This is a genomic window from Variovorax sp. Varisp41 (genome assembly GCF_047325085.1).
Taxonomy (GTDB): Bacteria; Pseudomonadota; Gammaproteobacteria; order Burkholderiales; family Burkholderiaceae_C; genus Variovorax.
In genome coordinates this window covers 6,068,636-6,123,900 of the sequence record NZ_CP168540.1, presented here as the reverse complement: position 1 = coordinate 6,123,900, position 55,265 = coordinate 6,068,636, and the positions used below count along the sequence as shown (strand labels likewise).

The 55,265-nt window shown below is 70.4% G+C and carries 53 protein-coding genes (2 of these 53 running past the window's edge); 21 read left to right on the top strand and 32 right to left on the bottom strand.

All coding sequences use genetic code 11. From position 1 onward, the window contains the following. A protein-coding gene (locus ACEN9J_RS28420; protein ID WP_413762670.1) for a LysR substrate-binding domain-containing protein crosses the window boundary here: on the bottom strand, positions 1-687 show its 5' portion. It extends 231 nt beyond the left edge of the window; only the first 687 of its 918 coding nucleotides appear in the window; its start codon is at positions 685-687; its stop codon lies off the left edge, out of view. Between the two features lie 132 nt (positions 688-819). Here ACEN9J_RS28420 and ACEN9J_RS28415 point away from each other — a divergent pair, with 132 nt between their 5' ends. Beyond that, the gene (locus ACEN9J_RS28415) at positions 820-2,382 is read left to right on the top strand and encodes a M20/M25/M40 family metallo-hydrolase (protein WP_413762669.1); all 1,563 of its coding nucleotides are present in this window, start codon (positions 820-822) and stop codon (positions 2,380-2,382) included. A gap of 12 nt (positions 2,383-2,394) precedes the next feature. On the opposite strand, the gene ACEN9J_RS28410 is transcribed toward ACEN9J_RS28415, so the two are convergent. Then, positions 2,395-3,258 carry a symmetrical bis(5'-nucleosyl)-tetraphosphatase gene (locus ACEN9J_RS28410; RefSeq protein WP_413762668.1) on the bottom strand — a complete coding sequence of 288 codons (864 nt, stop codon included), beginning with the start codon at positions 3,256-3,258 and terminating at the stop codon, positions 2,395-2,397. A gap of 23 nt (positions 3,259-3,281) precedes the next feature. On the opposite strand from ACEN9J_RS28410, the gene ACEN9J_RS28405 reads away from it, so the two are divergent. From ACEN9J_RS28405 to ACEN9J_RS28355, 11 genes are all read left to right on the top strand, one after another. Further along, positions 3,282-4,598 (top strand): hemolysin family protein, encoded by a 1,317-nt coding sequence (locus ACEN9J_RS28405; RefSeq protein ID WP_261210840.1) that lies wholly within the window; start codon positions 3,282-3,284, stop codon positions 4,596-4,598. A gap of 16 nt (positions 4,599-4,614) precedes the next feature. Further along, positions 4,615-5,583, top strand: a complete 969-nt coding sequence (locus ACEN9J_RS28400; RefSeq protein ID WP_413762667.1) for a protein kinase family protein — start codon at positions 4,615-4,617, stop codon at positions 5,581-5,583. Positions 5,584-5,622: 39 nt separating this feature from the next. Further along, entirely contained in the window at positions 5,623-6,600 is a 978-nt protein-coding gene (locus tag ACEN9J_RS28395) for a hypothetical protein (RefSeq protein WP_057591938.1), read from the top strand. A 16-nt stretch (positions 6,601-6,616) separates the two neighbouring features. Further along, the gene (locus tag ACEN9J_RS28390; RefSeq protein WP_413762666.1) at positions 6,617-7,942 is read left to right on the top strand and encodes an adenylosuccinate synthetase; all 1,326 of its coding nucleotides are present in this window, start codon (positions 6,617-6,619) and stop codon (positions 7,940-7,942) included. Further along, a complete protein-coding gene (locus tag ACEN9J_RS28385) occupies positions 7,939-8,586 on the top strand; it encodes a class I SAM-dependent methyltransferase (protein WP_413762665.1) in 648 nt (215 codons plus the stop codon). The genes ACEN9J_RS28390 and ACEN9J_RS28385 overlap by 4 nt, the downstream gene beginning before the upstream one ends. 123 nt (positions 8,587-8,709) lie before the next feature. Then, on the top strand, positions 8,710-9,711 hold the full coding sequence (dctP, locus tag ACEN9J_RS28380) for a TRAP transporter substrate-binding protein DctP (protein WP_296736886.1): 1,002 nt from the start codon (positions 8,710-8,712) through the stop codon (positions 9,709-9,711). Between the two features lie 126 nt (positions 9,712-9,837). After that, positions 9,838-10,566, top strand: a complete 729-nt coding sequence (locus ACEN9J_RS28375; RefSeq protein WP_413764627.1) for a TerC family protein — start codon at positions 9,838-9,840, stop codon at positions 10,564-10,566. 73 nt (positions 10,567-10,639) lie between these two features. Then, positions 10,640-11,200 carry a carbonate dehydratase gene (locus ACEN9J_RS28370; RefSeq protein ID WP_413762664.1) on the top strand — a complete coding sequence of 187 codons (561 nt, stop codon included), beginning with the start codon at positions 10,640-10,642 and terminating at the stop codon, positions 11,198-11,200. 373 nt (positions 11,201-11,573) lie between these two features. Then, positions 11,574-11,990 (top strand): sel1 repeat family protein, encoded by a 417-nt coding sequence (locus ACEN9J_RS28365; RefSeq protein ID WP_413762663.1) that lies wholly within the window; start codon positions 11,574-11,576, stop codon positions 11,988-11,990. Then, positions 11,974-12,180: a hypothetical protein gene (locus ACEN9J_RS28360; protein WP_057591944.1), complete on the top strand. Its 207-nt coding sequence runs from the start codon at positions 11,974-11,976 to the stop codon at positions 12,178-12,180. Before ACEN9J_RS28365 ends, ACEN9J_RS28360 begins: the two co-directional genes overlap by 17 nt. Positions 12,181-12,237: 57 nt before the next feature. Then, positions 12,238-13,623 carry a hypothetical protein gene (locus ACEN9J_RS28355; RefSeq protein ID WP_413762662.1) on the top strand — a complete coding sequence of 462 codons (1,386 nt, stop codon included), beginning with the start codon at positions 12,238-12,240 and terminating at the stop codon, positions 13,621-13,623. Positions 13,624-13,627: 4 nt separating this feature from the next. On the opposite strand, the gene ACEN9J_RS28350 is transcribed toward ACEN9J_RS28355, so the two are convergent. The 10 genes from ACEN9J_RS28350 to ACEN9J_RS28305 all read right to left on the bottom strand — a co-directional run bounded on the left by ACEN9J_RS28350 (position 13,628) and on the right by ACEN9J_RS28305 (position 24,525). Beyond that, positions 13,628-14,089: an N-acetyltransferase family protein gene (locus ACEN9J_RS28350; RefSeq protein ID WP_413762661.1), complete on the bottom strand. Its 462-nt coding sequence runs from the start codon at positions 14,087-14,089 to the stop codon at positions 13,628-13,630. 70 nt (positions 14,090-14,159) lie between these two features. Next, on the bottom strand, positions 14,160-15,146 hold the full coding sequence (locus tag ACEN9J_RS28345) for a CobW family GTP-binding protein (RefSeq protein ID WP_413762660.1): 987 nt from the start codon (positions 15,144-15,146) through the stop codon (positions 14,160-14,162). Then, positions 15,143-16,804, bottom strand: coding sequence for an amidohydrolase (locus ACEN9J_RS28340; RefSeq protein WP_413762659.1), 1,662 nt, complete (start codon positions 16,802-16,804; stop codon positions 15,143-15,145). Before ACEN9J_RS28340 ends, ACEN9J_RS28345 begins: the two co-directional genes overlap by 4 nt. A gap of 49 nt (positions 16,805-16,853) precedes the next feature. Beyond that, positions 16,854-17,888, bottom strand: a complete 1,035-nt coding sequence (locus ACEN9J_RS28335) for an ABC transporter ATP-binding protein (RefSeq protein WP_296783267.1) — start codon at positions 17,886-17,888, stop codon at positions 16,854-16,856. Then, on the bottom strand, positions 17,885-18,916 hold the full coding sequence (locus ACEN9J_RS28330) for an ABC transporter ATP-binding protein (RefSeq protein WP_413762658.1): 1,032 nt from the start codon (positions 18,914-18,916) through the stop codon (positions 17,885-17,887). The genes ACEN9J_RS28335 and ACEN9J_RS28330 overlap by 4 nt, the downstream gene beginning before the upstream one ends. Position 18,917: 1 nt before the next feature. Beyond that, positions 18,918-19,838: an ABC transporter permease gene (locus ACEN9J_RS28325; protein WP_057592025.1), complete on the bottom strand. Its 921-nt coding sequence runs from the start codon at positions 19,836-19,838 to the stop codon at positions 18,918-18,920. Positions 19,839-19,866: 28 nt separating this feature from the next. Next, positions 19,867-20,841, bottom strand: coding sequence for an ABC transporter permease (locus tag ACEN9J_RS28320; protein ID WP_413762657.1), 975 nt, complete (start codon positions 20,839-20,841; stop codon positions 19,867-19,869). A 12-nt stretch (positions 20,842-20,853) separates the two neighbouring features. Next, complete coding sequence (locus ACEN9J_RS28315) at positions 20,854-22,455, bottom strand: ABC transporter substrate-binding protein (RefSeq protein WP_413762656.1); 1,602 nt, start codon at positions 22,453-22,455, stop codon at positions 20,854-20,856. A 211-nt stretch (positions 22,456-22,666) separates the two neighbouring features. Then, positions 22,667-24,115: an NAD(P)/FAD-dependent oxidoreductase gene (locus ACEN9J_RS28310; protein WP_413762655.1), complete on the bottom strand. Its 1,449-nt coding sequence runs from the start codon at positions 24,113-24,115 to the stop codon at positions 22,667-22,669. Between the two features lie 8 nt (positions 24,116-24,123). Next, entirely contained in the window at positions 24,124-24,525 is a 402-nt protein-coding gene (locus ACEN9J_RS28305; RefSeq protein ID WP_057591954.1) for a nuclear transport factor 2 family protein, read from the bottom strand. Positions 24,526-24,674: 149 nt separating this feature from the next. Here ACEN9J_RS28305 and ACEN9J_RS28300 point away from each other — a divergent pair, with 149 nt between their 5' ends. Beyond that, positions 24,675-26,213 carry a PLP-dependent aminotransferase family protein gene (locus tag ACEN9J_RS28300; RefSeq protein WP_057591955.1) on the top strand — a complete coding sequence of 513 codons (1,539 nt, stop codon included), beginning with the start codon at positions 24,675-24,677 and terminating at the stop codon, positions 26,211-26,213. A gap of 72 nt (positions 26,214-26,285) precedes the next feature. Here the strand turns inward: ACEN9J_RS28300 and ACEN9J_RS28295 are convergent, their stop codons facing one another. From ACEN9J_RS28295 to ACEN9J_RS28265, 7 genes are all read right to left on the bottom strand, one after another. After that, positions 26,286-27,758 carry a DEAD/DEAH box helicase gene (locus tag ACEN9J_RS28295; RefSeq protein ID WP_413762654.1) on the bottom strand — a complete coding sequence of 491 codons (1,473 nt, stop codon included), beginning with the start codon at positions 27,756-27,758 and terminating at the stop codon, positions 26,286-26,288. Positions 27,759-27,911: 153 nt separating this feature from the next. Then, positions 27,912-28,799 carry a neutral zinc metallopeptidase gene (locus ACEN9J_RS28290; RefSeq protein WP_057591957.1) on the bottom strand — a complete coding sequence of 296 codons (888 nt, stop codon included), beginning with the start codon at positions 28,797-28,799 and terminating at the stop codon, positions 27,912-27,914. A 135-nt stretch (positions 28,800-28,934) separates the two neighbouring features. Continuing rightward, complete coding sequence (gene dcd, locus ACEN9J_RS28285) at positions 28,935-29,501, bottom strand: dCTP deaminase (protein ID WP_057591958.1); 567 nt, start codon at positions 29,499-29,501, stop codon at positions 28,935-28,937. 68 nt (positions 29,502-29,569) lie between these two features. Further along, complete coding sequence (gene guaD / locus ACEN9J_RS28280; RefSeq protein WP_413762653.1) at positions 29,570-30,856, bottom strand: guanine deaminase; 1,287 nt, start codon at positions 30,854-30,856, stop codon at positions 29,570-29,572. A gap of 159 nt (positions 30,857-31,015) precedes the next feature. Continuing rightward, the gene (locus tag ACEN9J_RS28275) at positions 31,016-31,552 is read right to left on the bottom strand and encodes an Rrf2 family transcriptional regulator (RefSeq protein WP_057591960.1); all 537 of its coding nucleotides are present in this window, start codon (positions 31,550-31,552) and stop codon (positions 31,016-31,018) included. A gap of 264 nt (positions 31,553-31,816) precedes the next feature. After that, positions 31,817-32,926 (bottom strand): BMP family ABC transporter substrate-binding protein, encoded by a 1,110-nt coding sequence (locus ACEN9J_RS28270; protein ID WP_413762652.1) that lies wholly within the window; start codon positions 32,924-32,926, stop codon positions 31,817-31,819. Positions 32,927-33,000: 74 nt separating this feature from the next. Then, complete coding sequence (locus ACEN9J_RS28265) at positions 33,001-33,393, bottom strand: carboxymuconolactone decarboxylase family protein (RefSeq protein ID WP_057591963.1); 393 nt, start codon at positions 33,391-33,393, stop codon at positions 33,001-33,003. A 147-nt stretch (positions 33,394-33,540) separates the two neighbouring features. Between ACEN9J_RS28265 and ACEN9J_RS28260 the strand changes: the two genes are divergently transcribed. After that, a complete protein-coding gene (locus tag ACEN9J_RS28260) occupies positions 33,541-34,767 on the top strand; it encodes an MFS transporter (RefSeq protein WP_296727908.1) in 1,227 nt (408 codons plus the stop codon). A 158-nt stretch (positions 34,768-34,925) separates the two neighbouring features. On the opposite strand, the gene ACEN9J_RS28255 is transcribed toward ACEN9J_RS28260, so the two are convergent. From ACEN9J_RS28255 to ACEN9J_RS28245, 3 genes are all read right to left on the bottom strand, one after another. After that, a complete protein-coding gene (locus tag ACEN9J_RS28255) occupies positions 34,926-37,472 on the bottom strand; it encodes a penicillin acylase family protein (protein ID WP_413762651.1) in 2,547 nt (848 codons plus the stop codon). A 131-nt stretch (positions 37,473-37,603) separates the two neighbouring features. Beyond that, positions 37,604-38,419: a helix-turn-helix domain-containing protein gene (locus ACEN9J_RS28250; RefSeq protein ID WP_261210819.1), complete on the bottom strand. Its 816-nt coding sequence runs from the start codon at positions 38,417-38,419 to the stop codon at positions 37,604-37,606. Between the two features lie 114 nt (positions 38,420-38,533). Next, positions 38,534-39,484, bottom strand: coding sequence for a LysR substrate-binding domain-containing protein (locus ACEN9J_RS28245; protein WP_413762650.1), 951 nt, complete (start codon positions 39,482-39,484; stop codon positions 38,534-38,536). An 83-nt stretch (positions 39,485-39,567) separates the two neighbouring features. Between ACEN9J_RS28245 and ACEN9J_RS28240 the strand changes: the two genes are divergently transcribed. After that, positions 39,568-40,887 (top strand): MFS transporter, encoded by a 1,320-nt coding sequence (locus ACEN9J_RS28240; protein ID WP_413762649.1) that lies wholly within the window; start codon positions 39,568-39,570, stop codon positions 40,885-40,887. On the opposite strand, the gene ACEN9J_RS28235 is transcribed toward ACEN9J_RS28240, so the two are convergent. Together ACEN9J_RS28235 and ACEN9J_RS28230 are read right to left on the bottom strand one after the other, a co-directional pair. After that, entirely contained in the window at positions 40,842-41,912 is a 1,071-nt protein-coding gene (locus tag ACEN9J_RS28235; RefSeq protein WP_413762648.1) for an adenosine deaminase, read from the bottom strand. The genes ACEN9J_RS28240 and ACEN9J_RS28235 overlap by 46 nt on opposite strands. A 95-nt stretch (positions 41,913-42,007) precedes the next feature. Then, a complete protein-coding gene (locus ACEN9J_RS28230; RefSeq protein WP_093340419.1) occupies positions 42,008-42,832 on the bottom strand; it encodes an IclR family transcriptional regulator in 825 nt (274 codons plus the stop codon). A gap of 170 nt (positions 42,833-43,002) precedes the next feature. Here ACEN9J_RS28230 and ACEN9J_RS28225 point away from each other — a divergent pair, with 170 nt between their 5' ends. From ACEN9J_RS28225 to ACEN9J_RS28200, 6 genes are all read left to right on the top strand, one after another. Further along, complete coding sequence (locus ACEN9J_RS28225; protein ID WP_057591976.1) at positions 43,003-43,782, top strand: ABC transporter substrate-binding protein; 780 nt, start codon at positions 43,003-43,005, stop codon at positions 43,780-43,782. A gap of 14 nt (positions 43,783-43,796) precedes the next feature. Beyond that, positions 43,797-44,465 carry an ectoine/hydroxyectoine ABC transporter permease subunit EhuD gene (gene ehuD, locus ACEN9J_RS28220; RefSeq protein ID WP_057591978.1) on the top strand — a complete coding sequence of 223 codons (669 nt, stop codon included), beginning with the start codon at positions 43,797-43,799 and terminating at the stop codon, positions 44,463-44,465. Beyond that, positions 44,462-45,208, top strand: coding sequence for an amino acid ABC transporter ATP-binding protein (locus tag ACEN9J_RS28215; protein WP_261210816.1), 747 nt, complete (start codon positions 44,462-44,464; stop codon positions 45,206-45,208). The genes ehuD and ACEN9J_RS28215 overlap by 4 nt, the downstream gene beginning before the upstream one ends. Beyond that, entirely contained in the window at positions 45,205-46,491 is a 1,287-nt protein-coding gene (locus tag ACEN9J_RS28210; protein WP_413762647.1) for an NAD(P)/FAD-dependent oxidoreductase, read from the top strand. The genes ACEN9J_RS28215 and ACEN9J_RS28210 overlap by 4 nt, the downstream gene beginning before the upstream one ends. 30 nt (positions 46,492-46,521) lie before the next feature. Further along, the gene (locus tag ACEN9J_RS28205) at positions 46,522-46,860 is read left to right on the top strand and encodes a hypothetical protein (protein WP_413762646.1); all 339 of its coding nucleotides are present in this window, start codon (positions 46,522-46,524) and stop codon (positions 46,858-46,860) included. Between the two features lie 65 nt (positions 46,861-46,925). Further along, on the top strand, positions 46,926-47,330 hold the full coding sequence (locus tag ACEN9J_RS28200) for a nuclear transport factor 2 family protein (RefSeq protein ID WP_057591984.1): 405 nt from the start codon (positions 46,926-46,928) through the stop codon (positions 47,328-47,330). 4 nt (positions 47,331-47,334) lie between these two features. Here ACEN9J_RS28200 and ACEN9J_RS28195 read toward each other — a convergent pair whose 3' ends face one another. The 8 genes from ACEN9J_RS28195 to ACEN9J_RS28160 form a co-directional block, all read right to left on the bottom strand. Continuing rightward, a complete protein-coding gene (locus tag ACEN9J_RS28195) occupies positions 47,335-48,252 on the bottom strand; it encodes a protein NO VEIN domain-containing protein (protein WP_413762645.1) in 918 nt (305 codons plus the stop codon). 88 nt (positions 48,253-48,340) lie between these two features. Next, positions 48,341-49,531: a glycoside hydrolase 100 family protein gene (locus ACEN9J_RS28190; protein ID WP_413762644.1), complete on the bottom strand. Its 1,191-nt coding sequence runs from the start codon at positions 49,529-49,531 to the stop codon at positions 48,341-48,343. Further along, the gene (locus tag ACEN9J_RS28185; RefSeq protein ID WP_413762643.1) at positions 49,528-50,214 is read right to left on the bottom strand and encodes a hypothetical protein; all 687 of its coding nucleotides are present in this window, start codon (positions 50,212-50,214) and stop codon (positions 49,528-49,530) included. The genes ACEN9J_RS28190 and ACEN9J_RS28185 overlap by 4 nt, the downstream gene beginning before the upstream one ends. 138 nt (positions 50,215-50,352) lie before the next feature. Further along, on the bottom strand, positions 50,353-50,745 hold the full coding sequence (locus ACEN9J_RS28180) for a hypothetical protein (RefSeq protein WP_413762642.1): 393 nt from the start codon (positions 50,743-50,745) through the stop codon (positions 50,353-50,355). Positions 50,746-50,820: 75 nt separating this feature from the next. Then, on the bottom strand, positions 50,821-51,993 hold the full coding sequence (locus ACEN9J_RS28175) for a BMP family ABC transporter substrate-binding protein (RefSeq protein ID WP_057591996.1): 1,173 nt from the start codon (positions 51,991-51,993) through the stop codon (positions 50,821-50,823). A gap of 50 nt (positions 51,994-52,043) precedes the next feature. Then, complete coding sequence (locus ACEN9J_RS28170; protein ID WP_057591998.1) at positions 52,044-52,964, bottom strand: ABC transporter permease; 921 nt, start codon at positions 52,962-52,964, stop codon at positions 52,044-52,046. A gap of 330 nt (positions 52,965-53,294) precedes the next feature. After that, positions 53,295-54,440, bottom strand: a complete 1,146-nt coding sequence (locus tag ACEN9J_RS28165; RefSeq protein WP_413762641.1) for an ABC transporter permease — start codon at positions 54,438-54,440, stop codon at positions 53,295-53,297. Further along, positions 54,433-55,265 carry the 3' portion of an ABC transporter ATP-binding protein gene (locus ACEN9J_RS28160; RefSeq protein WP_296797459.1) on the bottom strand. 709 nt of this gene lie beyond the right edge of the window, so the window shows 833 of its 1,542 coding nt (coding positions 710-1,542); the start codon falls outside the window, past its right edge — the gene reads right to left on this strand; its stop codon occupies positions 54,433-54,435. Before ACEN9J_RS28160 ends, ACEN9J_RS28165 begins: the two co-directional genes overlap by 8 nt.

Genomic DNA, 55,265 nt, shown 5'->3' with positions numbered 1-55,265 from the left:
GAAACGGTTGCTGACGAGCACCGGTTCGAACACCAGTCCGCGCTGGCTGCAACCCACGTCGAACAGCTGGCGCACGGTGTTGTCGGCGCCCGAGAGCGCGATCGGGTACGGATGCATCTGCGCCAGGGTCACGGTGCGCAGCTTCGCGAGCGGATGGTCGGGCCGCATCACGGCGAACACCGAGGCCGGCTGGCGCCGCTCGACGCGGATGCCGTCGACCGCGGCGCGGCTGTAGGTCAGACCGATGTCGGCCTCGCCGAGCAGCACCGCCTCGGTCACCTCGGCCGGCCGCGCGGCGCGCAGCTGGAACTGGATGCCCGGGTGTTCGGCGCGAAAGTCCGCGATGGCGCGCGGCAGGAACTCGTTGGCGAAACCCGAGGAACAGGCGAGGCGCACCCGCCCGCGCTTCAAGCCCTGCAGCCCGCGGATGTCGGACACCACGCGCTCGGCCTCGAGCGCGCCGTGCAGCGCATGCGCGGCCAGCAGCTCGCCCGCGGGACTCGCGACCATGCCGCGCGGATGGCGCTCGAACAGCGGCACGCCGAGCAGGTCCTCGAGCATCGCCACCTGGCGGCTGATGGCCGAGGGGCTGACGCTGAGCCGCTCGGCCGCGACCGTGAGCGAGCCGCTGCGGGCCACCTCGAGGAAGTAGCGCAGGGCGGTGTCCTGCAGGCGGTGGGCGGTCATGGCGGGCTTTCGCTTTGCGTAAAACGCAAAGATATCGCCAAAAAACGGCAATTGTTCAAAAGCAGGCGGCTGCCTAAGCTGCACGGTGGCCGCCCCGCCCCCCTTCCCTCACCCCCACCGAACGATCCGCGCATGCACCTCCCGCTCCTCCACCGCCCCGCGCCCCGCCCACGCACCCTGCTCGCCCTGCTGGCCGCCGCCCTGATCGCCGGCACCGGCCTGGCCCAGGCGGCCGACCTGCCGCAGGCCGAGGCCGAACGCCACGCGCAGGCCAGCTACCGCGAGTACTTCGAGCTGCTCTCGCTGCCCAACGACGCGATCGTTCCCGAAGACATCCGCAAGAACGTGGACTGGCTCGCCAAGGCCTTCGAGAAGCGCGGCTTCGCGACGCGCCAGCTCGACAACGACGGCAAGCCGATGCTCTATGCCGAGCTGCCCGGGCGCGACCCGGCGCGCAAGACCGTGCTGTTCTACATGCACCTCGACGGCCAGCCGGTGATCCCCGCGCAGTGGGCGCAGAAGAGCCCGTGGACGCCGGTGCTCAAGCGCCGCGCGGCCGACGGCGGCTGGGAGGAGATCGATGCCGCGCCGCTGTTCGACGGCCCGGTCGATCCCGAGTGGCGCGTGTTCGGCCGCGCCTCGGCCGACGACAAGGGCCCGATCATGATGATGCTGGCCGCGATCGACGCGCTGAAGGCGGCCGGCGGCACGCCCGCGGTCAACGTCAAGGTGATCCTCGACAGCGAGGAGGAGAAGGGCTCGCCCTCGATCGCCAAGGTGATGCAGGCGCACCGCGAGCTGCTGGCCTGCGACGCCATCGTGATCCACGACGGCCCGATGCACGCCACCAACCGGCCCACCCTGGTGTTCGGCAACCGCGGCGCGGCCGAGGCGCGGCTCACGGTCTACGGCGCCAAGGTGCCGCTGCACAGCGGCCACTACGGCAACTACGCGCCCAACCCGGCGCAGCGGCTCGCGACCCTGCTGGCCTCGATGAAGAACGAGCAGGGCCGCGTGACCGTGGCCGGCTACTACGACCGGGTGCGCATCAGCGCGGCCGACCGCCAGGTGATGGCCGCGGTGCCCGACGACGAGACCGCGCTGCGCCGCCGCCTGGGCATCGCGCGCACCGACAAGGTGGGCGCCAACTACCAGGAGGCGATGCAGTACCCCTCGCTCAACGTGCGCGGCATGGCCTCGGCGGCGGTCGGCGACAAGGTCGCGAACATCGTGCCCGACCGCGCGGTGGCCGAGCTCGACCTGCGCACCACGCCCGATTCCGACGCCGCCTACCTGGGCGCGCTGATCGAGAAGCACATCGTCAAGCAGGGCTACCACCTCGTGAAGGGCACGCCCAGCGACGAGGACCGCGCGCGCTACGACAAGCTCGCGACCTTCAGCTACCAGAGCGAGGGCGCCGACGCGGCCGGCGCGCCGATCGATTCGGCGATCGGGCGCTGGGCCTACAAGTCGCTGACCGACAGCTTCGGCGCCACGCCGGCACCGGTGCGCATCCGCATGATGGGCGGCACGGTGCCGACCGCGGAGATCGTCAAGGTGCTGCAGGTGCCGTTCGCGATCGTCCCGCTGGTGAATGCCGACAACAACCAGCATGCGGCCAACGAGAACCTGCGGCTGGGCAACTACGTGAGCGGCGTGCGCACCATCTACAGCCTGATGACGCACCCGCTCTGAACGAACGGAGGCTCAGGCGCCCTTGCCGGGCTTCTGCGCCTGCTCGCACTTCACCTGGATCCGCTCGCGCTCGTCGAGCGTGGCGCCGATGCGCACCGCGCTGAGGCAACCGCCCCAGACGCAGCCGGTGTCGGTCGACAGCAGGTCGGGCCGCGACACCCAGCCCAGCGTGGACCAGTGGCCGAAGGCGACCGTGGCTTCGGCCGTGCGGCGACCCGGCACGTCGAACCAGGGCATGTAGCCCGCGGGTGCCTGGGCCGCGTCGTCCTTGGTCTCGAACTCCATCGTGCCGTCGACGGTGCACAGCCGCAGCCGCGTGAGCGCGTTGACGATCACGCGCAGCCGGTCGCTGCCCGCGAGCGCATCGCTCCAGCGGTCGGGCTGGTTGCCGTACATGGTGGTGAGGAATTCGCCGAGGTCGGGGCCACGCAGCACCGCCTCGAGCTCGCCCGCGTGTGCACGCACGTCGGCCACGCTCCACTGGGGCAGCACGCCCGCATGCACCATCAGCAGGTCGCGCGCGGCCGCGCCCGAACCGATGCGCCGGTGCAGCGCCATGTGCTGGTGGCGCAGCCAGTCGAGCATCGCCTCGCGGTCGGGCGCGGCCAGCAGCTCGGCCAGCGTGTCCTTGCGGCCGGACTTGCGCACGCCATGCGCCACGCCCAGCAGGTGCAGGTCGTGATTGCCCAGCAGGCTCAGCGCCGCGCCGCCCAGGCGCTGCGCGCGCCGCAGCACCTGGGCCGATTCGGGGCCGCGGTTGACCAGGTCGCCGAGCAGCACCGCGGTGTCGCGGCTGGGAGAGAAAGCGAGCTCGTCGAGGAGCCGGCCGAGCGCGCTGTCGCAGCCCTGGATGTCGCCAATCAAGTAAAGTGCCATCTCCTCATTCTCTCCCCCCGTACATGGATGTCTTCCTGCTGGCCTTGCTGACCACGCTCAACGCGTTGTTCGCAATGTCCGAAATGGCCCTTTCCACCAGCCGCCGCGCGCGCCTCGCGGCATTGGTCGAAACCGGGGATACGGGCGCCGCCGCGGCGCTCAAGCTGATGGAGTCGCCGACCCAGTTCCTCTCGACGGTGCAGATCGGCATCACCTCGATCGGCATGCTGAGCGGCATCGTGGGCGAGGCCGCCTTCGCGGCGCCGCTGGCGGTGTGGATGGAGAGCGTGGGCATGGGCGCGGGCACCGCCAGCGTGGTGTCGACCGCGGTGGTGGTCACCTGCATCACCTTCTTCACGATCATCTTCGGCGAGCTGGTGCCCAAGCGCATCGGCCAGCTCTACCCCGAGCCGGTGGCGCGCTGGGTCTCGCGCCCGATGCGCGGCCTGGCCAAGGGCGCCAAGCCCTTCGTCTGGCTGCTCGCGGGCGCCACCGCCACCGTGCTGAAGCTGCTGCGCATCGACGCCAACGCGGCGCGCTCGGTGACCGAGGAAGAGATTTCCGCCAGCCTCGAGGAAGGCGTGGACGCCGGCGTGATCGAGCAGCACGAGCACCAGATGGTGCGCAACGTGTTCCACCTCGACGACCGGCGCCTGTCCTCGCTGATGATCCCGCGCGCCGACATCGAATGGCTCGAGGCCTCGTTCAGCGTGGCCGAGGCGCTGCAGAAGGTGGCGGCCGCGGGCGCGCTCAACCTGGTGCATTCCTGGTACCCGGTGTGCCGCAACTCGCTCGACGACGTGGTCGGCGTGATCAGCGTGGCGCACCTGCTGCGGCTGGGCCCGGCCCACGTCGGCACGCTGGGCCAGGAGGCCACGGCCGCGGTGTTCGTGCCCGAGACGCTGACCGGCATGGAACTGCTCGAGCAGTTCCGCGCGCGCGCCGGCCGGCTGGTGTTCGTGGTCGACGAATACGGCGTGGTGCAGGGCCTGATGACGCCGCGCGACCTGCTCGAAGCGATCACGGGCGAGTTGCAGCCCGGCATGCAGACCGACGCCTGGGCTCACGAGCGGCCCGACGGCATCTGGGAGCTCGACGGCCTGATGCCGGTGTCGGAGCTGCGCGCGCGCCTGGGCATCCGCGAGCTGCCCGACGAGGAGCGCGGCCTCTACAACACGGTGGCCGGCCTGCTGATGGCGGTGTCGGGCCACCTGCCCTCGGTGGGCGAGCACATCGACTGCGCCGGCTGGTGCTTCGAGGTGACCGCGCTCGAAGGCCGGCGCATCGACCGCGTGCGCGCCTCGCGCGATCCCTCGGTGCCGTCCGGCGGCGACGACTGACGCGAGCGGAGCGCCGATGCTGTCGCTGCTCGCGCTCGCTTGCCCCCAATGCTCCGCGCCGCTGCCGCGCGCGGCGCGCTGGCGCACCGTCAACTGCAGCTACTGCGGCGCCACCATCTCGCGCGGCGAGGAAACGGTCGAGCGCGAGAGCTTCCGCGCCGCGTTGCAACGCGCCAATGCACGGGGCGCCGACGGCGCGCGCCTGCTGCGCTGGCGCGGCGCGCGCTACCGCGTGCTGGCGCCGCTGGCCACCGGCGAGCACAGCGAGGTGCTGCTGGCCGAACGGCTCGGCGCCCTGCCCGAGCGCGTGACCTTCAAGCTGGCGCGCGGCCGGGAGGGCGCCGAGGCGCTGGCGCGCGAGCATGCCGCGTTGCAGGCCCTGCAGTCGCTCGCCATGCCCGGCGCCGCCTATTTCACGCGCCGGCTGCCGCAGCCCGTGGGCCTGGGCGCGACCGGCGCCGACGACGGATCGGAAGACGGCCGCCAGGCGCTGGTGCTGCGCCATCCGACCGGCTACTGGGGCAGCCTGCTCGACGTGCAGCGCGCCAACCCGCAGGGCATCGATGCGCCCCATGCGGTCTGGCTCTGGCGCCGCATGCTCGAGGTGCTGGCCTTCGTGCACGACGCGGGCTGGACGCACGGCGACCTCTCGCCCGCCCATGCGCTGGTGCATCCGCGCGACCATGGCGTGCTGCTGATCGGCTGGTCGCGCGCGCGGCACGACACGGCACGCGCCGCGGACGACCTCGCGCAGAGCGCCTGGGCGGTGCGTGCCGTGCTGCATGGCCACGAAGGCCTCGGCGAACCGGGCACCGGCGCCGCGCCCGCACCGCTGGCCGCGCTGCTGCGACGCTGCAGCGAGGACCCCGGCGAATGCCGCCGCCTCGGTGCGCGCGGCATCGAGCAGGCGCTGTCGGCGGCCGCGCGCGAGGCCTTCGGCGCGCCGCGCTTCATTCCCTTCGATCCCGCGCCGCTCGGCGGCTGACGGTCCTTTCTTCTTCTCTCTTCACGACGAGGAACATCCATGGGTTACGGAAACTATTCGCACGCCGCGCACGCGGCCCTGGTCGCGGACCGCGCCACCAAGTCGGGCGCCGAGGTCTTCACCCAGACCGCCACCCATCCGCTGATGGACCCGCGCGGCCTCAAGGTGCGCGAGGCGCGCGACAACGCCGACCATCCGAATTCGCTGGGCATCGTGTTCGCGCTCGACGTCACCGGCTCCATGGGCGACATCCCGCAGACGCTGGCGCGCCGCGAGCTGCCGACCTTCATGAAGCTCTTGACCGACTGCGGCGTGGCCGATCCGCAGCTGATGTTCATGGCGATCGGCGACGCCACCTCCGACCGCGCGCCGCTGCAGGTGGGCCAGTTCGAATCCACCGCCAACCTGATGGACCAGTGGCTCACCTGGAGCTACCTCGAGGGCGGCGGCGGCGGCACCGGCGAGGAGAGCTACGAGCTGGCCTTCTACGTGATCGCGCAGCACACCGACATGGACTGCTGGGTCAAGCGCAAGAAGCGCGGCTACCTGTTCGTGACCGGCGACGAGCTGCCCTACCCCGCCGTCTCGCGGCACCAGATCGAGGGCCTGGTCGGCGAGAAGCTCGACGAGGACATCCCGATCGAGGAGGCCATCGCGGCCGCGGCCGAGACCTGCCACCTGTTCTTCCTGATCCCCGACGCACAGCGCCGCCGCCGCTGCGAGCCGCGCTGGCGCGAACTGCTCGGCGACCACGTGATCTGCATGGACTCGCCCGACGACGCCTGCGCGGTGGCCGCGGGCATCGTCGCGCTGACCGAGAAGGCCGTGCCCAGCCTCGACGAGCTCGGCCGCGTGATGGCCGCGACCGGCAGCGTCGACAAGGCGCGCATCAACGGCGTGCTGCATGCGCTCGACGGCTATGCGGCGCTGCTCGATCCGAACAAGCCGCGCCACGCGCCGCCGAGCGCCGCCGCGTCGGCACCGCGCTCGTCGTGGTGGAAGCGCCTGTTCGGCTGACCCCTTCGCGCGCGTCGTGAGCACCGGCGCCACGCGCTATCTCTCGCTGCTGGGCCTGGGCTTCGGCGACTGCGGCAAGGGGCTCTACACCGACCACTTCTGCGCCGCGCTGCGCGCCCACACCATGGTGCGCTTCAACGGCGGCGCGCAGGCCGGCCACAACGTGGTGCTGGCCGACGGGCGCCATCACACCTTCTCGCAGTTCGGCGCCGGCAGCTTCCAGCCCGGCGTGGTCACGCTGCTCGCGAGCCCGGTGGTGGTGCATCCCACGGCGCTGCTCGTCGAGGCCGCCGTGCTGCGCGACAAGGGCGTGCCCGACGCGCTCGCGCGCCTGCGCATCGACGCGCGCTGCCGCGTCACCACGCCCTTCCACCAGGCCGCGGGCCGGCTGCGCGAATGGGCGCGCGGCGAGGCGGCCCATGGCAGCTGCGGCGTGGGCGTGGGCGAGACCGTGCGCCAGGCACTGGCCGCGCCCGACCTCGCGCTGCGCTATGGCGACCTGTTGCAGCCGGCGCTCGCGTTCGAGAAGCTCGAGGCGCTGCGCCTCGTGTTGCTGCGCGAATTCGCACCGCGGCCCGATCTCGATTGGCAGCGCGAACAGACGCTGCTGGCCGATGCCAGCCTGTCGCAGCGCTGGCTCGCGGCCGCCGAACCCTGCCTGCGCGCCGCGCCGCCCGCGGGCGTCGATGCGGTCGCCGAGCAACTGGCGCGGCCCGGTGCCGTGGTGTTCGAGGGCGCGCAGGGTGTGCTGCTCGACGAATGGCGCGGCTTCCATCCGCACACGAGCTGGAGCACGGTCTCGACCGCCGCGGTCGAGACCGTGCTGCGCGACGCCGGCCTGGGCACGCCGCCCGTGCGGCACCTGGGCGTGCTGCGCAGCTACCTCACGCGCCATGGCGCCGGACCGCTGCCCACGCACGATCCCGCGCTCGCCGCGCGGCTGCCCGAGCCGCACAACGCCGACTTGGGCTGGCAGGGCGCGTTCCGCCGCGGGCATCCCGATGCCGTGCTGCTGCGCTATGCGATCGCCGCGGCCGGCACGCTCGACGGCCTGGTCGCGAGCCATCTCGATGCGATCGGACGCGCGGGCCTGCGCTGGTGCGAGGGCTACCGCGATACGGATGGGGAAACCATCGCGCAGCTCGCGTTGGGCCCCGAGGCGGACCTCGATCATCAACTGCGCCTGACGCGCCTGCTGGAGCGCGCGCAACCGGTCTATGCGGAGGCCGGCATCGCGAGCGAGCGCGACTGGCTCGAACGCGTGGAGGCCGCGAGTGGCCTGCGCGTGCAGTGGGGCTCTCACGGCCCCACGCGCGACACCCTCGAGGCGCTGCGGCCATGAGCACGACCGACGACACCCGCTTCTGGGACCGCGGCGCGCGCAAATACGCGCGCGGTGCGGTCGCGGACCCGGCCGGTTACGAGCGCACGCTGGACCGCACGCGCGGCCTGCTACGGCCGAACCATGGCGTGCTCGAACTGGGCTGCGGCACCGGCAGCACTGCGCTACGGCTCGCCGGTGGCGTGCGGCGCTATCTCGCGACCGACATCTCCACCGAGATGATCGCGATCGCGCAGGAGAAGCTGGCCGCCCAACCCGTTGCGGCCCTCGCGCTGCGCACCGCGACCGTGGACGAACTCGCGACCGGCGCCGAACGCTTCGACGCGGTGCTGGGCTTCAACTACCTGCACCTGGTGCGCGACCTGCCGGGCACGCTGCGCGGCATCCATGCGCTGCTGGCAAGCGATGGCCTGTTCGTGTCCAAGACACCCTGCCTCGGCGACATGCCGGTGCCGTTGCGCCTGCTCCTGCTGCCCGCGATCCGCGTGGCCCGCGCGCTCGGCAAGGCGCCGCACGTGTCGGTGTTCGACACGGCGCAACTGAGCCGGCGGATCGAGGCGGCGGGCTTCGAGCTCCTCGCCACCGAGCGCCATGGCTCGAAGTGCGGCGATCCGCGCGCCTTCATCGTGGCGCGCAGGCGATAGGGCCGCCAACGCCCATCGGCCAAAACGGCGGCCGCACGAGGCCGGACAAATCCCTATCGCGCCCGCGCGCGCGATGCCTACCATGCGGCACCGGGCCGATGCCCCGCACCGCTGGGAGACACCATGACGATTTCGACGCCGCGGCATCGCGCCCGCGGCTGGCTGTTGGCGCTCGCTTGCGCCGCGCTCGGCACGGGCGTGGCGCCTGTCCACGCGCAGGCGCTGCAGCTCAAGTGGGGCCATGTCTACGAGGCCTCGAGCATCTTCCACCAGCAGGCCGAGCTCGCGGCGCGCAAGATCGCCGAGCAGTCCGAGGGAAAGATCAGGATCGAGGTGGTGCCCGCCTCGAAGCTCGGCCAGGAGAGCGACTACCCGCTGATGCTGGCCAACGATTCGGTGCAGATCGCCTACGTCACGGCCGCCACGCTGGCCGAGGGCTATGCGCCGCTGCGCCTGGGCAGCTATCCCTTCGCCTTCAAGGACCTCGACCACGTGCGCAAGTACCTCGCGAGCCCGCTGCTGGGCCAGCTCATGAAGGGCTACGACGAGCGCAGCGGCAACCACCTCGTGGCCTCGGTCTACTACGGCGCGCGCCAGGTCACCTCGAACCGGCCGCTCGCGCGGCCCGAGGATTTCCGCGACCTGCGGCTGCACGTGCCCGATGCCTCGGCCTACCAGCTGTTCGCCACCGCGCTCGATGCCAGGCCCGTGACCCTGCCCTACGTCGGCCTGTATGACGCGCTGAAGAAGAACGAGGTCGAGGCGCAGGAATATCCGCTGAGCACGGTGAAGGCCAAGAAGCTCTACGAGGTGCAGAAGTACGTGCAGCTCACGGCCCACGTCTACGACACGCTGGGCATCGTGATCGGCAAGGCCGCCTGGGCCAGGCTCTCGGCGCCGCAGCAGGCCATGGTCGAGAAGGTGCTGGTCGACGGCGCCAAATGGACCAACGTGGGCGTGATCGCGGGCGAGCTGGAAGACGAGCAGTTCCTGCGCGGCAAGGGCATGACGGTGTCGCAGGTCAACCGGCAGCCCTTTCTCGAGCGCATCGCGCGGCGCTCCACGCCCGAGCAACTGGGCGCGCGGCCCGGCGACTGGGCGAAGCTGCAGGCACTCGCCAACTGATCGCTCGCGCCTGTTGGCGAACCGGCCGCGCTGCTGCACACTGGCGAGCGGCATGCGCCCTGACCGCATTGCCGGGAGCACACCGTGGAATTCCTCCTGGACCCGAATGTCTGGATCGCCTTCGCGATGCTGACCGCCCTCGAGATCGTCCTGGGCATCGACAACATCATCTTCATCTCGATCCTGGTCGGCCGGCTGCCGCCCGAGCAGCGCGACAAGGCGCGCCGGCTCGGGCTGGGCTTCGCGATGGTCTCGCGGCTGTTGCTGCTGTTCTCGCTGAGCTGGGTGATGGGCCTCACGGCCGACCTGTTCCACGTCTTCGGCCAGGGCATCAGCGGGCGCGACATCGTGCTGCTGCTGGGCGGCCTGTTCCTGCTCTACAAGGCCTCGCACGAGATCTTCCTCGAGGTCGAGGCCGGCGAGGAACACGGCCCCGATGCCGCGGAGGACGGGGGCGCGCGCAAGGCCGCGTTCTGGGGCGTGATCGGCCAGATCGCCATCATCGACATCGTGTTCTCGCTCGACTCGGTGATCACCGCCGTCGGCATGGTCGACCAGATCGCCGTGATGGTGGCCGCGGTGGTCGCCTCGGTCGGCGTGATGCTGGTGGCCGCCAAGCCGATCGGCGACTTCGTCGACAAGCATCCCTCGGTCAAGGTGCTGGCGCTGGCCTTCCTCGTGATGGTGGGCATGGTGCTCACGGCCGAGGCCTTCGACAAGCACGTGCCCAAGGGCTACATCTACGCGGCGATGGCCTTCTCGCTCGCGGTCGAGGCGCTGAACATCCGCGCGCGCGGCAAGCGCACCGCGGCGCGGGCGCTGAAGGCACGGGCCGAGGCGGGCAAGGCGCCCTGACCGGAACGACTCACTAACGCATCTCTGTGGCATTATCCGGCCGCCATTCCCCAGACGACCGACGAGATTCCACATGATCCGCAAGAACCCGCGCGGCGACCTGCCGCAGATCCATCCGAGCGCCTTCGTCGACCCGACCGCGATCCTCTGCGGCCTGGTCGTGGTGGAGGGGAACGTGTTCATCGGCCCCTATGCCGTGATCCGCGCCGACGAGACCGATGCGAACGGCCACATAGCCCCCATCGTCATCGGCGCGCACTCGAACATCCAGGACGGCGTGGTGATCCATTCCAAGTCGGGTGCGCCGGTGACGATCGGCGAGCGCACCTCGATCGCGCACCGCGCCATCGTCCACGGGCCGTGCCGGGTGGGCCAGGGCGTGTTCATCGGCTTCAACAGCGTGCTGTTCAACTGCGCGGTCGGCGACGGCAGCGTGGTGCGCTACAACGCGGTGGTCGACGGCTGCGAGCTGCCGCCGAACTTCTACGTGCGCTCCACCGAGCGCATCGGCCCCGAGACCGCCCTGGATGGACGGCCGACCGTCTCGGTGGATGCGAGCGAGTTCTCGGAGGACGTGGTGCGCACCAACAACGCGCTGGTGCAGGGCTACAAGAACATCCAGAACGAGTTCTAGGCTAGGGCCTGTTCACACTATGCAAGGGGTCGCGAAGCTCGCCAAAGCCCGCCCATCAAGGCGCGCGACGACGCGTGTGCGTGCGCACACGCTAGGAGGGCAACGCCGAGGGGCGGGCTTTGGCGAGCTTCCCTCCGGGTTGCCCCGCAAAGGGGCCGTCTGCGGCGTTGCCCGCGCTTGCAAGGCATCAGCCTTGCTGCGCGCGGGCGCCTTGCATCCAGCCCCTTTGCGGGGCAACGCGACCCCTTGGATAGTGTGAACAGGCCCTAGTGCCCTCAGCCTGCGCCATAGGCCGGCTGCGGAAATTCCAGTTCGACGCGCCGGCACGCGCGCGGGAAGATCGTGGCCACCGAACGCCACGAAGGAGCCCGCGATGCACCTCTCCCCGCCATTCCCCCACCGCGCCCTGCGCGCGATGCTCCTCGCGGCCGCGTTCGCCGCGGCCGCCAGTGCCTCGGCGCGCGACACGGCCGTGGCGGTCACGCCCGAGCAGCGCTTCCAGCTCGCGCTCGAGGCCCAGTCCGCGCGCGACTACCGTTCGATGATGTCGCTGCTGCGCGAGGCCGGCGCGTCGGGCCATCGCGAGGCGCAGGAGATGCTCGGCGTGGTGCTGCTGGCCGGGCCGCTGCTGTACGGCAACGGCGTGCCCGCCGACCGCTGCGAGGCCCGCCACTGGGCGCGCGAGGCGGCGCGCCAGGGCAGCGAGGTCGGCCAGCACCAGCTGCACCTGCTCAACCGCGCGCGCAACGCGCCCATGGGCAGGGAGGCCTGCGATGCGCAGCGTTCCTGAGTTCGCGCGCGGGCTGCTCGCGCGGCACGGCGCGCTGGGCCTGCTGCAGGCCTGGCGCATGCTGCTCGCGGCGGTCGCGGTGGCGGCCTTCGCGGCATCGGTCGATGCGGGCAGCGACGAAGCACCGGCCGCCACCTGCACGACGGGCGACTGCGTCCGGGCCGCGGCCTGCGAGCATCCGTCGCGCTAGCGATCCGCGTCGAGGCACGGGGACGACAATGGGGCACGCCCCACTCGCCGCCCCCGCATGCCCTCCACCACGATCCTCTCCGTCTTCGCCCACCGGCCGATCGAGGGCCTGCTCGAGAACCACGCGGCCTATGCGGCGCGCTGGGGCTATGCGCACGAGGCCAGGGACAGCCTGCACGTGTTCGGCGACCGGCAGGCCGAGCTCTACAAGTACCACGCGATCTATGGCGCCCTGCTCGCGCTGGCCGAAGGCGGGCTGCTGCTGGTGCTCGACGAGTTCTCGGTGATCTACGGCCGGCAGAAGCTCGAGGAGGTGGCGCTGGGCCATGACTTCGTGGTCGTGTCGCAGGAACCCGGCGCCGGCCTGCCCACATCGAGCGGGATGATCCTGCGCAACACCGCCGAGGTCCGCGAGCGGCTGCGGCTGCTGGTGTTCCGTCTGTCGGTGAGCGTGGCGGGCGACCCGGACACGCTGGGCAAGTCCGCCGGCGAGCACCTGGGCGAGGCCTTCGCCGTGCATCCGCTCGAGAACCGCCTGGCCAACGGCTACTACAGCAGCATCCAGGCCGTCTGGGACGGCGGCGGCCGCGTCGCCATCGACCAGTTGCCGAAGGTGGTGCCGCTGGTCGCGCATGCCGCGCCGCGCTGGGAACGCCAGCATGGCGTGTGGCTGCCGACCTATGGCTACGACTTCCGCTACGTCAGCGTGCTGCTCGAGCAGGCGCGGGCCTTCGAGGAGGAACGGCCGCTCGACCTGCCGGCGCAGTGGGAGCAGGCCGCGCAGGAGGCACGGGGAGGCGAGTTGCACCTGAACCCGCAGGCGAAGATCGCCTTCGTCTCGTTCTACGACGCCAAGGTCGCGGGCTACGGCCGCATCCACGAAGACAACCTCGCGCGCTACTGCGAGCGCCACGGCTATGCCCATCACCTCTATCGCGAGCTGCCGGCCTTCGTGCCGGCGGGCGTGCAGGCCAACTGGGCCAAGATGCACCTGGTGCGCGAGCATCTGGCGCAGCACGAGCAGCTGTTCTGGATCGACGCCGACATCCTCGCGATCAACCAGCGTCTCGGCGTCGAGGACGTGCTCGGCGCGCGCGACTTCGTGATCGGCATGGACCACAGTGCCTGGCCCGCGAACTCGGGGCTGATGGGCTTCAGGCCCGGGCCGCGCATGCGGCAGTTCGTCGACCATGTCTGCGCGGCCATCGAAGCCGCGCCCGACAAGTCGAACGTCTATGCCGGCGGTGGCGACCAGGCCAGCGTGCTCGCGGGCATGCGCCATTTCGGGCTCGAGAACGCCGAGCACGTGATCGACGCGATCTCGCTCGCGCCGGCGCCGATCTACGCGACCCGCGACAGCCGCTTCGTGCACTTTCCGTCGCAGATCAATGCCTACCGGGCCGAGGCGATGCGGGCCTGGGACCGGTGGAGCCACGAACGCTGAAACCTCAGACGTTCTTCGCAAAGATGATGAAGCCCGTGCGGTCCGCGACCTTGTCGTAGAGCCGCTGCCCCGCGAGATTGGTCTCGTGCGTCTGCCAGTAGACGCGCTTCAAGCCGGCCTGCCGCGCACGCTCGTACACGCCCTCGATCAACTGCCGGCCCACGCCCTGCCCGCGCAGCGAGGGCAGCGTGAACAGGTCCTGCAGATAGCAGGTCGGCTCGATGCGCGTGGTGCTGCGGTGGAACAGGTAGTGCGTGAGGCCGACCAGCCGGCCCTCGCGCTCGGCCACGAGCGCATGCACGGGCTCGTAGGCGTCGAAGAAGCGCTGCCAGGTGGCCTGCGTGATCGCGTCGGGCAAGGCCGTCGGGCCCTCGCGCTCGTAGAAGGCGTTGTAGCCGTCCCACAGCGGCTTCCAGTCGGCGTAGTCGTCGCGCGTGGGCGGGCGGATCACGAGGGTCGAGTTCATGGCGTGTGCAATGCGCGGGTGCGCGTCGGGCGAAAAGCCGGCATTGCAACACGAACGGGCTGGGGCTCGGCTAAGGATTCGCTGAAGACGTCACGCTCAGGAAGAATTCCTCGAGTGCCGCTGCCGGCAGGTGGCCGCGCAGCCCGATCGCGACCACCGCCGCGCCTTCGGCATCGAGCGGCGCGGCAGCCCGCCGCAGCATGCCGTGGCGGCCCGCGTACTGGACTTCGGACCAGGTCTCGACACCGCCCTCGGCCTCGATCTTCAGCAGGCCCTTGAGCCGCAGCACGCCGGGCGGCATCGCGCGCATCCAGGCGCGCAAGGCCTCGGGCGCGAACGTGGCCGAAGGCCGCGCGCTCCAGGTCGCGAACTGCGCGCCATGGTCGGCGTGGTGCGCGTGCGCGTGCTCGTGATCGTGGCCGCAGCCCGGCACATCGCAATGCGCATGCGACATGGCCTGGCCCTGCAGCCCCGAGGCCAGCACGAGCGGCAGGTCCGACTGCGTGGTTGCGATCCGCGGCGTGCCCGGCACGGTCGCCTCGAGCCAGGCCGTGGCCGCGGCCAGCGCGGCATCGCCCGCGATGTCGGTCTTGTTGAGCACCACGAGGTCGGCCGACTTCGCCTGCCGCGCCAGCGTGTCGGCCAGCAGCGGATCGCGCGACTGCGCGGCGACCGCGCTCGCATCGACCAGCACCAGCACGGCCTGCAGGCTCAGCTCGGGCGCGGCCATGCCGATCTGCGCGATGCGCCAGGGGTCCGACACGCCGCTGGCCTCGATCACCACGGCGTCGAACGGCGGCTCGGCGTCGATCGTGCCTTGCAGCGCGCGCCCGAGGTCGTCACCGATCTGGCAGCAGACGCAGCCGTTGGTGAGCGCGACGGTGTCGCCATGGCGCGCGGCGATCAGGCCGGCATCGATGTTGAGCGCGCCGAAGTCGTTGACCAGCACCGCCATGCGCAGGCCCTCGGCCTCGGCCAGCCAGCGGTTGAGCAGCGTGGTCTTGCCGGCGCCGAGAAAGCCGCCGACGACAGTAAGCGGCAGCCGCCCAGTGCTCATGCCTCGAACACGCGGCCCGACAGCACCGTGCCCCACACGCGCAGGTCCTTGAGCCGCATCGGGTCGATGGCCAGCGGATCCTCCTCGAGCACGCAGAAGTCGGCGCGCTTGCCGCATTCGATGCTGCCGATCTCGCCATCGAGCTTGAGGGTCCAGGCCGCGCCCAGCGTGATGGCGCGCAGTGCCTGCTCGACCGTGATGCGTTCGGCCGCACCGAGCACGCGGCCCTTGGGCGTGACGCGGTTGACCGCGCACCAGGCGGTGAACAGCGGGCCCAGCGGCGTGACCGGCGCGTCGGAATGGATCGCCAGCGGCACGCCCGCGGCGAGCGCACTGCCGCAAGCATCGAGCCGGTTGGCGCGGTCGGGGCCCATGGTCATCTCGTAGTGCTGGTCGCCCCAGTACCAGATGTGGTTGGCGAACAGGTTGGCGCACAGGCCCAGCGCGGCCATGCGGCGGAACAGCGGCGCGTCGATCATCTGGCCGTGCTGCAGCGTGTGGCGGTGGTCGGGGCGCGGCGCGCGCGCGAGCACGCGGCCGATGGCGTCGATTGCGACCTCGCTGGCCTCGTCGCCGTTGGTGTGGGTGTGGATGGTGAGGCCGGCGCGGTGGTAGGTCTCGAAGTCGGCTTCGTACTGCGCGGGCGCGGTCACCCAGATGCCGTTGGGCGCGCCGTTGAAATGGCCGGGCCAGCGCAGCCGCGCCGAGAAGCCCTGGATCGAGCCGTCGAGCATCATCTTCACGAGGCCGTAGCGCAGCCGGTCGGTGTTGCGCGGCATCAGCGCCTGCACATGCTCCGCGCCTTGCGCCGCGCCATGCGTGCCGTGGAAGGCCTGGAACGCGGGCAGGATGCGCACCGCGAAATCCTCGGCGCCGGTGGCGCGCTCGAGCACGCCGCAATCTTCCTCGGTGAGCTTGTTGACCAGGTCGGTCGCGGTGGTCACGCCCTGCATGCAGGCCAGCCGCGCGAAGGAGCGCACGCCGGCCTCGGTCATCGGCGCCAGCAGGCCGGCATTGCCGATCTTGCGCAGCACCAGGAACATCGCGGCCGGCTCCTGCAGTTCGCCCGTGGGCTCGCCCGCGGCCGGCCCGGCGGCGAACTTGACCACGCCCTCGACCTCGTTGTCGCGCGTGATGTCGGCGATGCGCAGCATCGCGCTGTTGACGTTCATGAGGTGGCCGTTGGCATGGCCGATGACGATCGGCCGCGTGGCGCTCGCGCGGTCGACGTGCTCCACCGTCATGCGCTCGCCGCCGAAGTAGATCGGATCGAAGCCCCAGGCCACCAGCGGCTCGGACTCGGGCCGGCCCTCGGCCTGCATGCGCGCGGCGATCTCGGCCAGGCGCGCGACCACGGCCTCCATCGAGCGCAGGCCGCTCCAGACCTTGCCCTGCGGATCGCGCCGGTCGAACCAGCCGAGGTACGCCCAGTCCCACATGCTGCCTTCCTTGAGGTGGCAGTGGCCCTCGACCAGTCCCGGCATCAGCACCTTGGACGCGAAGCGCTCGTCGAGCGCGAAGTCGCCCCAGGCGCGCATGTCGTCGAGCGAGCCGACCGCGAGCACGCGGCCCTCGCGCACCGCGACATGGGTGGCCTCGGGCTGCATCGGGTTCATCGTGAGGATCTTGCGGGCGCTGTAGACGGTGGTGGCGGTCATGGATTCGGGAAGGAGGATGGACGGGGCGCGACGCGATGTTCGCGCGGATTCAATCGGCTTGCAGGCGCAGGGGCGGCAGCGGCAGGCCGTCGGCCAGCCCGACGCGGCGGCAGCGCACCCAGTGGCCGGGCACCACCTCGCGCAGCGGCGGCGGCTCGGCCGCGCAGGCCGGCTCGGCCACCGGGCAGCGGCCGGCGAAGCGGCAGCCGTGCGGCGGATCGATCGGGCTCGGCGGATCGCCCGTGAGCTTGATGCGGCCCGCGGCGCGGCGCCGGCCGCCGCCCACGGTGGGCACGGCCGACATCAGCGCCACGCTGTAGGGATGCAGCGGCTGCGCGAAGAAGGCGCGCCGCGGCGCGCGCTCCACGATCTGGCCCAGGTACATCACGGCGATGTCGTCGCAGATGTGCTCGACCACCGCCATGTCGTGCGAGATGAACAGGTAGGTCAGGCCCAGCTCGCGCTGCAGCCGCGCGAGCAGGTTGAGGATCTGGGCGCGAATCGCGATGTCGAGCGCCGACACCGGCTCGTCGCAGACCACGAGCTCGGGGTTGGTGGCGAGCGCGCGCGCGATGTTGATGCGCTGGCGCTGGCCGCCCGAGAACTGGTGCGGAAACAGCTGCTGCTGCTCGGGCCGCAGGCCCACGGCCTCGAACAGCTCGGCCACGCGGCGCGTGCGCTGCTCGGGCGTGCCCACCTGCATCAGGTCGAGCGGCGCGCGCACCGCAGCACCGGCGCGCTCGCGCGGGTTGAGCGAGGAGAACGGGTCCTGGAAGATGATCTGCATGCGCGTGCGCGAACGGCGCAGCGCCTCGCCCTCGAGCGCGCCGAGGTCGGTGTCGCCGAGCCGGATGCGGCCACCGGTCAGCGGCGACAGCCGCATCACGGCGAGCGCGGTGGTGGTCTTGCCCGAGCCAGACTCGCCGACCACGGCGAGCGTGCGGCCACGGCGGATCTCGAAGGACACGCCGTCCACCGCCTTCACCACCTCGGGCTTGCGACCCCAGCCGGCCCTGGCGCGCGGGAAGTGCACCTGCAGGTCGTCGACCGCGAGCAGCGTGTCCGCCGGTTCGATCAGGCTCATGCCGCCTCCTCCGCCAGCGCCTCGGCATGCAGCCAGCAGGCCGCGCCGTGCGAGCTGCCGCCATCGCCCTCGCCGGCCAGCGCGAACATCGGCGGCACCTCGTGCGCGCAGCGCGGCATGGCATGGCGGCAGCGCTCGCGGAAGGCGCAGCCGCTGCCCAGTTCCCAGATCGAGGGCACGACGCCGGGGATCTCGGCCAGGTCCTCGCGCGTGTCGTCCTCGAAGGCCGCGCTGCTACCGAGTTCGGGCAGGCAGTCGATGAGGCCGCGCGTGTAGGGATGGCCGGGCGCGGACAGCACCTGGTCGGCGCTGCCCTGCTCGATCACGCGACCCGCATACATCACCATCACGCGGTCGGCCATCTCGGCCACCGCGCCCATGTCGTGCGTGATCAGCAGGATCGCCGTGCCCTTCTCGCGCTGCAGTTCGCGCAGCAGGTCGAAGATCTGCGCCTGCACCGTCACGTCGAGCGCGGTGGTGGGCTCGTCGGCGATCAGGATGTCGGGCCGGCAGGCTAGCGCCATCGCGATCATCACGCGCTGGCGCATGCCGCCAGAGAGCTGGTGCGGATACTCGTCCACGCGCCGCTCGGGCGCGGGGATGCCGACCTGGCGCAGCATCTCGATGGCGCGTTCGCGCGCGGCCTGCGCATCGAGGCCCGCATGCAGCCGCAGCGATTCGCCGATCTGGTCTCCCACGCTGAACACCGGGTTCAGCGAGGTCATCGGTTCCTGGAAGATCATCGAGATGCGGTTGCCGCGCACCTCGCGCATGCGCGCGTCGGTGGCGCGCACCAGGTCCTCGCCCTGGAACAGTACGCGGCCGTCGCGGATGCGCCCCGGCGGCGAGGGAATGAGCCGCAGCAGCGCGAGCGCGGTCATGCTCTTGCCGCAGCCCGACTCGCCGACCACGCACAGCGTCTCGCCGGCGCGCAACTCGAAGTCCACGCCGTTGAGCACCAGCGCCTGGCCGCGGCGGGTCCTGAATTCGACGTGCAGGTCCTGCACGCGCAGCAGTGGCTCGCTCATCTCAGCGCTCCCTCAGCTTGGGGTTGAGGGCATCGTTGAGCCCGTCGCCGATCAGGCTGACCGCGAGCACGGTGACGAAGATCGCGGCGCCGGGAAAGGCCACGGCCCACCAGCACGACAGCACGTACTGGCGGCTCGAGCCGATCATCAGGCCCCAGCTCATCTGGTTCGGGTCGCCCAGGCCGAGGAAGGACAGGCCGGCCTCGAACAGGATCGCCGCGCCGATCGCCAGGGTGGCCGACACCACCAGCGGCGGCAGCGCATTGGGCAGGATCACCTTCCAGATGATGCGGGCGTCGCGCGCGCCGATGGCGCGCTCGGCGCGCACGAACTCCAGCCCCCGGTACTTGAGGAACTCGGCGCGCGTGAGCCGCGCGGTGCCGGTCCAGCTCACGACGCCGATGGCCAGCGTGACCGTGACCAGCGTGGGCGAGAACAGCGTCACCACCACCATCGCGAACAGCAGCGCGGGCAGCACCTGGAAGAACTCGGTGATCTTCATCAGCACCGCGTCGACCTTGCCGCCGTAGTAGCCGGCGAAGGCGCCGAGCGTGATGCCGATCAGCACCGACAGCAGCGCCGCCACCGCGCCCACCAGCAGGGTGGCGCGGCCGCCGTAGATCAGCGCGGTGAGCACATCGCGCCCGAGGTAGTCGCTGCCGAGCCAGGCCTCCTCGCTGAACGGCGGCGTGAGCGGCGCGGCCTTGATCTCGAAGGGATCGGCCGGATAGAGCCAGGGACCGGCGATCGCGACCGCGAGCACGATCAGCAGCAGCACCATGCCGGCGATGGCCGCGGGGTTGCGCAGGAACATGCGCGCGGCCTCGATGCCGGGGTGTTCGGCGCGCGGGCCGGCGGTGGCGCTCGTGCGCGCGGGCGCCACCGGCTTCGCGGCGGGCGCCGGGTCTGGGTCGAGGGTCATCGTGGAGGTCGCATTCATCGGGGAGGCGTCACGCGGTCTTGATGCGCGGATCGATCAGGCGGTAGCAGAGGTCCGTGAGCTGGTTCATCACCACCACCACGATGGAGGAGAACAGCAGCACGCCGAGGATGGTCGGGTAGTCACGCCGCAGCACCGAGTCGAAGGCCAGGCGGCCGAGCCCCGGCCAGTTGAAGACGGTCTCGACCAGGATCGCGCCCGCGAGCACGTTGCCGAACTGCAGCCCGAGCACCGTCACCACCGGCAGCAGCGCGTTGCGCAGCGCATGCTTGTAGAGCACCACGCGCTCGGCCAGGCCCTTGGCGCGCGCGGTGCGGATGAAGTCGGATCCGAGCACGTCGAGCATCGACGAACGCGCGAGCCGGCTGTACTGCGCGAGATAGACCAGGCTCAGCGTGATCGTGGGCAGCACCAGGTGGTGCGCGACGTCGAGCACGTCGGCCAGGCCGCCGCCGGTGGCGTCGATGGAGCGCATGCCGGCCACCGGCAGGATCGGGAACACCGAGGCCAGCAGGATCACCAGCATGATGCCGATCCAGAACACCGGCGCCGCGAAGCCCACCAGCGACAGCACGGTGATGAACTGCGACAGCAGCCCGTTGGGCCGGCGCGAGGACAGCACGCCGAGCGCCGTGCCGACGATGAAGGCCAGCAGCACCGAACTCAGCACCAGCAGCAAGGTCGCGGGCACGCGCTCGGCGATCATCTGCGTGACCGGCAGGTTGAAGAAGTAGGAATAGCCGAGGTCGCCGCGCAGCACCTTGCCGAGGTAGACGCCGAGCTGCACCGGCAGCGGCCGGTCGAGGCCGTACTGCGTGCGCAGCTCGGCCATGAGCTCGGGTGACATGCCGCCGCTCGCGCCCGCGATGGTCTCGACCGGATCGCCCGGTGCCGCGTGCACCAGCACGAAGTTCAGCACCACCACCGCGAGCACCAGGGCGAGGCCCTGCAGCAGGCGCGAGGCGGCGTAGCGGAGCATGCCCATGTGCGCCCCGCCTTACTTGAGGTAGACCTCGTCGAGCGGCGACAGCGGTCCCCAGATGGTGGTGGGCACGTTGCCGACCTTCTTGCTGGTGATCGTGTGGTAGGGCACCTGGTTGATGAACTCGATCGGCAGCTCGTCGGTCACGATCTTCTGGAAGGTGGCGTAGTAGGCCTTGCGCTGCGTCGGGTCGGTCAGGCCGCCGGCGGTGTTGAGCAGCTCGTCGACCTTCGGGTTGGCATAGGACTGGGTGTTGGTCCAGACGATGGGCTTGATGTTGGTCGACAGGTAGGTGCGGTGCACGCCGATGATCGGATCGCCCCAGTTGAAGACCGCGTCCATCGACATGTCGAAGTCGTGCGTGGCCAGCCGCTTGGCCCAGGCCGGGAAGTCGGCCGAGGCGCGCACCTCCACCGTGATGCCCACCTTCTTGAGCTGGCCGCGCACGTACTCGGCCACGTTCTTCTGCTGGTCGTCGCCGCCGGGCAGGTAGTCGATGGTGAGCTTGAAGCGCTCGCCGTTGGCGCCGGCCTTGTAGCCCGCGGCATCGAGCATCTCGCCGGCCTTCTTGAGGTCGAGCGGATAGCGCACCAGGTCGTTGACCGCGAACGGGCTGCTGGCCACCAGCGGGCCGTCGGACACGGTGGCGAAGCCGCCCATCAGCGCCTTGGTGATGAAGTTCTTGTCGATCGAGTGCGCGATCGCCTTGCGCACCTGCAGGTCGGACAGCGGCTTCTTCGCGGTGTTGAAGGCCAGCCAGTTGAGCGGGCCGATGCCGTCGTAGCCCTTGGGCGTGAGCGACACGCGCGGATCGCTGGCGAAGCGCTTGAGGTCGGTGGGCAGGGTCGCGAAGGGCAGCATCTGGATGTCGCCACGCTCCACGCCGAGCACCAGGCTCGCCATGTCGGGCGTGATGCTCACGATGACCTTGTCGAGGTAGGGCTTGCTGGGCAGGAAGAACTTGTCGAAGCGCTCCATCACGATGCGCTGCGAGGGCTTGAACTCCGTGACGCGGAACGGGCCCGAGCCGACCACGTCGGTGCTGTTGCGCGGATGGTTCTTGAGGTCGGTGCCGTCGCCGTAGATGTGCTTGGGCAGGATCGGGCACAGCGCGGGCGACATCGCGAGCACGATCGCCGGATGCGGCGCGCTCATGCGGATGATGGCGGTGTAGGGATCGGGCGTGTCGACCTTCTCGACCGGGCCCAGCATGGTGGTGAAGGGATGGTTGGCCTTGATGGCCATGATCGAGAACGCGACGTCGGCCGAGGTGATGGGCTTGCCGTCGTGGAACACGGCGTTCTTGCGCAGGTTGAGCGTGAGCGACTTCGCGTCGTCGGCGAGCTTCCACGATTCGGCCAGGTAGGGCTGCGGGTTCCACTTGTCGTCGAAGCGCAGCGGGCTCGCGAAGATCTGCGCCGAGGGCAGCGCAGTGGCGATGCCCGACTGCACGGCGCCGTTGAGGTGGCGCGGCGTCTGCGTGCTGCCGATCACCAGCGTGCCGCCACGCTTGGGTTCTTGCGCGGCGGCGGGCAGGGAGCACAGCGCGAGCGCGGCCAGCGAGGCCGCCGACAACAGGGTGACACGGCGCGTGAAGCGGGAGAGCGGAAACGGCATGCGGGACCTCTGGATGGCTACTCGAAGATGAAGCGGCGCGCGGTGCGGCGCCGACGAGATCGACGATAGGCCCGCGAGCAGGTGCCACGAAGAGCCACGTGGCACCGATCCGCAGGGCCAGACGCTGCGGGTTTGCCCCGTTGTGCGGCGTGCGATGCGCCGTTTGCGGGAAGGCGCACCGGATGCGGGAGCGCGCTGGTGCCGGCGCGCGCTACTTCTCGTCCTTGAGCCAGTACCACTTGTAGAGCATGCGCTGGCCCATGCGGCGGAACGGCGCGAAGGCCTGCGACTCGACCAGGCCCATCACGTTGGGGAAGGGCAGCGGCGAGTCGTAGATCGGCAGCTCGAACACCTCGCGGCCCGCATCGCGGCCCGCGATGCGCTCGGCCAGGCGCTTGCCGGCCCAGGTCGAGAACGAGACGCCGTTGCCGCCATAGCCCACCGCGTACCAGATCTTCTTCGACGCATCGGGCTGCGTGATGCGCGGCATCATGTCGTGGCTCATGTCGACCCAGCCCCACCACGAGTGGTCGATGCGGATGTTGGCGAGCGGCGGAAACTTGCGCGCGATCGCGTCGGTGAGCAGCTTCAGGTGCACCGGCGCCTCGGCATCGGCGCCGCTGACCGAGCTGCGGCTGCCGATCTGCAGCCGGTTGCCCTCGAGCAGCCGGTAGTAGAAGCGCAGCGTGCGCGTGTCGGTGAGGAAGGTCTTGGAGCGGAAGTTGGTGGCCTTGAGCTCGGCCTCGGTGAGCTCGCGCGTGACCACCGAGTTCGAGAGGATCGGCATCACGCGGTTCTTCAACAGCGGGCTCAGCGCCTGGCCCGTGTAGCCGCCGGTGCACACCGCCACGCGGCGCGCGCGCACCGTGCCGCCGGGCGTGCGCAGGTGGTGCACGCCGTCGATGGTCTGCCAGCCCTGCACCGGGCTCGAGGTGTGGACCTTCACGCCGAGCGCGCGTGCGCGCCGCAGCAGCCCGAAGGTGAACTTCAGCGGATGGATGCCCACGCCCTCGGCCTCGAACATCGCGCCCACGGTCTCGCGCTCGTCGCAGTAGTCGCTGCGCACTTCCTCGGCGCTCATCATGCGCGTGGCATAGCCGAAGGTGTCGCGCATCAGCGCGGCCTCGGCGGCGAGCACCGGCAGCTTCTCGCGGCGGTGCGCGAGGTAGAGGTGGCCGCCGTCGAAGGCATCGCAGTCGATCTGCTGCGCGAGCGCCTTGAAGTTCTCGAAGCCCGCGCGGATCTCGGCGTCGAGCTTCTTCGCGGTATCGAGGCCCCAGCGCGCGATCCACTGCGAGCGCTTGAGGCGGCCGCTGGCGTTCTGGCCCTGGCCGCCGCTGCGGCTCGAGCAGCCCCAGGCCGCCTGGTTGGCCTCGAGCACGGTGGCGCGGATGCCGTGCTCCTGCGCGAGGTAGAGCGCGGTCGACATGCCGGTGGCGCCCGAGCCCACGATCGCCACGTCGACGTCGATGTCCTGCACCAGCGGGCCGTCGTCCTCGGGCGGCGTGCCCGCGCTCGCAACCCACCAGGTGGGCGCATAGGCGCGGCCGGCGCCGGGGTCGGGCGCGAGCAGCGGGTCGTAGCGCGGGTCGTAGGGCCGCGAGGGCGTGGCGGGCACGGGCTCGGCGGAAGCGAAGTGCGTGGCGGTACCGGTCGTCATGGCCTTGTCTACTTGGCCGCGGGCAGGTTCGGCCTTGCCTTGCGGAACACGTTCTTGAGCTGGATCTTCCCGTCCTTGAAGGTGAAGACGTCGATGCCATCGGTCTCGATGCGGCTGCCGTCGGCGGCGGTGCCGGTGAAGGTCCACTGCGAGGTGCCGAAGTCGCCGTGCACGAAATGCACGCCGTCGATCCACTGCGCGTCGGGCACGGCCTGCCAGGCGGCCGCGAAGGCCTTGCGCACGGCCTCGGTGCCCGTGTGGCGGGTGCCGCAGGCATCGGGGCCGGCGGCGGTCTGGAACACGCAGTCGTCGCTCATGAAGCTCATCAGCGCATCGATGTCGTGGCGGTTCCAGGCCGCGCTGAAGGCGGCGAGGGTGTCGGTGGTCACGGGCGGGAAAGAAGAGGACATGGCGCTCGGATTGAAGTCTTTGGGGAATGAATGGAGCCGAGGGTAGGCAGCGGGCGGGACGCGCGATAGGGCCAGATGCGGGGATTCGACCGAGCCAGAGCGCACCGGCATGCGCGCTCGCCAGAGGCCTGCCCTAAACTGCGGCGACCATGGCAAGCCATCCCCGAGCCACCCAGTGGGCGCAGCTCTTCGCGCTGCCCGACCAGCCCGCGCTGCCGCTGCAGGCGCGGCTGCGCGCCGCGGTGGTGCAGGCCATCCTCGAGGACCACCTGAGCCCGGGCGCGTCGCTGCCCTCCTCGCGCGAGCTCGCGGTGCTGCTGGGCCTGAGCCGCAACACCGTGACCTCGGCCTACCTGCAGCTGATCGACGAGGGCTTTCTCGAGGCGCGTCCGCGCAGCGGCGTGTTCGTGGCGCGCAATGCGCGCCCGCCCGCGGCGGCGCCGGCCGAACCGCTGGTGGGACGCAGCGGGCAGTCGGGCCAGCCGCCCGACTGGTCGCAGCGCGTGCTGCGCTCGCTGGTGGACCAGCCCACGCTGTCCAAGCCCGAGCGCTGGCGCGACTATCCCTATCCCTTCGTCTACGGCCAGCACGACCCGCTGCTGTTTCCGACCGAGGACTTCCGCGAGTGCTGCGCGCGCAGCCTGGCGCGCTCGCAGCTGCAGCACTGGACGCCCGACTTCGAGACCGACGACGTGCCCGACCTGATCGAGCAGATCCGCACGCGCCTGCTGCCCAAGCGCGGCGTGTTCGCGCTCAAGGAGGAGATCATCGTCACGCTCGGCGCGCAGCATGCCTACTACCTGCTGGCCGACACGCTGTTCGACACCCACACGCGCGTGGGCCTCGAGGAGCCCGGCCATCCGCATGCGCGCAACAGCTTCTCGCTGCGCCAGCCCAGGTGGGTGGAGGTGGCGGTCGATGAAGACGGGCTGGTGGTCGATGCATTGCCCGCGGCCGACTACCTGTTCGTCACGCCCTCGCACCAGAGCCCGACCACCGCCACCCTGAGCCTGGAGCGCCGCCAATGGCTGCTGCGCAAGGCCGAGCTGCAGGACTTCGTGATCATCGAGGACGACTACGAGGCCGAGAACCTCTACGAGGGCACGCCGATGCCGGCGCTCAAGAGCCTGGACAAGACCGGACGCGTGATCTACGTGGGCTCGGTATCGAAGAGCCTGTCGCCCGCGCTGCGGCTGGGCTTCATCGTCGCGCCGCGCGCGCTGATCAAGGAGCTGCGCGCCATCCGTCATGCGATGGTGCGGCATCCGAGCGCGTTCCTGCAGCATGCCTATGCGCTGTTCCTCTCGCTGGGCCATCACGAGTCGCATGCGCGGCGCGTGAACCACGCGATGCAGGAACGGCTCGCGCTGGCGGCGCAGGCGCTGCGCGACCACCTGCCCGATTTCGAGTTCAGGCTGCCGCAGGGCGGCGCGTCGCTGTGGGTGCGCGCGCCGGCCTGGGTCGACGCGGGCGAGCTGTCGCTGATGGCGCGCAGCCACGGCGTGCTGATCGAGGCCGGCGACGTGTTCTTCGCGAAGCCGCCCTATCCGTGCCCCTTCTTCAGGCTGCGGCTGTCGTCGATACCGGCGGCGCAGATCTCGGCCGGCATCCGCGCGCTGGGGCTGGCGGTGGAAGAGCTCGCGGCCGCGCGCGGCGAGCGCCGTCCCGCGGGCGGGCGCACGCACTGAAGAAGCTGAAAAAGCGCCCATGAAAAAGGCCGCGACATGCGCGGCCTCGTTGCTGGGCGATCGGCGAACCGATCAGCTCGGCTCGGGCGTCTTGAACAGCGCCGCGATCTTGCGCTTGCTCTTGATGTTGCTCGACACGCCGGTGCGCGCGGGCGCGGCCTTGGCCGCGGCTTCCCAGGCCGGCGCGGCCTCGCTGTTGCTGGTGCCGGGCTCGTAGGGCTTGTCGAAGAAGGGATCGCGCGGCGCCGAGGGCGCGCGGTGCGGGCGTCCGCCGCCGCGCCGCGCATCGCTGCCGTAGCCACGTTCGCGCGGCTGGTCGAGCACGTCGCGCGCATCGCCGGCCTCGCCCTCTTCGCGCCAGTGGCGGCGGCCGTCGTTGATGCGGCCGCGCGGGCGGTCTTCCTCGAACTCGACCGGCTCGAGCTCGATCTTCTTCTTGATCAGCTTCTCGATGTCGGCCACCAGGCGCGCATCGTTGCCGCCGCTCGCGAAGCTCACGGCCAGGCCCGAGGCGCCGGCACGGCCCGTGCGGCCGATGCGGTGCACGTAGTCCTCGGCGTTGAACGGGATGTCGAAGTTGAAGACCGCGGGCACGTCCTTGATGTCGAGGCCGCGGGCCGCGACGTCGGTGCACACCAGCAGGTCGACCTCGCCGGCCTTGAAGGCGGCAAGCGCCTTCAGGCGCTCGTCCTGGCTCTTGTCGCCATGCAGCGCCGAGGTGCGCAGGCCGTCGCGCTCGAGCGTGCGCGCGAGCCGGGCGCAGCCCAGCTTGCTGTTGACGAACACGAAGGCCTGTGTGATGCCGCGCTGGCGCACGATCTGCTTGAGCGCGCGGCGCTTGTCGTCGTCGGACACGCTGTAGAAGTGCTGCTCGACGGTGGAGGCGGTCTCGTTGGGACGCGCCACCTCGATGGTCACCGGGTTCTGCAGGTAGCTGCCGGCCAGGCGCTTGATCTCGGGCGAGAAGGTGGCCGAGAACAGCAGCGTGGTGCGCTGCTTGGGCAGGTAGCTGAGGATGCGCTGCAGGTCGGGCAGGAAGCCGATGTCGAGCATGCGGTCGGCCTCGTCGAGCACCACGTACTCGACCTGGTTGAGCACCGCGTTCTTGGCCTCGATGTGGTCGAGCAGCCGGCCCGGCGTGGCCACCAGCACCTCGACGCCCTTCTTCAACTCCAGCGTCTGCGGCTTCATGTCGATACCGCCGAACACCACCGTGCTGCGCAGGTTGGTGTACTTGGCATAGAGCTTGATCTGCTGCGCCACCTGGTCGGCGAGTTCGCGCGTGGGCAACAGCACGAGGGCCCGCACCGGATGCCGCGCGGGCGAGGTGGAGGCGTTCTCGTGCTTGAGCATGCGCTGCAGCAGGGGCAGCGAGAACGCCGCGGTCTTGCCGGTGCCGGTCTGCGCTGCGCCCATCACGTCCTGGCCCGAAAGCACGACCGGAATGGCCTGCTCCTGGATCGGCGTCATGGTCTCGTAGCCCATTTCGGCCACGGCACGCGCCAGCGGAGCCGCCAGCGATAGGTTGGAGAAGGAACTTGTCATTGAGCCCGCTATTGTCGCACTGCCGCAAAAAACGGCAGTGACCGCGCGATGACAACGTCCGCTTTCACGGCATTGCTATTTATTCAATAGCAAACAACGTAGCACTGGCGCGCGGTCCAAGATGTCGCGCTGTCAGGCAATCGTGTGCAACCATCAGAGGTTGCGCGCGTTGAAGGTGTCGCAGGCCTGCACGCTGCCCGTTTGATAGCCGGTTCCGAACCAGCGCTGGCGCTGCGCGCTGGTACCGTGCGTGAAGCTGTCGGGCACCACCGCGCGCCCCGCGGAGCGCTGCAGGGCGTCGTCGCCGATCTTCTGCGCGGCATTCATCGCGGACTCGATGTCGCCCGGGTCGAGCCACTTCTTCGACTCCTGCGAGTGGTGCGCCCAGATGCCCGCGAAGCAGTCGGCCTGCAGCTCGACGCGCACGCTCATCGCGTTGTTCTGGCTCTGGCTCAGGCGCCGGCGCATGCCGTCGACCTTGGCCGTGATGCCGAGCTCGTCCTGCACGTGATGGCCGACCTCGTGCGCGATCACATAGGCCTGCGCGAACTCGCCCGGCGCGCCGAGCTGGTTCTTGAGCGTGTCGTAGAAGCCGAGGTCGATGTAGACCTTCTTGTCGCCCGGGCAGTAGAACGGCCCCATGGCCGATTCGCCGGTGCCGCAGGCCGTGGGCGTGGCGCCGCGGAACAGCACGAGGCGCGGCGCGTGGTAGGTACCGCCGTTCTTCTGGAAGATGTCGCTCCAGACCACCTCGGTGTTGCGCAGCACGGTGCTGACGAAGGCGGCCTCGCGGTCGTTGGCCGGCGGCTTGGGCGCCGGGCCCTGTTGCTGCTGCTGCACCGGTGCCGGGCCGCCGCCACCGCTGAGCAGGCTCAGCACGGTGAGCGGATTGATGCCGAAGACCCAGCCCGCGATCAGCGCGACGGCGATGGTGCCGATGCCGATCCCGCGGCCGCCGATGAAGCCGCCGCCACCACCACCGCCACCCTCGCCGCGGCGGTCTTCCACGTTGTCGGATTGCTCGTTGCCTTCCCATCTCATCGCACGCTCCTTGCCGGCCTCTTGCTGGGGTTTTGGCCGGTGATCGCCGGATGGTAGCGGCCCCGGCGCGTGCCGGGGTAACCGGGCGTCAGCGCAGGCCGCGCGCGCATGGCGGAGACGCGCTCGAACGCCGGATCAGGTCTTGGGCAGCGTCACGCCGCGCTGGCCCTGGTACTTGCCGCCGCGGTCCTTGTAGCTGGTCTCGCAGACCTCGTCGCTCTCGAAGAACAGCACCTGGGCGCAGCCCTCGCCCGCATAGATCTTGGCCGGCAGCGGCGTGGTGTTGCTGAACTCGAGCGTCACGTAGCCTTCCCATTCGGGCTCGAAGGGCGTGACGTTGACGATGATGCCGCAGCGCGCATAGGTGCTCTTGCCCAGGCAGATGGTCAGCACGTTGCGCGGGATGCGGAAGTACTCGACGGTGCGCGCCAGCGCGAAGCTGTTGGGCGGGATGATGCAGTAGTCGCCGTGCATGTCGACGAAGCTCTTCTCGTCGAAGTTCTTCGGGTCGACCACCGTGCTGTGGATGTTCGTGAAGACCTTGAATTCGGGCGCGCAGCGGATGTCGTAGCCGTAGCTCGAGGTGCCGTAGCTGATGATCTTGTGGCCGTCGGACTCGCGCACCTGGCCGGGCTCGAAGGGCTCGATCATGCCGTGCTGCTCGGCCATGCGCCGGATCCATTTGTCGCTCTTGATGCTCATATGCGGTCGCTGCTGCGGGGGGAACGGGCGCGAATTGTGGCACGGCAGGCAGCGCCGCCCTGCCCCGCCTACCCAGCCTGCGAGATCACCGTGCGCTCGACCAGCCGGTCGTCGCCCAGCACGATCAGCGCGAACAGCAGCTCCTCGAGGCCGTTCGCCCGCGCGGTCTTGCGCTCCAGCAGCGGCGTGGCCTTGGGATTCAGCACCAGGAAGTCGGCCTCGCAGCCCGGCTGCAGGTTGCCGACCACGCCGTCGAGCCCCAGCGCGCGCGCCGCGCCGCCGGTGTGGCGCCACCAGAGTTCCGAGGGCGCGATGCTCAGGCCGGCCTTGGTCTGGCCCTCGCGGCCCACGTAGTAGGCGGCCATCATGGTGTGGAAGGGGCTGAAGCTGGTGCCGCCGCCCACGTCGCTGGCCAGGCCGTAGGGGTGGCCCACCTGGTCGGCCCGGCCGAAGTCGAAGAAGCCGCTGCCCAGGAACAGGTTGCTGGTCGGGCTCACGGCCGCGGCGGTCTTCGTCTCGCGCAGCAGCGCGCGGTCGGTGTCGTCGAGGTAGATGCAGTGCGCGTAGACGGCGCGCTCGCGCATCAGGCCGAAGCCGGCGTAGACGTCGAGGTAGGAACGCGCCTGCGGATACAGCTCGCGCACCCAGGCCACCTCGTCGCGGTTCTCGGCCACGTGCGACTGGATCCAGGTGTCGGCGTACTTCGCGGCCAGCTCGCCGGCGCCGCGCATCTGCGCGTCGGTGCTCGCGGGCGCGAAGCGCGGCGTGATGGCGTAGCCGAGCCGGTCGACGCCGTGCCACTTGCGGATCAGCGCCTCGGAATCGATCAGGCTCTGCTCGGTCCGGTCGCGCACGCCGTCGGGCGAGTTGCGGTCCTGCAGCACCTTGCCGGTGATCATGCGCAGGCCGCGGCGCCGGGCGTCCTCGAAGAAGGCATCGACCGAGGCCACGTGCGAGGTCGCGAAGGTCAGCGAGGTGGTGACGCCGTTGCGCAGCAGTTCGTCGAGGAAGAAGCCGGCCACTTCCTTCGAATGGGCCGGGTCGGCGAAGCGGCTCTCGGCCGGGAAGGTGTAGTTCTCGAGCCAGGGCAGGAGGCCCGGCGAGGGCGAACCGATGATGTCGGTCTGCGGGAAATGGATGTGCATGTCCACGAAGCCCGGCGCGAGGATGCGCCCCGGCAGGTGCGTGGTGTGGACCTCGGGATGGCGCGGCGCCACGGCGGCGTGGCTGCCCGCATCGAGCACGCGCTGGCGGCCGGCGGCATCGGGGCCGACGACCAGCAGGCCGTCTTCGTCGAACTGGGGGAGACCTGCGGCATCGAAGCGCAGCAGGGAGGCGCGGTAGGCTTTTTTCATCGTGGAGACCGAGCGTAATGCAGCCTCGCGCCGCCGCAATTTCCATGCGCGTATGAGCGCTATATGGCGCGCCGCCTGCGGGTTATCCCGAGGCCGGGGCCTGGAAACGGCGAAGCCGGGCCATGGCGGCCCGGCCGGAAAACCCCGACGCCCGCGGTCTCAGGACTTCGCGAGCACCTTGCCGAGCGCGAACACCGAGTTCGGCACGTTGGTCGGGCGGGCGACGCTGGGCGCGGCCTGGCGCGAGGTCGCGTGACGGACCACCGCGGGCGCCTTGGCCTGGGTCGCGTTGCGCGCGAGCTGCTCGTCCATCAGGTGCTGCAGCGTGACCGAATCGAGGAACTCCACCATGCGGCTGTTGAGCGATGCCCAGAGCTCGTGCGCGGTGCAGCGCACGCCTTCTTCCTCGCTCGCGGAGGCCGAGGACGGCGCCGCTTCGGCGGCATCGACCGCGAACACGATGTCGGCCACCGTGATGCGGGCGGCCTTGCGGCCCAGCGAGTAGCCGCCGCCCGGGCCGCGCGTGGAGGCGACCAGTTCGTGCCGGCGCAGCTTGCTGAACATCTGCTCCAGATAGGACATCGAAATCTTCTGCCGCAGGCTGATGGCAGCCAGCGTGACCGGACCGGTGGTCTGGTGCAGGGCCAGATCGATCATGGCGGTGACCGCAAAGCGGCCCTTGGTGGTGAGACGCATCTCATCTCTCCTTCGTGCTTCTTGTAGACGTGAGGCCATTGCGGCCCCGGGGCGAAGCTTCCTTTGTTGTTATGCGTTCTTCCAGAAACTCGACGCCGGAGTATCGGGCCTCGCGGACCGACTACCGGCAGATCCCGCCATTGTCGGCGAAAGATCTGCCTTTTTGGCACCGGAAAAGCACTGAAGCCTTCCCGAACACCGGCATAGGCCTGTCCGACACGAAAAACGGCATTCGGTTCCCGAACCCGCCGACGGGCGTTCCGCTCAGCGCGCGATCCGCCCCTGCACGCCCTCGGCCAGCCAGTTCATCCGCAGGATCTGCTCGTCGGACAGCTGGCTGCCCTTGGCGATGACGGTGCGGCCCTCGTTGTCGCGCACCTCGGCCGCCACGGCGCGGAACGGCTGCAGCCGGCCGGCCGCGATGTCCTGCTGGCGCGCCAGCACCTCCTGCTGCACGGCCTGGGGCACCCTGGTGCCGAAATCGCCGACCCGGATCATTCCTTCCTTCACGCCGCCCCAGAGGTTGGCGCTCTTCCAGCTGCCGTCGAGCACCGCGCGGGCGCGCTGGGTGTAGTAGCCGCCCCACTGGTGCGTGACCGCGACCACCTGGGCGTCGGGCGCGATCTTGCGCATGTCGGAGTGGTAGGCGATCGCCAGCTTGCCGCGCTCCTGGGCCGCCGCCATCACCGCGGTCGAGCCGGTGTGGAAGGCGATCACGTCCACCGACTGGTTGAACAGGGTCATGGCCGCGTCGCGCTCCTTCGGCGGATCGAACCACTCGTTGAGCCAGACCACGCGCACGGTGGCCTTCGGATTCACCGAACGCATGCCGAGCGTGAAGGCGTTGATGCCCTGCAGCACCTCGGGAATCGGGAAACCCGCCACGTAGCCCGCGACGTTGCTCTTCGTCATGCGCCCGGCCGCCACGCCGGCCAGGTAGCGGCCCTCGTAGTAGCGCGCATTGGCGGTCGCCACGTTGGGCGCGGTCTTGTAGCCGGTGATCGACTCGAACTTCACCTCGGGGAAGTCGCGCGCCACCTTGAGCGTGGGCTCCATGTAGCCGAAGCTCGGCGTGAAGATCAGCCGGTGGCCCTGCTGCGCGAGGTCGCGGATCACGCGCTCGGCATCGGCGCCCTCGGCCACGTTCTCGACATAGGTGGTCTTGACGCGGGCGCCGAGCGCCGCTTCCACGGCCTTGCGGCCCTCGTCGTGCTGGCGCACCCAGCCGGCCTCGGTCAGCGGCGTGACATAGACGAAGCCGATCTTCAGCGGCGGCGCGGGTTGGGGTTGGGAGTGGGCCCGGGAGTGGGCGGACAACAGAAAACAGGCGGTCAGCCACGCCACCAAGGCGCGGCCCGCGAGGTTTTTGTACATGGTGTTCCTCTACATGGCCCCGGTCAAAAGAAAGCCCCGCACCGGCCGGGACGCCCGGTGCAGGGGCGGGCATTCTACTTGTCGAAGGCCGGGTCGACCGGCACCCGGTAGCCGTTGACCAGCCGGTTGGTCTCGTTGGCCATGCCGACCACGGCCATCAGCTCGGCGAACATCGCCGGCGTCATGCCGGCCTTCTCGGCACCCGCGTGGTGGCTCGCGATGCAGTAGTTGCAGCCGTTGCTGACGCTCACGGCCAGGTAGACCATCTCCTTGACCACCGGGTCGAGCGCGCCGGGCGCCATCACCTCCTTGAGGCTGGACCAGGTGCGCCGCAAGGTGGCGGGGTCGTTCGCGAGGTACTTCCAGAAGTTGTTGACGTCGGGCACGTTGCGCGTGGCCTTGATGTCGTCGAACACGGCGCGGACCTCGTCCGGGGCGTTCGCGTATTCGATGGGCTGGGGTTTCATGCGGTGTTCTCCTGGGTGTCTGTGGCCGGACGCCCATTAGAGCGAAAGCCGCGCGGCCGCGCCGCCACCCGTGCACAGCCGCGATGGCTGCCGCCGCCAATCGGCAGGCGCCAGGGCGCGCGGGCGGCGGGACAATTCCGCCACCCCATGACGACCGACGCACAGCCCTCCTCCACCGCCGCGTTCACGCATTCCACCCACTGGCGACGCAACCTGGTCGTCTGCATGTTCGGCTCCTTCACCACCATCGTGGCGATGACGCTGCTGCTGCCCTTCCTGCCGCTGTACGTGGAGCAGCTCGGCGTGAAGGACCATGCGGCCATCGTGCAGTGGTCGGGCGCGGCCTATGGCGCGACCTTCCTCAGCGCGGCGCTGGTGGCGCCGCTGTGGGGCTGGCTGGCCGACCGCTACGGGCGCAAGCCGATGCTGATCCGCGCCAGCCTCGGCATGGCGGTGGCGATGGCGCTGATCGGCGTGGCCGGCAACGTCTGGCAGCTGGTCGGGCTGCGGCTGCTCGCGGGCCTGCTCGGCGGCTACGCCTCGGGCTCGATGGTGCTGGTCGCCACGCAGACGCCCAAGGACCGCACCGGCTGGGCACTGGGCACGATGTCCTCGGCGATCATGGCCGGCAACCTCGTGGGGCCGCTGGTCGGCGGCGCGCTGCCGCCGCTGATCGGCATCCGCGCCACCTTCTTCGCGGCCGGCGCGATCATCTTCGTGGCCTTCCTCGCCACGGCCTTCCTGATCCGCGAGGAGAAGAAGCCTCGCGCCGCCGCGGCCAAGGGCGGCGACGCCGGCGCCGGCTGGGCCGCGGTGCCCGACAAGGGGCCGCTGGTCGCGATGCTGTTCACCGGCATGCTGCTGATGCTCGCCAACATGTCGATCGAGCCGATCATCACGGTCTACGTGGCGACGCTGGTCGAGGACCCGGACCGCGTGACCATGATGGCCGGCTTCGTGATGTCGGCCGCCGCGCTCGGCAGCATCCTGTCGGCCTCGCGGCTGGGCAAGCTGGCCGACCGCGTGGGCCACTGGAACGTAATCGTGGGCTGCCTCGCGGTGTCGGCGCTGCTGCTGATCCCGCAGGCCTTCGTGACCTCGGGCTGGCAGCTCGTGGTGCTGCGCTTCCTGATGGGGCTGTCGCTCGGCGGCCTCCTGCCTTGCATCGCGAGCGTGATCCGCCACAACGTGCCCGAGCGCGTGGCCGGCAACATGCTCGGCTACTCGACCTCGGCCCAGTACACGGGCCAGGTCGCGGGGCCGCTGCTCGGAGGCTTCGTGGGCGGCCACATCGGCATGCGCGCGGTGTTCCTCGGCACCTGCGTGCTGATGGCGGCGGGCGCGGCGTGGAACTGGGCCGCCAAGCGGCGCTGAGCGGGTGGCGATCGCGCGCCCATAAAAAAACCGAGGCGGGGCTTTGGGGCCCGCACCTCGGCAACGCAGTGAAGGTTGGGAGCGGGCCCGTTCGCCGAAGTTCAACCTTTCGTGGCTGTTCCGACGAACGGCGTCCCGCGCCTCACTCGCTCATTCGCTCATTCGCTGATCGAACTGGTCTTCAGCGCCGCATCGGCCTGGATCTCGGCTTCGGAGAACGGCACCTTGAGCCACTGCCCGGCGCTGTAGGCGCGGGTGTAGTCGGCGTTGTGCGCCGAGGCCGGGTCGTCCGACAGCGAGAAGGTCAGGAAGGTATGGGCCTCCACGCCGCCGGCCGGGAAACGCACGATCTGCATGTAGCTGTTGCCGTTCGGGTCGTTGTCCATCGAATAGCCGCCCTTGTCGAGCCGGTTGTCCGAGCAGGCGATGGTGAAGTAGCCCGGGCCGCCGCAGCCACCGTACAGCGGGATCTTCTCGCCGCTGCGCGTTGCGAACAGCACGTCGCCGCGCTTGGCATCGGCCGCGAAACCGCTGGCCTGCACCCGCGCCGCCGCGGCACCGAGGGCTTCGCGCAGCGCGACGGCGGCGCTGCTCTTGAGGTCGCGCGGCGTGTGGATCGGATCGGCCGGGTCGAAGGCCACGTCGTAGAGCGTGGCGGCCGGCAGCAGCGAGGCACGGTTCCAGAACTCGTCCCAGACGTGCGCGCCGCGCGAGGCCACGGTGCCGGTGTTGTCCCAGGCACGCAGCGCCGCGCAGGCGGCGCTGACGTCCACCGTCGGTCCGATCGCGTCGCCGGTCGCCGGGTCCTTCGACACCGACACCGTCGGGCCGGTGCACACCATCGCCAGCGCCTGGTCCTTGAACAGCTCGGCCGTCAGCGCCCGGCTGTTGAGCACCATGCGCTTGACCGTGTCGGCGGTCGCGCCCTTGGCGCCGTAGGCGTCGCCGCCGTCGATGCGCCCCTGCGCCAGCAGGTTGCCCATGCGGGTGCGGAAGCTCACGGGGCTGGTGCCGGCCGGGCCCATGATCGGCGGATAGCCGGTCATCGGCGCCTTCGGGTTGGCGAGCCAGTAGCTGTCGTTCATGTTGGCCACGTAGTCGTCGCGCTGCAGGTTCGGCAGGCGCGAGGCACCGATCACGCCCTTTTGCGGCGAGTCGGCGTCGGTCTGCCAGTCGCAGGCGCTGCGCGAGCCGTCGAACACCGGCACGCGCGCGAGCGAGGCCACGCCGGCATTGAGCATCTGGCCGGTGGGCGTGGTGCAGTCGGTCATCTGCGCGGGCGACACGTTCGGGATCGCGCCGATGTCGGCATACCAGGCCTTGGCCGCGCCACGGCCCACGGCCACAGTGTTGACCCAGGGGATCGCGACCTCCTCCTTCTGGATCGCGATGAACTCGTCGAGCGACTTGGCTGTGTTCCAGCGGTGCCAGTTGCGGAACAGCCGGAAGTTGTCGGCGTTGATGTCGCGGATCGCGTAGGCCGTGGTCTGGCTCCAGGCCAGCGCCGGACTGAGCGCGCCGAGGTTGATCAGCGGACCGTATTCCGACTTGTAGAGGGTGCGCGTGACCGGCACCACGCCGCCGCCGTCCTGCTTCACCTGCACGGTGATGTTCGCGGCCTTCATCTTCACCGCGGCGCCGTCGCGCATGTAGCTGGTGGGGTCGCCCGAGGCGAGCTTGAGCTCGAAGAAGCCGAAGCGGGTGGCGGTCGAGACCGTGTGGCTCCAGGCGACGTCGTTGTTGAAGCCGATCAGGATCACCGGGATGCCGAGGAAGGAAGTACCGCTGATGTTGGCCTGACCCGGAATCGTGATCTGCGCCTGATAGAAGCGGTCGGGGCCGCGCCAGTACCAGTGCGGGTTGCCGAACAGCAGCGGGCTGTCGCCGCCGGTGGCGCCGGTGCCGAAGCCGATCATGTTGCTGCCCACGCCCTCGTGGCCGCCGACCTGGAGTTCGGGCATGCGCACCGCGGCGAGGCGGGTGGCCGGCTCGCTCTTCGCGGCCTCGCGCCGGGCCATGGTGACCGAGGCGGCCGGCGCGGTGGCGCCCGCGATGTTCGGCAGGAAGTTGCTGAGCCCCGCCGCGAAGTTGGCCGCGTACATGCGGCGGAAGATGTCCTCGCGCGTGACCGGCTGCACCCAGGCCTCGTTGCGGCAGGCCGCGTTCGCACCGGCGCTGCCGCCGGCCTTGATCTCGCGCACGTAGCGGTTGTAGCCCGCGGCGAAGCCCTCGACCAGCTTGATCAGCGTGTCGGGCTGCTGCTTGAGCATGGTCGCCACCACGTCGTCCGAGATCACGTGCTTGTGGAAGAAGTCGGAGTCGATGTTCTTCGGCCGGCCGATGGTGCTGCTGAACGGGATCTGCGCGTCGGCGCCGAAGTAGCGCGAGCGCTCGCCGCGGTAGGTGAGGAAGGAGTTGGCCATGGTGCACAGGTCGTCCTGCGCCTGCGCATAGCCGTAGCCGTAGCCCGCGCCGGCCCAGTTGTCCGCCTTGATGTGCGGCACGCCCATCGCGGTGCGGCGGATCTCGGCCTTGTAGGTGGCGTTCTCGGCCGGCGGCGGGCTGATCGGTCCGATCGGGAAGAAGCCGCCGCCGCCTCCACCGCCGCCGCAGGCGACCAGCAGCGTGGCTGCCGCGGCCAGCGAGGTGGCCGTGAATGCGAGGGCGAGCGGCCGCCTCCGGCCGCGCGGATTGTCTTGTCTCATGTCGGATGTCTCCTGTGAATGCTCTGGTGATGCTCTCTTGATGGAGCCTTGCCAGCTTAGGCAGCGCACCGGCCGCTGGCTTGAACGAAGCCGCTGTATTGCACCCGCGCGGGCGCCGCTTCAGCAGGCGCTCAGGAATGCATCGGGAGCGCGCCGTGGCCCCAGGCCTGCGAGGCCTGCTCGTCGGCCTTGACCTCGACCTTGCCCGCGAGGAACGAGGGCGCGAGGCCGAAGTAGCTCTTGAAGGTGCGGCTCATGTGGGCCGCGTCGGTGAAGCCGCTGGTCAGCGCGACGTCGGTCAGCGGGCGCTGGCCGGTGAACTGCTGCACCGTGCGCCGCACCTTGGTCCACAGCGCATAGCGCTTGATCGACACGCCCACCTGCTGCGCGAACAGGTGGGTGAGCCGGTCGGGCGAGAGGCAGGCCACGGCCGACAGCTCGCGCAGCGACACCGCGCCCGCGCGATGGCGGATCGCGTCGAGCACGCGCTCGATGCGTGGATCGTTGGGCGTGCGGCGCTCGGGGCTGCCGGTGATGGTCTCCACCAGGCCGCGGCTCAGCGCCTGCAGCGCGGCATCGTCGAGCACGCCGGCCTGCGCGGGCTCGAAGCCCTCGCGCAGGCGGCCGAAGCGGCGCGCATCGAACACCTGGATGCCGTGCCCGCCGAGCTGGCGCGAGAGCATGCGGTAGGCGCCCGAGGCCGGATCGATGTTGAGCGACAGCAGCCCGCAACCCTCGACCGCGAGCCGGCGCGCCACGTGCGGCGCCACCACGGCGGCGGTGCAGTACGTGCGCGTGCCGTCGGCCGCCTCGAGCATGAACGGATGCCCGCTCACCGAGGCCAGCACCGTGGCCGAGGAGCGCGCGGTCAGGCCCGACTGGATCGCCGGCGTGATGTAGAGGAACCTGTCGTCCCACAGGTGCAGGAAGTTCTTCGGGATGGTCATGGACCCGCTTGTCTCGTCTCTTGTCTTCTGCGCCCCATTCTGGGGCGATCAACGCGCAGGCGGTATGAGGCATTGCCCTCACTGCGCCGAAGGACGGTCGGCCCGACCCCGGGCTCAGTGCAGCACGCTCCCCTCGCCCTGCACATGCTCGCGCACCGCCTCCAGCAGCAGGGTGCCCAGCCGCGCGGCCGGCGCTTCCGCCTGCGCCTGCGCGCGATAGAGCGACAGCGACATCTGCGGCAGCGCGGGCAGGCCGAGCAGCGTGCGGTCGATGGCCCGCACCTGGCGCGGCAGGCCGAAGGGCGTGCGCACCGAGAGGCCGAGGCCGGCCGAACTCGCGGCCCACAGCGCGGCCAGGCTGCTGCTCGCGAAGGCATGGCGCCAGGGCACGCCCGCGCGATCGAGGGCGTCGGTGACGATGGCGCGCAGCGGACAGGGCGCGTCGAGCAGCACCAGCGGCAGCGGCTCCCGCGTCCTGCGCGCGCCCGCCGCGCCGCGCTCGCGCTCCTTCCACCAGGGGGCATCGCACATCGCCGCGTCGACCGGGCCGATCCACTGCAGCGGCAGCCGCGCCACGCGCTGCGCATGCGCGGAGATCGGCTGCTCGCCCGCGTCCCAGGCCAGCGCGAGGTCGAGCTTGCCGAGCTCGAGCCGCTCGCGCAGGTCGCCGCTGCGCGCCACGCAGGCCTCGATGCGCACCTTGGGATGGGCGCGCGCGAAGCGGCCCAGCACCGCGGGCAGCAGCGTCTCGCCGAAGTCCTCCTGCAGCCCGAGGCGCACCCAGCCCTCGAGGTCGACACCGCGCATCGCGGCGCCCGCCTCCTCGTTGAGCGCCAGCAGCCGGTGCGCGTAGGCCAGCAGGGTCTCGCCCGCGTCGGTCAGCTCCAGCCCGCGGCCGGCCTTGCGGAACAGCACCGTGCCGGCCTGCGACTCGAGCTTCTTGAGCTGGGCGCTGACCGCCGAGGTCGAGCGACCGAGCCGGTCGGCCGCGCGCGAATAGCTGCCGAGCGCCACGCCGGTCGAGAAGCTGCGCAGCACGTCGAGATCGAACATCACCTGGGACATCGCAACCATCCTGTTTTTTCGAACGATTCGACGATTATTTTCTGATTTTCAAAACCTTCGCAAGCGCGGAGACTGCGTCGCCTATGACCCATTCCGCCCCTTCCCCCTCCCCGCTCCCGCCGCGCCACCGCTGGAAAGTGCTGAGCGCGGGCGTCGCGGCCAACGCCGCCTTCTCGGTCGCCTTCAGCGGCATCCCGATGACCGCCGTGCTGATGCGCTCGGGCTACCAGCTCGACAACGCCACGCTCGGCCTGGTGCTCGGCCTCATGGGCCTGGGCATCGCGGTCAGCGAACTGCCCTGGGGCCTGCTGACCGATCGCTGGGGCGACCGCCCGGTGTTGCTGCTGGGCCTGGGCGCCACCGCGCTCGCCCTGGCGGCGATGGCGCTGTGGGCCGCGCCCGTGGCCGGCCACGTCCCGGGCCTGGGCCTGCTCGGCGGCGGGCTGCTGCTGGTCGGGCTGCTCGGCGGCAGCGTCAACGGCGCCAGCGGCCGCGCGGTGATGACCTGGTTCGCGGCCGGCGAGCGCGGCCTCGCGATGAGCATCCGGCAAACCGCCGTGCCGCTGGGCGGCGCCGTCGGCGCGCTGGTGCTGCCGTGGCTGGCGCTGCACCTCGGCTTCGCGGCGCTCTACGGCGTGCTCGCGCTGCTGTGCGCGCTCAGCGCCTGGATGGCCTGGGCCTGGGTGCACGAGCCGCCGCCCGAGCGCGCCGCACGGCCCTCGGCCGCGCCGGCCGCTTCGGGCACCGGCCCGCTGCGCGATGCGCGCGTGTGGCGCATCGTCGCGGGCATCGGCATCCTCTGCGCGCCGCAGTTCGCGGTGCTGTCCTTCGGCACGGTGTTCCTGCACGACTTCGGCCATGCGGGCCTGGCCACCATCACCGCCGCCATGGTCACGCTGCAGGCCGGCGCGATGGCGATGCGCGTGTGGAGCGGGCGCTGGACCGACCGGCGCGGCAACCGGCCGGCCTACCTGCGCGCCTGCGCCAGCCTCAGCGTGGCGCTGTTCGCGTTGCTCGCGCTGCTGGTGTTCTGCACCGGCGCGCAGGTCGCGGCCGAATCGCAGGCGTTGCGCATCGCGCTGGTGGTGCTGCTGGGCGTGAGCGGCATCTGCGTCTCGGCCTGGCACGGCGTGGCCTACACCGAGCTCGCCACGCTGGCCGGCGCCGCGCGCGCCGGCACGGCGCTGGGCATGGCGAACACCAGCGTGTTCCTGGTCTGCTTCCTCACGCCGTTCTCGATCCCGCACCTGATGGCGGCGCGGGGCTGGCCGCTGGTGTGGCTGGCGGCGGCGGGCTGCGCGCTGGTCGCGGTGCCGCTGCTGGCGCCGCGCGCGCCTTCGACTTCCGCCGGTGCCTGTCAGGCGCCGAAGTCGGCGAAGACGGCGTTGAGCCGCTCCACATAGGCGCGCTTGGCGGCCTCGTCGATGAAGCTGCCCTCGAAGCTGTTGGCCGCGAGCTGCCAGGCGTGGCGCGCATTCAGGCCGGTGGCCTCGAAGGTCTGCGTGAAGTTCTGGTTCATGTAGCCGCCGAAGTAGGCCGGGTCGTCGGAGTTCACCGTGGCGACCAGGCCCGCGTCGAGCAGGGTGCCGAGGTTGTGCTGCGCGAGGTCGGGGAACACGCACAGCTTGAGGTTCGACAGCGGGCACACGGTCAGCGGGATACGGTCCTGGGCCAGCCGCTGCATCAGCGCCGGGTCCTTCGCGCTTTGCACGCCGTGGTCGACGCGCTCCACCTTGAGCACGTCGAGCGCGCTCCACACGTATTCGGGCGGGCCCTCCTCGCCCGCATGGGCCACGAGGTGCAGGCCCAGTTCGCGGCAGCGCGCGAACACACGCGCGAACTTCTCGGGCGGATGGCCGACCTCGCTCGAGTCGAGCCCCACGCCGATGAACTTGTCGCGATGCGGCAGCGCCTGCTCCAGGGTCTCGAAGGCCTCTTCCTCGCTCAGGTGGCGCAGGAAGCACAGGATCAGCGAGGCGCTCACGCCCAGCTTCGATTTCGCCTCGACGCAGGCGCGGTGCAGGCCGTCGACCACGGTCTGCATCGCCACGCCGCGCGCGGTGTGGGTCTGCGGGTCGAAGAACATCTCGGTGTGGACCACGTGGTCGGCCGCGGCGCGCTCGAGGTAGGCCCAGGCCATGTCGTAGAAGTCCTGCTCCTCGAGCAGCACGCTCGCGCCCGCGTAGTAGATGTCGAGGAAGCTCTGCAGGTTGGTGAAGGCGTAGGCCTGGCGCAGCTCCTCGACGCTGGCGTAGGGAATGGCCACGCCGTTGCGCTGCGCGAGCGCGAAGATCAGCTCGGGCTCGAGCGAGCCCTCGATGTGCATGTGCAGCTCGGCCTTGGGCATGGCGCGCAGCAGCTCGGGCAGGCGCTCGGCGGGAATGGCGTCGAAGCGCAGGTGGTCGGCGGCGGGACGGAAATCGGTCATGGTGGGGTCTGGCGCATGGGGGGCGCCGTGGGGCGTTGCGTTCGCGCGAGCATAAAGGCTGCCCGCGGCCGCGCAATGCGCGAAACCGTATGGCCTCAATCGAGGCTGCGCGCCGAGCTCGTGAGCGAGCGCGCGCACAAGAGCAAGGTGGGCGCCAGCTTGCGCACCGCCTCCTCCAGCGTCCAGCGGCTGGTGGGCGCGACCACGTGCACCGAGGCCACCGGCCGGCCCTGGCTGCCGAGCACCGGCGCGGCGATGGTCATGTCGCCGAGGAACAGCTCCTCGGCATTGGTCGCGAAGCCCTGCAGCCGTGCCTGGCGCAAGGTGGCCAGGATCGCCTCGACCTCGGTCAGCGTGTGGGTGGTGTGGGCCACCCGGTCCGAGGCCTCGATCAGCGCGCGCGCCTCGTCCTCGGGCAGCGCGCTCAGGAAGGCGCGGCCCGAGGCGGTGCAGTACATCGGGATGCGGCTGCCGATCGGCATGTGCACCGGCACGAACTGCGCGCTCACGAAGCGCGCCACGTAGACCATGTCCAGCCCGTCGGGCTCGGTGAGGCAGGAGGTCTCGGTCGTCACCTTGGTGAGTTCCGACAGGTATGGGTTCGCCACGTCGATCAGCGCATTGGCCGCGAGGTAGTTGAAGCCGATCTCCATCACGCGCGGCGTGAGCTGGTAGCGCCGCGTCTTCGGATGCTTGCGCAGGTAGCCGAGCTTCTCGAGCGTGAAGACCATGCGCTGGGCCGAGCTCTTGGTGATGTCGGTGGCCGCGGCCACGTCGGCCAGCGTCATGGTGCGCCGCCGCGCGCTGAAGGCGCGCAGCACGGCCAGGCCCTTCTCGAGCGACTGGTTGAAGAGAAGGCTCTGGCTGTCCTCGGGCGCCGCGTCGTCGGCGGTCCCGGTGGGGGCGGTCGTGGGGTCCATGGCGTCGAAGTATAGCTAGGGCCCGTCGAAATATCGAATATCGATACGATCAATTCGACTAGTGGTTTTCATTTATTGATTAAAGAGTCAATCGAATCGATTATTGGCATGCACGTTGCGTTGACCCTGCTTCCTTCCTTTCTCTGTCTCTTGTCCTGAGGAGTGCTTCCATGAATCGCATCGTTCGCCACCTCCGCCCGCTGCGCCGCCTCGCGCTCGGCCTCTGCATCGCCGGCGCCGCCTCGTTCGCGGCGGCCCAGGGCGCGGCCCCGGCCAGCTTCAACGTGGGCGCCACCGCCACCGGCGTGCCCTTCACCTTCCTCGACGTGAAGAGCAACAGCATCCAGGGAATGATGGTCGACACCGTCACCGCGGTCGGCAAGGCGGGCGGCTTCACGGTCAACGTGCAGCAGACCGTGTTCTCGGCGCTGATCCCCTCGCTCACGGCGCGCAAGATCGACATCGTCTCGGCCGCCATGCTCAAGACGCCCGCGCGCCAGGAGGTGGTCGACTTCAGCGACCCGGTCTATTCGTACGGCGAGGGCCTGATCGTCAAGGCCGACGACACCCGCGCCTACGCCACGCTCGACGAGCTCAAGGGCGAGGTGGTGGGCGCGCAGGTCGGCACCGTGTTCCTCGACATGCTCAACAAGAAGGGCATCTTCAAGGAGGTGCGCAGCTACGACTCGGTGGCCGACATGACGCGCGACCTCTCGCTCGGCCGCATCAAGGCCGGCCTCGGCGACCAGCCCATCATGGCCTACCAGATCCGGCAGAACACCTTCCCGGGCGTGAAGCTGGTCGACAGCTACAAGCCGGTGAACGTGGGCGACGTCTGCCTGGTGGTGCGCAAGGGCGACACCGAGACGCTGGCGCGGCTGAACAAGGCCATCGCCGCGATCAAGGCCGACGGCACGCTCGCGAAGATCGTCCAGAAATGGGGCATCTGAGCGCGCGCTGAGCCATGGCCTCCTCGTTCCTCCAACACGCGCAGGACTTCCTGCCGATCCTGCTGCAGGGCGCGGTGGTCACGGTGCAGGTCACCGTGCTGTCGTTCCTGCTGAGCAGCGTGCTCGGCCTCGCGCTGGCGCTGATGAAGCTGTCGCCGGTGCGCGCCGTCTCGTGGACCGGCGCGGTGATCGTCAACGTGATCCGCGGGCTGCCGATCATCGTGCAGCTGTTCTACATCTACTTCGTGCTGCCCGAGTTCGGCGTGCAGCTCACGGCCTTCCAGGCCGGCGTGATCGGGCTGGGCATCGCCTACTCGGCCTACCAGGCCGAGAACTTCCGCGCCGGCATCGAGGCCGTCGACCCGGGCCAGCGCGAGGCCGCGCAGGCCATGGGCATGCGCTCGGCGCTGATCATGCGGCGCGTGATCCTGCCGCAGGCCTTCCGCATCGCGCTGCCGCCCTACGGCAACACGCTGGTGATGATGCTCAAGGACTCCTCGCTGGTCTCGACCATCACGGTGGCCGAGATGACGCGCGCGGGCCAGCTGATCGCCTCCTCCACCTTCCAGAACATGACGGTCTACACGCTGGTCGCGCTGCTCTACCTCTTGATGAGCCTGCCGCTGGTCTGGGGCCTGCGCCGGCTCGAGGCGCGCTTCGGCGCCGGAAGGAGAAAGCCATGATCCACGTCGAAGGCCTGGAGAAGCGCTTCGGCGCGCACCGCGTGCTGCAGGGCGTGAGCCTGCGCGTGGACAAGGGCGAAGTGGTGTGCCTGATCGGCCCCTCGGGTTCGGGCAAGTCGACGGTGCTGCGCTGCATCAACGGCCTCGAGTCGTACGAGGGCGGCGAGGTGCGCGCCTTCGGCGAGCGCGTGGACCGGAACTCACCCGCCATCCACCGGCTGCGCAGCCGCATGGGCATGGTGTTCCAGCGCTTCAACCTGTTCCCGCACCGCACCGTGATCGAGAACGTGATGGAGGGCCCGGTGCACGTGCTGCGCCAGAATCCGGCGCAGGCGCGCGAGGAGGCGCTCGTGCTGCTCGCCAAGGTCGGGCTGGCCGAGAAGGCGCAGGCCTGGCCGGCGCAGCTCTCGGGCGGCCAGCAGCAGCGCGTGGCGATCGCGCGCGCGCTCGCGATGAAGCCCGAGGCCATGCTGTTCGACGAACCCACCTCGGCGCTCGACCCCGAGCTCGTGGGCGACGTGCTCGGCGTGATGCGTGCGCTGGCCGACGAGGGCATGACCATGATCGTGGTCACGCACGAGATGGGCTTCGCGCGCGAGGTGGCCGACCGCGTGTGCTTCCTGCACAGCGGCAGCATCGTCGAGGAAGGCCCGGCCGCGCAGATGCTGGGCGCGCCGCGCCAGGCGCGCACGCAGGACTTCCTGCGCCGCGTGCTGCATCCGTCGGCGGAGGTGCGCGCGTGAGCATCGCGACATCCACACTGCCTCCCTCGCTGTGGGCAGCCACCGCGCCGGCGGCACCGCCGACGCCACCGCTGGCGGGTTCGCGGCGCGCCGACGTGCTGATCGTCGGCGCCGGCTTCACGGGCCTGTCGGCCGCGCTGCACCTGGCCGAGGCCGGCGCGAAGGTCTGCGTGCTCGAGGCGCACGAGCCGGGCTGGGGCGCCTCGGGGCGCAACGGCGGCCAGGTCAATCCCACGCTCAAGCACGATCCCGACGAGCTGGTGCGGCTCTACGGCGCCCCGCGCGCCGAGCCGCTGATCGACGCGGTCTCGCGCTCGGCCGACCTGGTGTTCGAGCTGATCGAACGCCACGGCATCGACTGCCAGCCGGTGCGCAAAGGCTGGCTGCAGGTGGCCTACTCGCCCAAGCACATCGCCGCCATGCATGCGCGCGCCGAGCAATGGGCGCGGCGCGGCGTCGCCACGCAGATGCTCGACCGCGCCGACGTGGCGGCGCGCCTGGGCACCGAGGCCTTCGCGGGCGGCTGGCTCGACGGCCGCGCGGGTGGCATCCAGCCGCTGGCCTACACGCGCGGGCTGGTGCGCGCGGCGCAGGCGGCGGGCGCATCGGTGCACGGCGGCAGCGCGGTCACCGCGCTCGAACGCCGCGGTACGCAGTGGCATGCGGCTACGGCCAGCGGCGCGAGCGTGGTCGCCGACCAGGTGCTGATCGCGACCAACGGCTACACCGGCGGCCTGTGGCCCGGCCTCTCGCGCACGGTACTCGCGGCCAACAGCTTCATCGTCGCGACCGCGCCGCTGCAGGGCGCGGCCGCGCACGCCATCCTGCCGGGCGGCGAGACCGCCTCGACCTCACAGCGCCTGCTGCTGTACTTCCGCAAGGACGCGCAGGGCCGGCTGCTGATGGGCGGGCGCGGCCACTTCGCCGATCCGGCCGGGCCGGCCGATTTCGCGCACCTCGAGCGCTCGCTCGAACTGCTGTTCCCGCAGCTCGGGCCGCTCGAATACGAGTACCGCTGGGCCGGCCGCATCGCCGTCACGCGCGACTTCATGCCGCATGTGCACACGCCCGCGCCGGGCCTCACGATCGCGCTGGGCTACAACGGGCGCGGCATCGCGCTGGCCACCAGCATGGGCCGGCACGTGGCGGCGCGGCTGCTGCAGCCGGGGGCGGATTTCCCTTACCCGGTGACGCCGCTGCGGCCGATCCCGCTGCATGGACTGCAGCGCTTCTACATCGCGGCCGGCGTGGCCTGGTACAGCCTGCTCGATCGCTTCTCCTGAGCCGGCGCCCCGCTTGATAAGCTGGGCCGCATGCACACCCTGATCAGCATCGCGGCGTATCTCCTGATCGGCATCGCCGTGGCGCCGTTGCTGCTGCTCGGGCTCTATGTGCTGGCCGACCGGCTCGGGCTCAAGGTGGCCGACCGCATGCTGTCGCTGACGGCGCGGCTGCTCCAGGTGCAGTGGCTCAGTGGCGGTGTGGTCAATATCGTCGGCGGCCTGCTCATCGCCGCGCTCGGGATCTGGGCCGCGCTGTCCCTGGAGCCGTCGTGGCATCGGCTGGCCGGCCTGCTGCTGGTGCCCTTCGGGCTCTGGCGGGCCTATCGGGGCGTGGCCGTGCTCAGGGCGCTCTCGAGCGTCGACCAATAGCACACGCAGGGCGGCCAGCCGATACCATGGCGTGCTCCATCCATCCACAGCATCGGACACACGACATGGCGATCGACACGCTTTCCACCTGGCACCAGCTCGTGAAGACGCACGACGCGGCGGGGCTCGACATCCTGCTCGACGAGAACGCCGTCTTCCATTCGCCGGTGGTGCACAAGCCGCAGGTCGGCAAGGAGATCACGCGCCGCTACCTGGCCGCGGCCTTCGAGGTCTTCTTCAACCCGAGCTTCCGCTACGTGCGCGAAGTGAAGGCCGAGCGCGACGCGGTGCTCGAGTTCGAGGTGGAGCTCGACGGCATCGTGGTCAACGGCGTCGACATGATCCGCTGGAACGACGCCGGCAAGATCACCGAGTTCAAGGTGATGCTGCGCCCGCTGAAGGCCGTGAACCTGATCCACCAGAAGATGGCGGCGCAGCTGCAGGCCGCGCAGCAGCAGCCCCGGGCCTGACGGTTCAGAGCGGCTCGAAGCCGGGCGCCTGCGTCATCTCGGTGGGCTTGTAGATCTTGTGCGCGGCCGTGGTGGTCGCCACGTCGGACACCACCAGCAGGCGCCACAACGGCTCGCCGACCGAGCTCAGCTGCTCCTCGCGCGTGAGGCGGAAGGTCGGGAAGCCCGAGGCCGTGCCCTTGACCGTGACCTTGAGCAGGGTCGCGCCCTTCGCGTTCGACACCACGATGTCGTAGCCGGTCTTCTGGCTGCGCACGTCCTCGGCGTTGTAGCCGTAGCCCTTGAAGTGGCGCATCACGTAGTCCATGGCGGCCTCCTGCACGGCCTCGGCCGAGCCCAGCTTCGCCGCGCCGTCGGCACCGGCCGCGGCCTCGTCGGGCACGTTGCCCTTGGCGCGGGCGGCCTGGATCGCGGCCTCGTCGGGCACCCAGCCGCGCGGACCGCGCACCAGCACCGCGAACTTGCGCTCGGGTTCCCAGCTCGCGACGTGCCATTCCGCGTCGTCGCGCACGCGCGTGGAGACCTTGGCGCTGCGGTTGGTCTCGATCTCGCCGATGGCGATGCGGTTGGTCTGCACCACGGCGCGGAAATCCTGGCCGGCGTCGAAGGTGCGCTTGAGCAGCGCGAGGCGATCGGCGGCGCGCTGCGACTGGAACGCGGTGCGCGGGCCGCCGCCGGGGCGGAACTGCACGTCGAGCGACTCGAGGCAGAACCAGCGCCCGCCCTCGCCGAGGTTGACGTACTCGCCCCAGATGGTGGCGATCACGTTGTCGCCGGTGGCGAGCCAGGCGTGGTCCGAGGCCTTCTCGCGCGCGTCGAACACACCCATCTTGGCGACGATGTCGACCGGCGTGAGCCGGGGGCCGGAGAGACGCATCTCATCGATGACGGCGAGTACTTTGGGGTCGACTTCCTTGTCCATGCGGGGGTCTTGTGCGAGAGGCAGATTGGAGATTGCGGGGGGTGGCGAGTATGCCGCAACCGGAAACCGGCCGCCCTCGAGCGCCCCCTCACCAGGCCGTGGCGACGCCCTCGAGCGCGCGCCGCGCCAGCAGGAAGGTGGCCGCATTCCAGCTCTGGCCCGCCATGCCCATCGGCGCCAGCGTGCGGCCATGGAACCACTCGGTGAAGCGCCAGCCGTCGAGCTCGTTGGCCCGCGCCAGCTTCGCGAGCTCGGCCCAGCCCTCGGCCTCGAGCCCCAGCTTCGCGAGCGCCATCGCCCAGAAGCCGCCCACGAAGGGCCAGATGCCGCCGTTGTGGTACTGGTGCACCAGGTTCTGCCGGTGCCGGCCCATGTAGGCGCGCCACAGGTCGTGCTGCGGCGACAGCGGATGCAGCACCACGCGCACCGGGTAGGGATCGCTCGCGCGCGCGCCCTCGATGGTGTTGACGATGCTGTGCGCCATCGCCTCGTCGGCCAGCCCGGCCTGGATCGCCAGCACGTTGCCGAACACATCGCCCTCGTCGCCCACCACCGCGAGGTTGACGAAGCTCAGGTACAGCCCCGGATCGCGCCGGCCGCGCCGCGCGTAGTGCTGCAGCAGCCGCGCGCGGTGGTATTCGGGCAGGTCGCGCTGGAACGGGTTAAACAGGTGGTTGAAGTGGTGCCGGGTCTCGTCGGCCTGCGCGATCGCGAAGCGGCGCTTGACGTCGAACCACAGCGCGTTGGTGTAGAGCACGTAGCCCGAGCGCGGCATGATGTCGGCCCAGTCGCTGGCCTCGTTCTGCTGCAGCAGCCGGAAGTGCTGGTGCTCCTGCGCCAGCAGCCAGCCGACCGCGCGCTGCACGCCATCGGCCCAATGCGTGGCGCCCACCTTGCCGTGGCGGCGCACGTAGTCCACCGCGATCAGCCACCAGAGCGTGGCGTCGATGCAGCCCAGATACCAGAAATCGGCGTCCTGGCCCTCGGGATCGACGTATTTCGGGATCTGCCCGTTGGCCGCCTGCTGCGCCGCGAGCGCGTCGAGGCTCGCGACCGCGCCGTGCTCGAGCGCAGGCACGCCGCTGCCGCACATCGCCATCACGCAGATCGCCGCGTCGCGCCCGAAGATGCGCGTGTAGCGCCGCGCCACCGCGGCCTCGGTGCGGCTCGCGGCCAGGATGCCGTGCGGCGTGAGGTTGGCTTCGAGCAGCGCGAGCGAGGCCTGGGTGCAGGCGTCGACGAGCGCGAGGGAGGAGGTGTCGAGCGTCGTATCGGTCATGGGTCGGTGCGTTCGCTGGAGATCGTGGCTTCGGCCTCGGCCGCGCCATGGTGCAGGCCCATGCCGGCCCCGAGGCCCGCGCCCATGCCACCGCCGCCCATGCCGCCGCCACCGCCCGCGCGCTCGCCTCGCGTGGCCGTGCCCTTGAGCCGCAGCGGCCCCTGCTTCGGGATGCCGAGCGTCGGCGGCACCGGATCGAGGTCGAGCACCGCGCGGATGAAGGTGCGCAGCGAGACCACGAGCTCGGCCGTCTCCACGCTGCGGCCCGCGACCATGTCGGCCGCGGCCTTCGCGGCCAGCCGCACCTGCTCCTCGGTGCCGAGCAGGATCACGTCGGACAGCGCGGTCTCGACCGCGTCACGGATGCGGCGGCGCCGGTCCGAGGCAGGCAGTCCGGCGTCGGCGCCGCCTTCGGCCTCGGCCTGCAGGCCGCGCGTGCGCAGTTCGCGCAGATGGCTGGGGTCGACCGCGAGCTCGCCGGTGAACGAGCCGCCGAGCACCTTGTAGGCCGCGATCAGGGTCTTGAGCCGCTCGTTGATCTGCCGGTTCTGCCGCTCGCGCCGCTGCTGCACGCTGAGCATCACGACGATGCGGATGCCGACCGCGACCAGCGACACCAGCACCAGGCCGAGCAGGGTCGAGAGCAGGCCTTGCCAGGATGTGAAGTCGAGTGAGTTGCGCATCGGGAAGCCGTGGCGTTCTGAAGAAAAGGCCCGCATCGCGCGCGGGCCGTGCGTCGGCTCACAGTATCCACAGGTGGGTGGCGCCCGGCTGTAGGTCGCGGCGCACGATGCGGCCCGCCCGAAAAAGCAGGCCGTCCCTCAGGGACACACCAGCTCCGTCTTCGCCACCGCGCACAGCCGCGCCTTCTCGGCCTCGGTCAGCGCCGGCCCCTTGACCATCCCGTCGAGCATCAGCACCGCGGGATAGAGCCGCCGGTCGCGCGGGTTCTTGCGGTAGGCCTGCATCACGCGCTGCTGGCTATCGTCCTTGCAGACCTTGGCCATCTCCCGTTTCACCTCGCGGTCCCGCGCCGAGCCGTCGCCGCCGAATTCGCCGGCGAAGTGGAAGCACATCGCGGCATCCTCGACGGCCTGGCGCAGCGGCTGCTCGTCCTTCGAGAAACGCGGCGGCGTCTCGCCCGCCGCGGCGGCGGGCAGCGAGACCAGCGCCGCGAGGACGGCGGCAATGAAGGGGCGAAGACTGCGCAGCATCGAACGGATCCTCCATGAAAAAGGCCGCCCCGAAGGCGGCCTTGCCTGCATCGCGACGCGAAGCAGCTTGCTTGTTTACTTCTTGTCGCCGCCCGGCACCTTGCCTTCGACGCCCTTGACGTAGAAGTTGATGCCGGTCAGGAACTTGTCGTCGGCGACCGCGTCCTTGGCGACCACTTCCTTGCCGTCCTGGCCGAGGATCGGGCCCTTCCAGATCGAGAAGCTGCCGTCCTTCAGGCCCTTCTTGACTTCGTCGACCTTGGCCTTGGCTTCGGCCGGCACGTCTTCGGCGATCGACACGAGGTCGATGGCGCCTTCCTTGACGCCCCACCAGGCCTGGCCGGTGGCCCACTTGCCGTCGAGCGCGTCCTGCGTGGCCTTGATGTAGTACGGCGCCCAGTTGATGGTGGCCGAGCCCAGGTGGGCCTTGGGACCGTAGGCGGTCATGTCGGAGTCCCAGCCGAAGGCGCGCTTGCCCTTTTCCTGCGCGGTCTTGAGCACGGCCGGCGAGTCGGTGTTCTGGAACAGGATGTCGGCGCCGCCGTTGATGAGGGCGGTGGCGGCCTCGGTTTCCTTCGGCGGGCTGAACCACTCGTTGACCCACACGACCTTGGTCGTGATCTTCGGGTTGACCGACTGGGCGCCGAGCGTGAAGCTGTTGATGTTGCGCAGCACTTCGGGGATCGGCACCGAGCCGACGACGCCGAGCGTGTTCGACTTGGTCATGGCGCCCGCGATGATGCCGGCCATGTACGCACCTTCGTAGGTGCGGCTGTCGTAGGTGCGCATGTTCTCGGCGGTCTTGTAGCCGGTGGCATGCTCGAACTTGACGTCCTTGCTGTCGTTGGCCACCTTGAGCATGGGCTCCATGTAGCCGAAGGTGGTGCCGAAGATCAGCTTGTTGCCCTGGCCGACCATGTCGCGGAACACGCGCTCGGCGTCGGCGCCCTCGGGCACGCTTTCCACGAAGGTGGTCTTGATCTTGTCGCCGAATTCCTTCTCGAGCGCCTTGCGGCCGTTGTCGTGCGCGAAGGTCCAGCCGCCGTCGCCCACGGGTCCGATGTATGCGAATGCGATGTTGAGCGGCGCTGCCGGAGCCGGCGCTGCGGCGGCGGGTGCCGGAGCCGGTGCGGGCGCGGCGGCCGGTGCTGCCGCTTCTTCTTTCTTGCCGCAGCCGATCAAGGCTGCCGAAGCGACCGCCGTGAGGGCGGCGAGCTTGAGCAGGGAGCGCTTGTTCAGATCATTCATTGTCGGAAATCCTCAAAAAGGACGGGTTGGCGGAAAAACGAAAACCGCGATTATGAGCCGGGGTAGAACGGTTTCCCGATCGAAGCCGGCATGTTGACGCGAATGAATGCGGGGTTGCGCGAGATCAGGGCCAGCACCACGATGGGCGCGATGTACTGCAGCATGCTGAGGAACTGCGAGGGCACGTCGACGCCGCTGCTCTGCAGGTGGAAGCCCAGCATCGAGACGCCGCCGAACAGGTAGGCGCCCAGCAGCACGCGCATCGGCCGCCAGGTGGCGAAGGTGGTGAGCGCCAGCGCGATCCAGCCGCGGCCCGCGACCATGCCCTCGACCCACAGCGGGGTGTAGACGGTCGAGAGATACGCGCCCGAAAGGCCGCACAGCGCCCCGCCCGCGATCACGGCCATGAGGCGGATGCGCCGCACCGGATAGCCCAGCGCATGCGCCGATTCGGGCGACTCGCCGACCGAGCGCAGCACGAGGCCGGCGCGCGTGCGGTAGAGAAACCAGATCAGGCCCACGGTCAGCAGCACGGCGACGTAGACCATCGGGTGATGGCGGAACAGCGCGGGGCCGAGCAGCGGAATGTCGGCCAGCACGGGAATCGCATAGCTGGCGCTCTCGGGCAGCTTGGCCTGCACGAAGTTGATGCCGGCGAAGGCCGAGAAGCCGACACCGAACAGGCTCAGCGCGAGGCCGGTGGCGTACTGGTTGGTGTTGAGCCAGATGACGAGCACGCCGAAGAAGGCGGCCAGCAAGGCCCCGGCGGCCATGCCGGCGAGCAGGCCGAGCCAGGGGTTGTGGGTGGTCACCACGGTGGCGAAACCGGCGATGGCGGCGCACAGCATCATGCCCTCGGCGCCGAGGTTGACGATGCCGGCTTTCTCGTTGATGAGAAGGCCTAGCGCGGCGATGGCGAGGACGGTGCCGGCGCTCAGGGTGGAGCCGAGCAGGAGTGCGTAGCTGTCCATTTTTTTAGTGGCTCTCGTTGCTTGGGTTGCTCGGGGTGCAGAGGGGACGGTCGGGGCGCGTGCACAGGACAGCGGGTACTTCCCTCCGCGAATGTCCCCCGCCTTCGGCTCCTCCTTTATTTCGCTGCGGGAAGCACCCACTGCCCTGTGCACGTGGGCGCAGTCGTTGTGCCGGCCGGTTCAACCGACCTGCCCCAGGCTCACGTCGATGGCGTACTCCCCGCAGCGAAATAAAGGAGGAGGCCGCAGGCCGGGGGACATTCGCGGAGGGGAGTACGCCGTCGGCGTGAGCCCACCCCGAACGAACCAGATCGAAAGCGCAGGACAACATCACAGCGCCCCCTCGGTCGTACGCGCAACCGGCGCAGTCAAAGGCGTACTCGCCTGCAAAGAACTCGTCGTGAGCACCGCAGCCTTCGCAGCCGCCTTGCGCCGAACCCGGTAGGCGATCAAGGTATCGCAAGCCAGCAGCGTGAACAGCAGCAGCCCCTGGAACACCCCCGTCAGCGACTTCGGCAGCCCGAGCCGCGACTGCGCGAGCTCGCCGCCGATGTAGAACATGCTCATCAGGATCGCCGAGAACACCATCCCCACCGGATGCAGGCGGCCGACGAAGGCCACGATGATGGCCGCGAAGCCGTAGCCGGCCGGCACGTAGGGCGTGAGCTGGCCGAGCGGGCCCGCCACCTCGAGCGCACCGGCCAGGCCGGCCGCGCCACCCGAGGTCAGCAGCGCGATCCACACCGCGCGGCGCGCCGAGAAGCCCGCATAGCGCGACGCCGCAGGCGCGAGGCCGCCGACCTGCTGCGCGAAGCCCGCGCGCGTGCGGAACAGGAACACCCACAGCGCCCCCACCCCCACCAGCGCGATGATCACCCCGATCGTCACGCGCGAGCCCTTGAACAGGCGCGGGATCTGCGTCACCGCCTCAAAGGTCTTCGACTGCGGGAAGTTGTAGCCGTTCGGATCCTTCCAGGGGCCGAACACCATGTAGCTCAGCAGCAGCGTCGCCACGTACACCAGCATCAGGCTCACCAGGATCTCGTTCGCGTTGAAGCGGTCGCGCAGCCAGGCCACGATGCCGGCCCAGACCATGCCGCCCAGCGTGCCCGCCACCAGGATCGCCAGCACGATCCAGCCGCCCGTGGTCTTGTCGGCCATCAGCGCCACGCCGCCCGCGGCAATCGCGCCGAACACGAACTGGCCCTCGGCGCCGATGTTCCACACGTTGGAGCGGAAGCACACCGCCAGGCCAAGCGCGATGATCAGAAGCGGCGTGGCCTTCACCGTCAGCTCGCCCAGCGCATAGCCGTTCTTGATCGGCTCGTAGAAGAACACCAGCAGGCCCTTGACCGGGTCCTTGCCGAGCGCGGCGAACAGCGCCACGCCGATCAGCACCGTGATCAGCAGCGCCAGGATCGGCGAGGCGAAGGTCCAGAAGCGCGAGAGCTCCGGACGGGGTTCGAGCTTAAGCATGGGCCGCCTCCTGGTTCTTGTGGCTCTTGCCGGGTTGGCCCGGCCACAGCCCGCTCATCCATTCGCCGATCTGCGCCAGCGTGGCGGCCGCGCGGTCGATCGAGGGCGACAGCCGCCCCTTGGCGATCACGTGCAGCCGGTCGCTGATGCTGAAGAGCTCGTCGAGCTCCTCGCTGATCACCAGCACCGCGCAGCCCGCGTCGCGCAGCGCGAGGATCTCGGCATGGATCAGCGCGGCCGCGCCCACGTCCACGCCCCAGGTCGGCTGCGAGACGATGAACAGCTTCGGGTTGGCGTCGATCTCGCGGCCGACGATGAACTTCTGCAGGTTGCCGCCCGATAGCGAGCGCGCCGCCGCCTTCGGGCCGCCGGCCTTGACCTTGAAGCGCTCGATGATGGACCTGGCCTGGCGCTCGAGCGCACCGGTGCGGATCCAGCCGCCACGGCCCACCGCGTCGCCGCGTGTCAGCAGCAGGTTGTGCGCGAGCCCCAGCGTGGGCACCGCGCCGCGGCCCAGCCGTTCCTCGGGCACGAAGTGCAGGCCCAGCGCACGGCGCGCGCGCGGGCGCAGCCGGCCGGCCGGCTGGTCGAACACCCGCACCATCGCCGCCTCGGCGCGCACGTCCTCGCCCGAGAGCGTGTAGAGCAGTTCCTTCTGGCCATTGCCCGACACGCCCGCAATGCCCACCACCTCGCCCGCGCGCACCTCGAAGGACACGCCCTCGAGGTCCACGCCGAACTGGTCCTCGCGCGCCAGCGTGAGGCCCTGCACGCGCAGCGCCACCGCGCCCGCATGCACCGGCCGGTGCTCGAGCGGCGGCGGCT

Coding starts and splice junctions, on each gene's coding strand:
- ACEN9J_RS28305 (WP_057591954.1), bottom strand. CDS start 24,525: ATGTCCTCTTCTTTCCCGCCCGTGACCACCGACACCCTCGCCGCCTTC.
- dctP (WP_296736886.1), top strand. CDS start 8,710: ATGACGATTTCGACGCCGCGGCATCGCGCCCGCGGCTGGCTGTTGGCG.
- ACEN9J_RS28330 (WP_413762658.1), bottom strand. CDS start 18,916: ATGAGCGAGCCACTGCTGCGCGTGCAGGACCTGCACGTCGAATTCAGG.
- ACEN9J_RS28320 (WP_413762657.1), bottom strand. CDS start 20,841: ATGGGCATGCTCCGCTACGCCGCCTCGCGCCTGCTGCAGGGCCTCGCC.
- ACEN9J_RS28240 (WP_413762649.1), top strand. CDS start 39,568: ATGACCCATTCCGCCCCTTCCCCCTCCCCGCTCCCGCCGCGCCACCGC.
- ACEN9J_RS28200 (WP_057591984.1), top strand. CDS start 46,926: ATGGCGATCGACACGCTTTCCACCTGGCACCAGCTCGTGAAGACGCAC.
- ACEN9J_RS28175 (WP_057591996.1), bottom strand. CDS start 51,993: ATGAATGATCTGAACAAGCGCTCCCTGCTCAAGCTCGCCGCCCTCACG.
- ACEN9J_RS28325 (WP_057592025.1), bottom strand. CDS start 19,838: ATGACCCTCGACCCAGACCCGGCGCCCGCCGCGAAGCCGGTGGCGCCC.
- ACEN9J_RS28365 (WP_413762663.1), top strand. CDS start 11,574: ATGCACCTCTCCCCGCCATTCCCCCACCGCGCCCTGCGCGCGATGCTC.
- ACEN9J_RS28290 (WP_057591957.1), bottom strand. CDS start 28,799: ATGAGATGGGAAGGCAACGAGCAATCCGACAACGTGGAAGACCGCCGC.
- ACEN9J_RS28300 (WP_057591955.1), top strand. CDS start 24,675: ATGGCAAGCCATCCCCGAGCCACCCAGTGGGCGCAGCTCTTCGCGCTG.
- guaD (WP_413762653.1), bottom strand. CDS start 30,856: ATGAAAAAAGCCTACCGCGCCTCCCTGCTGCGCTTCGATGCCGCAGGT.
- ACEN9J_RS28165 (WP_413762641.1), bottom strand. CDS start 54,440: ATGCTTAAGCTCGAACCCCGTCCGGAGCTCTCGCGCTTCTGGACCTTC.
- ACEN9J_RS28375 (WP_413764627.1), top strand. CDS start 9,838: ATGCTGACCGCCCTCGAGATCGTCCTGGGCATCGACAACATCATCTTC.
- ACEN9J_RS28190 (WP_413762644.1), bottom strand. CDS start 49,531: ATGACCGATACGACGCTCGACACCTCCTCCCTCGCGCTCGTCGACGCC.
- ACEN9J_RS28400 (WP_413762667.1), top strand. CDS start 4,615: ATGCTGTCGCTGCTCGCGCTCGCTTGCCCCCAATGCTCCGCGCCGCTG.
- ACEN9J_RS28340 (WP_413762659.1), bottom strand. CDS start 16,804: ATGACCGCCACCACCGTCTACAGCGCCCGCAAGATCCTCACGATGAAC.
- ACEN9J_RS28415 (WP_413762669.1), top strand. CDS start 820: ATGCACCTCCCGCTCCTCCACCGCCCCGCGCCCCGCCCACGCACCCTG.
- ACEN9J_RS28335 (WP_296783267.1), bottom strand. CDS start 17,888: ATGAGCCTGATCGAACCGGCGGACACGCTGCTCGCGGTCGACGACCTG.
- ACEN9J_RS28170 (WP_057591998.1), bottom strand. CDS start 52,964: ATGGACAGCTACGCACTCCTGCTCGGCTCCACCCTGAGCGCCGGCACC.
- ACEN9J_RS28205 (WP_413762646.1), top strand. CDS start 46,522: ATGCACACCCTGATCAGCATCGCGGCGTATCTCCTGATCGGCATCGCC.
- ACEN9J_RS28185 (WP_413762643.1), bottom strand. CDS start 50,214: ATGCGCAACTCACTCGACTTCACATCCTGGCAAGGCCTGCTCTCGACC.
- ACEN9J_RS28245 (WP_413762650.1), bottom strand. CDS start 39,484: ATGTCCCAGGTGATGTTCGATCTCGACGTGCTGCGCAGCTTCTCGACC.
- ACEN9J_RS28350 (WP_413762661.1), bottom strand. CDS start 14,089: ATGAACTCGACCCTCGTGATCCGCCCGCCCACGCGCGACGACTACGCC.
- ACEN9J_RS28235 (WP_413762648.1), bottom strand. CDS start 41,912: ATGACCGATTTCCGTCCCGCCGCCGACCACCTGCGCTTCGACGCCATT.
- ACEN9J_RS28250 (WP_261210819.1), bottom strand. CDS start 38,419: ATGACCATCCCGAAGAACTTCCTGCACCTGTGGGACGACAGGTTCCTC.
- ACEN9J_RS28195 (WP_413762645.1), bottom strand. CDS start 48,252: ATGGACAAGGAAGTCGACCCCAAAGTACTCGCCGTCATCGATGAGATG.
- ACEN9J_RS28230 (WP_093340419.1), bottom strand. CDS start 42,832: ATGGACCCCACGACCGCCCCCACCGGGACCGCCGACGACGCGGCGCCC.
- ACEN9J_RS28265 (WP_057591963.1), bottom strand. CDS start 33,393: ATGAAACCCCAGCCCATCGAATACGCGAACGCCCCGGACGAGGTCCGC.
- ACEN9J_RS28345 (WP_413762660.1), bottom strand. CDS start 15,146: ATGAGCACTGGGCGGCTGCCGCTTACTGTCGTCGGCGGCTTTCTCGGC.
- ACEN9J_RS28310 (WP_413762655.1), bottom strand. CDS start 24,115: ATGACGACCGGTACCGCCACGCACTTCGCTTCCGCCGAGCCCGTGCCC.
- dcd (WP_057591958.1), bottom strand. CDS start 29,501: ATGAGCATCAAGAGCGACAAATGGATCCGGCGCATGGCCGAGCAGCAC.
- ACEN9J_RS28385 (WP_413762665.1), top strand. CDS start 7,939: ATGAGCACGACCGACGACACCCGCTTCTGGGACCGCGGCGCGCGCAAA.
- ACEN9J_RS28215 (WP_261210816.1), top strand. CDS start 44,462: ATGATCCACGTCGAAGGCCTGGAGAAGCGCTTCGGCGCGCACCGCGTG.
- ACEN9J_RS28295 (WP_413762654.1), bottom strand. CDS start 27,758: ATGACAAGTTCCTTCTCCAACCTATCGCTGGCGGCTCCGCTGGCGCGT.
- ACEN9J_RS28255 (WP_413762651.1), bottom strand. CDS start 37,472: ATGAGACAAGACAATCCGCGCGGCCGGAGGCGGCCGCTCGCCCTCGCA.
- ACEN9J_RS28275 (WP_057591960.1), bottom strand. CDS start 31,552: ATGCGTCTCACCACCAAGGGCCGCTTTGCGGTCACCGCCATGATCGAT.
- ACEN9J_RS28360 (WP_057591944.1), top strand. CDS start 11,974: ATGCGCAGCGTTCCTGAGTTCGCGCGCGGGCTGCTCGCGCGGCACGGC.
- ACEN9J_RS28395 (WP_057591938.1), top strand. CDS start 5,623: ATGGGTTACGGAAACTATTCGCACGCCGCGCACGCGGCCCTGGTCGCG.
- ACEN9J_RS28260 (WP_296727908.1), top strand. CDS start 33,541: ATGACGACCGACGCACAGCCCTCCTCCACCGCCGCGTTCACGCATTCC.
- ACEN9J_RS28180 (WP_413762642.1), bottom strand. CDS start 50,745: ATGCTGCGCAGTCTTCGCCCCTTCATTGCCGCCGTCCTCGCGGCGCTG.
- ACEN9J_RS28370 (WP_413762664.1), top strand. CDS start 10,640: ATGATCCGCAAGAACCCGCGCGGCGACCTGCCGCAGATCCATCCGAGC.
- ehuD (WP_057591978.1), top strand. CDS start 43,797: ATGGCCTCCTCGTTCCTCCAACACGCGCAGGACTTCCTGCCGATCCTG.
- ACEN9J_RS28410 (WP_413762668.1), bottom strand. CDS start 3,258: ATGGCACTTTACTTGATTGGCGACATCCAGGGCTGCGACAGCGCGCTC.
- ACEN9J_RS28225 (WP_057591976.1), top strand. CDS start 43,003: ATGAATCGCATCGTTCGCCACCTCCGCCCGCTGCGCCGCCTCGCGCTC.
- ACEN9J_RS28315 (WP_413762656.1), bottom strand. CDS start 22,455: ATGCCGTTTCCGCTCTCCCGCTTCACGCGCCGTGTCACCCTGTTGTCG.
- ACEN9J_RS28405 (WP_261210840.1), top strand. CDS start 3,282: ATGGATGTCTTCCTGCTGGCCTTGCTGACCACGCTCAACGCGTTGTTC.
- ACEN9J_RS28355 (WP_413762662.1), top strand. CDS start 12,238: ATGCCCTCCACCACGATCCTCTCCGTCTTCGCCCACCGGCCGATCGAG.
- ACEN9J_RS28270 (WP_413762652.1), bottom strand. CDS start 32,926: ATGTACAAAAACCTCGCGGGCCGCGCCTTGGTGGCGTGGCTGACCGCC.